We start from the raw sequence: 57,671 nt of genomic DNA, 5'->3' as shown, positions 1-57,671 counted from the left end.
ATTTGTGCGTTGTTTTGAAGATGGTCATAACAATCCACAGTTACGTCCTAATGCTCAAACCTGGTTGTCAGCATTAACGGCGGTGGAAGAGGGTTTAGTCACTTGTACTGCTAATCCCCAGCATCTCTATCATCATCATTTGCATAAATGTCCTTGGTGTGAACGGACTAACCAATTAGGTGGAAGAGATCCGTTTCCGTCACTAGCAGCCATTAGCTCTAAACAGCATCTCCAACCCCGGCGAAAATCTCAACGGCGCTATATTCCGACACCACGAATTACCTGGCCTGTTAGATCACATTATCGCGTTCATAGTTACCAGTCGGGATTTAGTCAGCAGTTTTATCATCCTCCCTCTTCTAAAAAGTTTAACTCCAAGGTTTACGGTATAATTTTTAGTGTTATGGGATTGGGGATTTTGGGCTATTTAGACCTAGTGATTAAATTTACTCGTCCCTTTGTTTCCCAAAATCCTTATATTCAACAAAGTTTGATGTCTCAAAAAGATAATCAAACTCCTGAACCGAAAGATCTCTCTTTTATGGATTACTATCAACTTGGTGACACTGCTTATCAACAGCAAGATTATAAACAAGCAGTTGCCAATTTTACGGAAGCTATCAAAAAAAATCCCCAATATGCCAAAGGGTATGTAAATTTGGGTAATGCTCGCTATAATTTAAATGATTATGAAGGTGCATTAGCCAACTATAATCAAGCTTTGAAGCTAAATGCTCAAGAAGTTAAAGCTTATGTAAATCGTGGGAATGCTTATTATATGTTGGCGGACTATAGTAGCGATCCCCATAAAGAATATAAACAAGCGATCGCGGATTTTACTACTGCTATTAACATAGATAAAAATGATGTTGAAGCTTATATCAGAAGGGGAATTGTCAGATTTGAAGTCACTAAATACATCAATAATTCTCTTCAAGAATACCAGAAATCAATTGCGGATTTTACCGAAGCAATTAAACTCAATTCATCCAAGGTAGAAGCTTACTTTCAACGGGGTCTAGTTCGTTATCAAATTGCTCAATATAGCAATAATTATGTAGCAGAATATAAACGAGCGATCGCTGATTTTACCGAAGCATTAAAAATTAATCCCCAACTGGCTAAAGTTTATCTGAAACGTGGTATGGCTTACTATGAATTAGCACAATATGGAGAAAATGGATCTGATAAAAATCAGATTCGAGCCGTTGCAGATTTAGAAAAAGCTGCAAAAGTCTCCCTGGAGAAAAATGATATGGATAATTATCAACAAGCCATCAGCAGCATTTGTATTATTGTAGCCAACAAATGTGACATATTACCTAAATCAACCCTAGTGGGGCAAAATAATTGATCAGTAGTCGTGCAAAATAAATTTCATATTCAGAAAAGGTGACAGGTGACAAACAAGAGATACAGAGATTTCTATTGTTTTCCCAAATGTGCAATTAATTTTGCCCAGGTACTTATATAGGACTCCTATCTGATTTTTGACCGTCGAGATTTTCACATCCCCGACTTCCTAGAGGAGTCGGGGATATTGTTGCCGAATCTGGGCATTACTTATACAAACGCGCATAATTGTATATATGAGATTTGTTGATAGCTGGCGTGGCCTAGCCCTGAAACTCTTGATTTATCAAGGTTTTCTGTTTCTTCAGCCAGTCGGGCATATATTCAAAAATCAAATAGGAGTCCCATATCAGTCATTTATTTATAAATATTTTACAGATAAAATATGTTAATTTACTTATTCTTTATCATTTTCTAGAAAATTACAGTTAAATTATATTTATCTACTTAAAAAGACAAAGGAAGAAATAATGATTCAACTTTCTTCATATCATAATGCATTCTCTTCATCTCAAATTTGTGAAATTAGAAACCACCAGCAAATCTTTGAGGCAATTATATGAAAGCAGTGATTTTAGCAGGAGGTTTGGGTACAAGGTTAAGTGAAGAAACCACTATCAGACCTAAGCCCATGGTGGAAGTTGGTGGTAAGCCAATTCTCTGGCATATCATGAAGATTTATTCTGCTCACGGTATTAACGATTTCATCATTTGTTGCGGCTATAAAGGGTACATTATTAAAGAATATTTTGCCAACTATTTCTTACATATGTCAGACGTGACATTTGATATGCGATTTAATCAAATGAATGTTCATTCTGGATATGCTGAACCTTGGCGCGTCACCTTAGTAAATACAGGTGATCATACAATGACAGGTGGACGTTTAAAACAAGTTCGTGAACATATTGGCAATGAAACCTTTTGTTTTACCTATGGTGATGGTGTAAGTAATATCAATATTACAGAATTAATTAAATTCCATCAAGAACAAAAGACATTAGCAACACTCAGCGCGGTGCAACCAGCAGGAAGATTTGGAGCAATTTCTCTAGGACAAGAACAAACTAAAATAACTAGTTTTAAAGAAAAACCTCAAGGTGATGGTGCTTGGATTAATGGGGGCTATTTTGTTCTTGAACCACAAGTAATTGATTTTATTGCTGATACCTCAACAGTGTGGGAGAAAGAACCATTAGAGAAGTTAGCTGATTTAGAACAATTATCTGCTTATAAACATGATGGTTTTTGGCAACCAATGGACACATTAAGAGATAAAAACTATCTAGAGGATCTCTGGAAAAGTGGTAAAGCTCCTTGGCAAGTTTGGTAATAGTAATTTGAGATTTTAGATATTGGATTAGGGAAAGATTACTAATGTATGATTTTGCGATTATTGGTGGGGGAATAGTTGGACTTTCCACCGCAATGGCTTTAGGAGAGCGTTATCCAAATGCCCAAATATTAGTAGTAGAAAAAGAGAGTCAATGGGCATTTCATCAAACTGGTAATAATAGCGGTGTAATTCATTCTGGTATTTACTATAAACCGGGAAGTTTTAAGGCTAAGTTTTCCCGTGAAGGTAGCCGTTCCATGGTAGAATTTTGCCAGAAATATGATATTGATCATGAAGTTTGTGGTAAAGTGATTGTGGCTAGTAATCAACAAGAATTACCCCGCTTAGAAAATCTCTACAAACGCGGTTTAGAAAACGGTATTCCTGTTAAAAGAATTAGTCCAGAAGAAGTCAAGGAAATTGAACCTCACGTTAGTTGTGTTGGTGGAGTTCAAGTATTTAGTACAGGAATTGTTAACTACAAAAAAGTTTGTTTAAAATATGCGGAATTAATTCGTAATCAAGGAGGAGATTTACGCCTTAATACCCAAGTTTTAAAAATTGTCACTAGGGGAAAAAATCAGGTATTAGAAACTAATAATGGCAGTTTTGAAACTCGATTTATAATTAATTGTGCCGGATTACATAGCGATCGCATGGCAAAATTAGGTAAGGCTAATCCTGAAGCTAAGATCGTTCCCTTTCGCGGTGAATATTACGAACTAACCCCAGAAAAACGCTACTTGGTCAAAACTCTCATTTATCCAGTTCCTAACCCTGATTTCCCCTTTCTAGGTGTGCATTTTACCCGCATGATTGATAACAGCGTTCACGCTGGACCAAATGCAGTTTTAAGCCTGAAACGTGAAGGTTATAAAAAAACCGATTTTGACTTTCGAGATTTTGCCGAAGTTATTACCTATCCTGGCTTTTGGAAACTAGCAGGAAAACACGCTCCCGAAGGGATGAAAGAAATAATTCGTTCCTTTAGTAAAGCAGCCTTTGTCAGAAGTTTACAAAAACTAATTCCCGAAGTGCAAGCAGCAGATATAATTCCTACCCATGCAGGAGTTCGCGCTCAAGCATTAATGAATGACGGTTCTCTAGTAGATGACTTTTTAATCATTAATGGTGACAATTCCATTCATGTTTGTAATGCACCTTCACCCGCTGCAACTTCTTCCTTAGAAATTGGTAAAGCTATAGTTAAGCAAATACCAGAACCAACGCATTTACACAGTTTAGTAGCGTAACAGCATCATCTCTTATCTGTGTTCATCTGCATTTATCTGCGGTTAATTATTCTGGAAATTTTCTTTTCTAGTGACTCTTCAAGAAACAAGTTAATTTCACACATCAAAAGTTTTAAAAATCATGAAAATATTAGTCACCGGAACAGAAGGTTATCTTGGTTCTTTATTACCTTCTTTACTCATGCAAAAAGGACATGAAGTTATTGGAGTTGATACTGGATTTTATAAAGTTGGTTGGCTATATAACGGAACTAACTTAACAGCTAAAACCCTAAATAAAGATATTCGTGATATCAATCCCGAAGATTTAGAAGGAGTAGAAGCTATTGTTCACATGGCGGAATTATCTAACGATCCTACTGGACAATTATCACCAAATATCACTTATGATATTAATCATTTAGGTTCAGTTCGTCTGGCTAATCTAGCCAAATCAGTTGGTGTTCGTCGCTTTGTTTATATGTCCTCCTGTAGTGTTTATGGTGTAGCTAGTGAAGGTGATATTACAGAAGAATCACCAGTTAATCCCCAAACAGCTTACGCCGAATGTAAAACATTAGTAGAAAGAGATGTTAAACCATTAGCTGATGATGATTTTTCGCCTACTTTCATGCGGAATGCGACAGCTTTTGGTGCTTCCCCTAGAATGCGATTTGATATAGTTTTAAATAATTTAGCGGGGTTAGCTTGGACTACAAAAGAAATTAAAATGACCAGTGATGGTACACCTTGGCGGCCATTAGTTCACGCTTTAGATATTTGTAAAGCCATTGTTTGTGCCTTAGAAGCACCTAGAGATATTATTCACAATCAAATTTTTAATGTTGGCGATACTGCAAATAATTATCGAGTTAAAGAAATAGCAGAAATTGTTGCCGATGTTTTCCCTGGTTGTCAATTATCTTTTGGTAATAATGGTGCAGATAATCGCAGCTATCGAGTTTGTTTTGAGAAGATTAATAGTATTTTACCAGGATTTAAATGTGATTGGAATGCTCAAATTGGGGCTGAACAATTATTTAGTTTGTTCAAGCAAATTGACATGACAGAAGACACATTCTTATTTAGAGGTTTTACAAGATTAAAGCAATTAGAATATCTGATTCGCACAGAACAAATTGATCGGGATTTTTTCTGGAATCAACAGGAAAATTATTAATTTATTCCGAAAATATTGGAGGTTGGGTTGAGCGACAGCAAAACCCAACACGATTAATAATTTTGTTGGATTTCCTTGAGTCAACCCAACCTACATTTCTTATATACCAAGTCATTTTCTCATATCGGTATTAACATATCATGCAAAAATTACTTACCATTGCCATTCCTACATACAATCGAGCCGAGTTACTAGATAAACAATTAACTTGGTTATCCCGGGCTATCAAAGGATTTGAAACAGAGTGTGAAATTTTAGTTTTTGATAATTGTTCTGATGAATTTATTCCTTTGGGGTAAATCGAATCAAGAATAAATAATTGATAGGTTAGTTTAGGATTGGTGCGTTTCATATCATAAAAACCCTTTATTTTAGAGCAAATAGGAATAGGGAGTAATTGTCCATGAAAAATAATTGTCGCTTTTGTCATAATCCACTGCAACATACCTTTATAGATTTAGGAAAATCACCAATAGCAAATGACTATCTGACATCTGAACAGTTAAATCAGAAAGAAAAGTTTTACCCTCTGCATACCTATGTTTGTGAGGAATGTTTATTGGTGCAGTTAGAAGAATTTGAATCTCCAGATCACATTTTTGGTGATGGTGATTATGCTTACTTTTCTTCCTACTCAGAAAGTTGGTTAGCTCATGCTAAAGCTTACACTGATTTGATGGTAGAAAAGTTTGGTTTTAACAACCATAGCCAAATAATTGAAATTGCTAGTAATGATGGGTATCTCCTCCAGTATTTTCAGGAAAAGGGAATTCCCGTTTTAGGAATAGAACCAGCCGCGAATACTGCTGAAGTTGCTATTGCTAAAGGTATTCCTAGTCTGACTAAATTTTTTGGAATTCAGACAGCCAGAGAATTAGTAGCCGCTAATCAACAAGCTGATTTATTGCTGGGTAATAATGTATTGGCTCATGTACCCAATATCAACGATTTTGTAGCAGGAATGAAGATTGTTTTAAAGCCAAATGGCATTTTAACAATGGAATTTCCCCATTTATTACAGTTAATTGAACATAATCAATTTGACACAATTTACCACGAGCATTTTTCTTATTTATCCTTCCTCTCTGTTGAGCAAATTTTTGCGGCTCATAACTTAACCCTCTTTGATGTTGAAGAATTACCAACTCATGGTGGTTCATTGCGAATTTATGGTAAACATGATCATGCTGCATTTCCCATAATTAGTGAGCGGGTTACCCAACTCAAAGCTAAAGAAATTTATGCTGGCTTAAATCGGCTAGAGACATATATTTTCTTTGAAGAAAAAGTCAAAGATACTAAGTTTAAACTTCTGAAATTTCTACTCACAGCCAAAGCAGAAGGTAAATCAATTGTGGGTTATGGTGCGCCTGCTAAAGGTAATACACTCTTGAATTACTGTGGTGTGGATAAAGATTTAATTGATTATACAGTAGATCGAAATCCCCATAAACAAGGACTATTTTTACCAGGAACTCATATTCCTATTTTACATCCTGAAAAAATCCGCGAAACTAAACCTGATTATCTGCTAATTTTACCTTGGAATCTCAAGGATGAGGTCATGCAACAGATGTCATTTATTAGTGAATGGGGTGGTCAGTTTGTCGTACCAATTCCTGAAGTTACAGTTTATCAATATGCTCCCATCGAAATGATGTTAATGGCATCATAAGTAACAATTTTTAATTATGGTGAAGAAGCTTGTGGGCTATGAGATAAAGTTTTATTCAAACAATAATTATCCTCATTCCCACACTTTGAAACCTCATTAAAATCAGGAAAATGTATCTAATAAATCCTCAAGTCCTGATAAATTATTACCAGAGATATCTTTTTACCATGAACAAATTACTAACTATTGCTATTCCTACTTACAATCGAGCCGAGTTACTTAATAAACAATTACGTTGGTTATCTGAAGCTATTAAAGGTTATGAATCTGACTGTGAAATCTTAGTTTCTGATAACTGTTCTACTGACAATACTCAGGCAGTCATTAATAAGTGGAAAGAAAATCTCAATCAGATTACATTTCACACCAATAAAAATAGTGAAAATATTGGGGTAATTAAAAATGTCACTTATTGTCTAGAGGCTGCAAAAACTAAATATGTTTGGGCAATTGGTGATGATGATCCCATTCAAAATCGAGCTATTACTTATGTTTTAGATCAGATTAAACAACAGGAAAACTTATCATTATTACTGCTGAATTTTTCAGGTAGAAATAAAATTACTGGTGAAGAAGTACATCCTCCGAAAATAGTTGGTAATCGCTGGTTTGATATTGATAGTGAAGACGGAAATGGTGATGGTAAAGCTATTTTTGAACATAGTTTTGCTAAAAGTGTCGGGGCTGTAATTTTTCTTTCATCAACTATTTTTCGCACGGAAACTGTTCAAAAAGCCCTGGAATTTTGGCCAGAAGGGAAGAAGAATTGGATATACTTTGGTTATTTAACGGGATATTGCGCTGCTCATGGAAATGTCATTGTCACTAAAGATAACTATTTAGAATGTATTGTTGGTGTTAGTCATTGGCAAAAAGATCCAAAAGCCGCACTTTTAATGCAATACCAACATATACCTGAAGTTATTTTAAAACTTCAAGAAATTGGATATTCTCAAGCATATTGTCGCCGAATGATTGTCCAAAATTTCAAAGAAGTAAACTTAAAAGTCTTTTTAGGGGCAATGAGAAGATGGCCTGTATCGGCTATCAAGACAGTAGTTCCTTTTTTGGCTTTAGCTAGTGTGGCAGCTTTTGAATTAATACCCATGAAAGAATTTAAAGTAGCGGAAGCAGAACTGGAGATAACAACAACTTCCGAAGTCAGAAGCCATAGAGGATAAAGATTAGTGTTAATTGGTAAGTATACTATGCTTCAAAAAATTCAAGAAAAAATCTCAACTTTAAGTTCTGAGTTAAATTATCGAATGTCACTTTGGCATCATGCTAAAAATTTACCTGCCATTAATTCAACAGATAAATTGATTGTTGATACTCTCAAACAATCAGGTGTTTGCATCACATCTTTAGAAGAATTAGGTTTATCATCTACTCCAAAAATGTTGGCTATTGCTAATAGTTTTATACATGGTATGGTAAACTCTAGAAATATCCGTGCCGGATATAAATTACCGCAAATTTATACGGTTACAGATTTACCAGAATTCTTGGCTTGGGGAATTGAAACCCGACTACAAAATATCATTGAGCATTATATAGGTTTACCTATCGCTTTTCATGGTGTTCATGTGCGGAAAGACTTTCCTAATGAGAAGCAATTGGAAACCCTACTATGGCATAAAGATTCTGAAGACAGACGCATGATTAAAGTTATTATCTATCTCAATGATGTCACTGAAGAACATGGGCCATTTGAATATATACCACTGCCAAAAAATCCTCTAGAACGATTAAATAATTATCGAATTGATTATGAATTATGGCGAGTTAATTTTTTAGGAATTAACGATGATAAAATGATGAAAGTTATTCCTAAATCAGCTTGGAAATCATGTCATGGTAAAGCTGGAACTGTAATTTTTACAGATACTAGAAATATTTTACATCACGGAACTGTGAGAACCAAAGAACGTTCAACACTGTTTTTTACATACACATCTAACCTCCCTAAACGACCTGAACTTTGTACACAATATCATGATGATACCTTTGCCAAAATAAATACTCAATTAGGATTAAAGGTATAAACCTAAAATCAAAAAAATTCTATTATCCTCAACAAAAATTTCCTAAACAACTATGATTTTTACCTCTACTAAACTCGCTGGTGCTTTCATTATTGACTTGGAAGAAAAGCCTGATTCTCGCGGTTTTTTTGCTCGCACTTTCTGCGCTGATGAATTTATCGCTCATGGTTTAAAACCCACAGTTGCCCAATGTAACCTTTCTTTTAATCATAAAAAAGGTACATTGCGAGGAATGCACTATCAAACTCTCCCCGCAGCAGAAACAAAATTAATTCGCTGCACTCAAGGAGCTATTTATGATGTAATTGTTGATATGCGTCCTGAATCTCCAACTTATTTATCGCATATTGGTATAGAATTGACTGCCCAAAATCGCCGCGCTCTTTATGTACCAGAAATGTTTGCTCATGGTTATCAAGCTTTAACAGATGGTGCAGAAGTTGTATATCAAGTGGGTGAATTTTATACTCCTGGATATGAACGAGGATTACGTTATGATGACCCAATTTTAGGAATTTCTTGGCCATTAACTGCCACAGAAATGTCTGATAAAGATCGGAATTGGCCTTTACTAGAATCTATTTTGATAGGAGTTTAATTATGATTATTGTTGATAAGGCTTTACAAGCACGGGCTGCATTAGGTAAACCAGTAAAAGTGGCGATGATTGGCGCTGGTTTTATGGGTCGAGGCATTGCTAATCAAATTATCAATTCTGTGCCAGGAATGGAGTTGGTGGCTATTTCTAATCGTCACATTGATACAGCCAAACGAGCTTATTTAGAAGCAGGAATTGAAAATATCAAAATTATTGCCAATTTAGCTGATTTGGAAGATGCAATCGCTGAAAATGAATATGCCATCACCGAAGATGCTATGCTGCTATGTGAAGCAGATGGTATAGATGCAATCATTGAAGTCACCGGGACAATTGAATACGCGACTCATTTGGTCATGTCTGCGATCGCTCATCAAAAGCATATCATCTTAATGAATGCCGAACTTGATGGCACAATTGGACCCATCCTCAAAGTTCACGCAGACCGGGCTGGAGTCATCCTGAGTGCCTGTGACGGCGACCAACCAGGGGTAGAGATGAATCTCTACCGCTTTGTCAAAAGCATCGGTTTAAAGCCCCTTCTGTGTGGCAATATTAAGGGTTTACAAGACCCTTACCGCAACCCCACCACCCAAGCCGGTTTCGCCCAGCGCTGGGGTCAAAATCCCGCCATGGTGACAAGTTTTGCTGATGGTACAAAAATCTCCTTTGAGCAGGCGATCGTAGCTAATGGTACAGGGATGCAAGTAGCCAAGCGGGGGATGTTGGGATATGACTACACGGGTCACGTTGATGAAATGACTAAAATGTACGATATTGACCAACTGCAAGAATTAGGCGGTATCGTTGATTATGTCGTTGGCGCTAAACCAAGTCCGGGAGTATTTGTTTTTGCTACCCATGAAGACCCCAAACAACGTCATTATCTCAACCTGTATAAACTAGGTGAAGGACCTCTCTACAGTTTCTACACCCCCTATCACCTGTGCCATTTTGAAGTTCCCCTATCAGTAGCCCGTGCTGTCCTCTTTCATGATGCTGTACTGACACCAATCGCCGGTCCGGTGGTTGATGTTGTCACCACGGCCAAAATTGACCTCCGAGCCGGAGAAACCATTGATGGTATTGGTTATTACATGACCTATGGACAATGTGAAAATTCCCCCATTGTTCAACAACAAAACTTACTACCAATGGGTATTGCAGAAGGATGTCGCTTGAAGCGCGATATTCCTAAAGATCAGGTTCTCACTTACGATGATGTAGAATTACCTGAAGGCAGACTTTGCGATAAATTACGCGCTGAACAATCAGTTTATTTTGCTCCGGCAGCAGAAACTTTATTGGCACTAATAAAATAGTTTTAAAAAAACTATCAAAATAATTCAGAGGTTTCCTGATATTTTCATTAGACCTCTGAATTTACATATATAATTCCAGAGGCTTCTGTTGAGTCTAAAATTATTTTTTTGACTAGCTACTTTCAGCACGAAGGACAGGGAGAGAAGAAAAAATATTTAACTCAACGATTTGGATATAGAAAGATGTATTTTAGCAGGGATTATTTTCATAAATTCGTGAGGTTTTTTATGGTTCATACTCCTATTAAACAAGATAAATTAATTGATAATCAACCAATGATACAACCGGGGAATATTGGTCAAGAAATTTATCAATTGATGACTCAAATGTATCCTATTTGCCGCAGTATTACTGGTAATGGTGTTCGGGAGACTCTCCGGTTAATTCAACAGCATATTCCTTTACTAGTTCATGAAGTTCCTTCTGGTACTCAAGTATTTGATTGGACAGTACCTAAAGAATGGAATATTCGAGATGCTTATATCAAAAACTCTGAAGGTGAACGGATTATTGATTTCAAAAAATCCAATCTTCATGTTGTTAATTATAGTGTGCCTGTACATCAGAAAATTTCTTTATCTGAATTAAAAAATCACTTATTTACTCTGCCAGATTATCCAGATTGGGTTCCTTATCGCACTTCATATTATCGAGAAAGTTGGGGCTTTTGTTTAAGTCATAATCAATATCTGGGATTACGAGATGAAGAATATGAAGTTTGTATAGATTCTTCTTTAGAGCCTGGTTATCTCAGTTATGGTGAGTATTATATTCCCGGAGATACCAGTGATGAAGTGCTAATTTCTTGTCATGTTTGTCACCCTTCATTGGCAAATGATAACCTTTCTGGAATAGCGATCGCTACTTTTTTAGCTAAACATCTTAGCCAGATATCTTTAAACTATTCTTACAGATTTCTGTTTATTCCAGGGACGATTGGTTCTATTACTTGGCTGTCTTTAAATGAGGCACAAGTTCACAATATTAAACATGGTTTAGTATTAACTTGTCTTGGTGATCCAGGAAAAATTAATTATAAAAAAAGTCGCCGAGGTGATGCTGAAATTGATCGGATATTAGTTCATATTATGCAAAACGGAAAAGAAAAATATGAAATTATTGATTTTTTCCCTTATGGTTATGATGAAAGGCAATATTGTTCTCCTGGATTTAATCTCGCTGTAGGTTGCTTGATGCGATCGCCTCATGGTAGTTTTCCTGAATATCATACATCCGCCGATAATTTGTCATTTGTCCAAATTCCTGATTTAGTAGATTCTTTCTCCAAATGTTTATCGGCCATGGAGATTCTAGAAGACAATAAAACCTACTTAAATCAGAATCCTAAATGTGAACCAAGACTGGGGAAAAGAGGGTTATATCGGGCAGTGGGTGGACAAGCAGAAGAACAACTCAATGAACTAGCAATTCTTTGGGTACTAAATTTATCAGATGGTAATCATAGTTTGTTGGATATTGCTGATAAATCTGGTTTGCCATTTACAGTGATCAAACAATCAGCCGATGCCTTATTTAAACATGATTTATTGCAGTTAAAATGAACAACTTCATTTCGAGCTTATCTGAGCAAAAAATACTAATTACAGGTGCTAGTGGCTTCCTGGGAAATCATTTATGCGATCGCTTGTGTCAAATTGGTGCAGAAGTACACGCAATTTCCCGGCGAGTACAGACATCAGCAACCCCCAATTTAAACTGGTGGCAAAGCAATTTAGAAGACATAGAATCCGTAGAAAAACTGTTAATGAAAATTCAGCCAGATGTGATCTTTCATTTATCTGGTAACGTCACAGGTGCAGCGGGAGCAGAACTGGTATTACCCACTTATCACAGTTTACTCACCAGTACCGTTAACATTTTAACAGTAGCCACCAAAATAGAATGCCAACGTATCGTCCTCATCGGCTCTCTGGAAGAACCAGAATTGAGTAATCAGGAAATTATTCCCGCCTCTCCCTACGCCGCTGCTAAATGGGCTAGTAGTGCCTATGGGAGGATGTTTCATCAACTTTATCAAACACCCGTAGTCATAGCCCGGACTTTTATGACTTATGGACCTAGACAACCCGGACACAAAATTATTCCTTCAGTCATCCTGTCCTTATTAAAAAATCAGCCGCCAAAACTAGCCAGTGGTAAACGAGAAGTTGATTGGATTTACGTAGATGATGTCATTACCGGACTAATTGCTGCTGCACAGAGGCCGAACATTGAAGGTGGCACTTATGATTTAGGTTCAGGGATTCTGGTATCAATTCGCCAAGTTGTAGAAAACATCAGAGACTTATTAGGTGCGCCTGTTCAGCCTTTATTTGGCGTGTTACCAGATAGGCCAATCGAAAAAGTCACAATTGCCAATACTAGCCTCACTCAAACCAAACTTAATTGGCAACCTATCACACCTTTAGATATAGGTTTAGCACAAACAATAGATTGGTATAAAAATCAATTAATACGGAATAGGAATTAGTAATTACCAATTACCAATTACCAATTACCCATCACCCATGACCAAATTATAGGAAACCCGTTATGAAAATTGCTCTCGTCCATGATTACTTAACTCAGCGCGGTGGAGCAGAACGCGTATTTGAATTATTGTGCAAACGCTATCCCGAAGCCGACATTTTCACCTCATTATATGATGCACAAAAGAGTATTGATCTAGGGGAAAGAATTATCAATACCACATTTTTGCAGAAAATTCCTGGTGCAACCAAATATTTTCGGATGTTAGCTCCCCTGTATTTTCCAGCATTTCGGTCTTTGGATCTACAAGACTATGACTTGATTATTAGCAGTAGCACAAGTTTTGCCAAGGCAGTACGGAAAAAACCCCAAGCCAGACATATTTGTTTTTGTCATAATGTTACCCGTTTTTTATGGGATACAGAAACTTATTTACGGGAATATGGAGACTATAGATACTTTGCTCCCCTGATTGAAAAAGTATTTAAAATCATCAGAAATCTAGACCTGAAATATGCTCAAGAACCGGATCTTTACATTGCCAACTCTAGCATTGTTGCCCAGCGAATTGAAAAGATATATCACAAACAAGCCATTGTTGTTAATTATCCAATTGATACAAGCAACTTTGTTTTTTCCGATACTAAAGAGGAATATTACCTGGCATCGGCGCGGATGATAAGTTATAAACGTCTTGATATAATAGTCGAAGCTTTTAATTGGCTAGGCTGGAATTTATTAATATCAGGTGATGGACCAGAACAAGAAAAATTAAAAGCTCAGGCATTACCCAACATCCAATTTCTTGGTCATGTTAGTGATAAAGAACGTAAAGACTTATTTTCTAAAGCCAAATCAATTATTGTTGCGGCTTTAGAAGATTATGGATTAGTTCCAGTCGAGGCAAATGCTAGTGGTACACCAGTAATTGCCTATGGAGCAGGTGGAGTATTAGATACTCAAATACCAGGGAAAACAGGTGTATTTTTTCAAAGACAAACACCATGCTCTTTACAAGCAGCATTACTAGAAGCTGGAGGAATATCTTGGGATTATGAAACCATTCGTAATCATGCTGTTAGCAAGTTTTCAGAACAGTCATTTTTTGGTAAAGTTGAGCGAATTATTGATCAAGCCAGTGGTGTCTATTGTTAATTTATTTGATTGTTTAGGTGTTTGGGTAGTGTATAGTAGATAAGGATAATAAAAGTGGTTCAAACTAGTCTAAATCCAAATATAAATTCAGCCTCAGAAACCGATCCAGGTTACGGACAAATCTTTGCTGTACTGTGGCGACGATTTCCCTGGATATTATTAGTATTTTTGAGTTCTACAGCCATCGCTGGTATCATGGCCTTAAAAACAGAACCCAGCTTCAAAAGCACCATGCAATTGTTAGTAGAACCTAACTATCAAGGGAAGAAAGAAACTGATAACACCGAAAGTCAGTTTACCGATACTAACATCGAGATAGATACCGCTACTCAACTGAACTTAATGCAGAGTTCTGGACTGATTCAAAAAGCAGTTGATAAACTCAAATCTGAATATCCAGACTTAACAGTAATGGATTTAAAAAACTCTTTGGTCTTAAATCAAATCAAGACCAAAGATGATAATATTGCCACTAAAATCTTTCAAGTTGATTATAGCGATAACGATCCAGAGAAAACTAAAAAAGTTCTGAATACTATTCAGCAAGTTTATTTAGAATATAACAAACAACAGCAAAATTCACGCTTACAAAAGGGTCTACAAGTCATTAAAGATCAATTAAGAAAAGCTACCGATGAAGTAACTGTTTCCGAAGCAAATCTACAACGATTTCGCAGAAATCAGAATTTAATTGATCCAGAAACTCAGGCCAAAACCATAGAGACCACTTTAAATACTGTGCAACAGGAACGACAAGCAACTCGTTCTCAGTATGAAGAAGCTTTAGCAAAACAAAAATCTTTGCAAGCACAACTAAACCGTTCTCCACAAAATGCTCTAGTTTCTTCTCGTTTAAGTCAGTCTACCCGCTACCAAGGTTTACTCAATGAAATCCAAAAAACAGAACTAGCTTTAGCACAGGAACGCTTACGCTTCACTGAAGATACTCCCAGCGTTCAAAAATTACAAGAACAACTGCAAAGTCAAAAACAACTTTTGCAAAAAGAAGTTAGCAGAACTTTAGGACAAAGTTCTAATCCAGTCCTTAGTTCTGGAGACAATCTTTTACAACAAGGACAACTTGGAGAAATTGATCTTAATCTCACAGGTCAATTAGTAGAAACCCAAACTACCATAGTTGCATTAACAGCCCGCGACCAAACTTTAGCAGCAAAAGAAAAAGAATTACAAACGGATCTAAAGCGGTTTCCTTCTCTATTGGCTTATTACAATCGCATACTTCCCCAATTACAATTTAGCAGAGAAAGATTGGAGCAATTATTAAGATCTGAACAAAAATTACGTCAAGAACTTTCTAAAGGTGGATTTAATTGGGAAGTAGTAGAAGAACCCCAAGAAGGAGTTCAAACTGGTCCCAACATCAGACAAAACCTATTATTAGGAGCAGTAATTGGTTTAATGTTAGGAGGTATTGCTGCCTTTATTCGTGAAGCATCTGATGATTCTGTGCATACTACGGCTGAATTAGAAAAACAGGTTTCTCTCCCCTTATTAGGAACAACTCCTAAATTGCCACCTGCTAAACCCAGAGAATCAATGATCAAATTGCCATTTGGCAAACCAGAAGTTCTTGCTCCTTGGACAATTCAGGTACTACAATCTCCTCCCCGCTGGGAATCACTTGATCTCATTTACAAAAATATCGAACTACTCAATAATGTCTCTGATTTGAGATCCTTAATGGTGACATCAGCATTACCAGATAATGGTAAGTCAGCTTTGGCGTTAGGTCTAGCTATGAGTGCGGCTCGTTTGCATAAAAAGGTCTTACTTATTGATGCTAACCTCCGCGATCCTAATCTCCACAAACAACTAAATCTTCCCAATGAACAGGGACTTTCAACTTTATTAGAAAGTGAAGTTAATCTACCTAATCACATCAGTGTTCCTTACTCTGGCTCATCTTACATTGACATTTTAACCGCTGGACCAATACCGACTGATCCTGCCCATCTTTTGAGTTCTCCTCGCATGAAGCAATTGATGGCCGCATTTGAAGAAAATTATGATTTGGTACTCATAGATGCCCCTTCCGTTCTTGGTTTAGTGGATGCTATGCTCACAGCATCATCTTGTCGAAGTGTGATCATAATGGCAAGTATTGGTAAAGTGACACGCACCCAACTTAATCAAGCTACAGCGATGTTGAGTAAGTTAAATTTGATTGGAGTTGTAGCTAATGGTGTATCTTCATCTGATAGCACCTATGTCCCTTATGTAAAGCCAAAACAATTCGTTTTGCAACCAGCAATGGAAGAATAAGGCAGAATATTTGATCACTCAATTTAGTTAAATAGTTAGGACATTCTCAAACACCCCCGGACTCCAATAGGTAGTCATGGGGTTTTTGGCATTGAATAATTTCTCAACAACAATATCCTCGACTGCTCTAAGAAGTCGGGTCTCTGAAATGAGATTCAAAAATAAAATAAAAATAAAATATGAGTTTTATATATTTGATAATAATATGTTTTATGAAAACCAAATTTTGGTTAACTTTATTTAGTGACAATTAATTCATTTATCGTAGCTTAATATTTTGCCAATAAAAGTAATATCTATTTAAAGAGTGAATAAAGAAGTTGTTTATCCATGATCTATTAATCAAAGGTCTTATATTGTAGAGATCGAAAGACATATTAAAATCCTCAAACCTAAAGGAAATACGAAGTGGCGTTAATTCATAGCTATCTTAGTTAATTTTTGCTATTGATATTGACATATACAGATATTATTAGGAGAACCTATCTAGCAATGAAAGTTAAATTCACTTCAAATATTTAATATCTGCTTTTATTGTGAATAAAACGACAGAAAAACAGTAATCCTAATTTTCTGTGACTGGAGATACACTCAATCTTTTACTATTTTATCACTGACAATATTATGCCAACCTCAGTTATTTCTAATCTAAATAATAACTCTATTATACCTCAGCAGTCTGAAAATATTAGCTCCCTATCCTGCACATTAAAATGGCGCAGAGGAAAGTTATTAGTCAAAAGTTCTGGAAAATTGCCACATCCCTATTTAGCTTCACTAGAGAATCAACAATCTTTAATAGAGTGCTTAAAACATTCTCCAATTACCTTAGTGAGCATAGATCCAAAAATCGGTGATTCTTTATTAAGACTTTGGGCAGATGCTTGTCAAAAGGCTAATAAGCCCATATTTATGAGTATTCCTAGTTATCAGAAATTGCCAAAAAAAAGTAATGAATTTTTCAGATTTTTTTCAAGAATAATTGATTGGAATTTGGCGTTATTTTTACTCTTATTTATGATGCCATTTCTGATTGGAGGATTGATAATTATGCAAATATATTCCGCCAGAATTCTGCTTAATTATGAATGGTATGTTGGCGCAAATGGTCAACTTTTTCAGGCGATCAAATTTCACTCAAAGTTCAAAGATGATACCAGAAATTTCCCCTCTGGTTTATGTAAATACTTTCTGGATATTTTCTCTAATTTATTGAATGTATTGCAGGGAAAATATTGCTTAATTAACAATCATTGTTTATCTTTAGAAGATGCAGTCAAATTAAGTTTAGAAGAACAGAAAAAAGTTAAATCAACTAACCGAATTTATCAATATATGGCAGATAAAGGCTAAAATTTAAATGCCTACAGATCAGGGAAATTATCTAATTTTCTATTGGATGAATATTTCCTGTTTTGATGTTTTTCATCGTGAATTATGCACCTAATTAAAAACAAGGAAAACTATGCAGACAGCATTTATACTGTCAACGGTAAAACTCTTCCAGGCTACAAGTTTTTGGCAAAATAATCGGTTAATATTACGACAATTTAAACATTTTCGAATTGTAGCAATTTTAGCCTTAGTGTTTTCAATTTTATCTGCAAGTTTTGAAGGGTTTGGTTTAGGATTTCTATTGGTATTCTTGCAAAGTTTAACTACTCCTGGTGCTGAACCGGTAAAAACAGGAATTGAGTGGTTTGATATTTTGATTTTAGGAATTAATGGTTCAGTAAATGATCGATTATATCGAGTATCAGCTTTAATTGTGATCACAACCTGTATGCGTGCATCTTTTAACTACTTAGCACAAATTTGCATCCAGTTTAGCGAAATAAGTTTAGTAGACACGCTCCGTAAAAGAGTTTTTGAACAATTGGAGGCTCAAACTCTCAGCTATTTTAATCAGAAAAAATCTGGAGAATTAATTAATATACTCACCAATGAAATGGAGAGAATTAGACAAATTTTTGGGGGTATAGCTTTTTTAATTACTAGAATCTTCGCACTCATAGTCTATTCTGTTTCCCTGTTTATCCTTTCATGGAAACTCTCCATAGTTTCAATTTTGCTATTTAGTCTTTTGGCGGTGGCATTATCTACACTAAATAAACAAATTAGAGAACGTAGTTTTGGTATTACTACAGCTAATGATAACTTTACTTCTAGGACGCTAGAGTTTATTCAAGGTATACGCACAATTCATGCTTTTTCTACTCAAGAATTTGAGCGCAAACGGTATTATAAAGCAAGTGAAAAAATAGTTGACACTTTGAAAAGTGTTTACTGGATTTCTTTGGTAGTTAAACCTTTAGCTGAGAGTATATCTACTCTAATTCTGATTAGTATGATCATTGTGGCACTAGTCACAGGTTTAATGAAGGTTTCAGCTTTGTTGACCTTTTTCTTTGTACTATTTCGCATTATCCCTATGACTCAAGATTTGAATGGAGTTGTAGCTTTTTTAACTACCCAATCCGGAGCAGTAGAAAATATTAAGAATCTCCTGAAAACTGATGATAAAATCTACTTTCAAAATGGCACACTCAAATTTCTAGGTTTAAAAAGGTCAATTGATTTAGTATCTGTAGATTTTGATTATGGTCTTAATCAACGAGTTTTACATAATATTACTCTCTCAATTAAACAAGGTGAAATGACGGCATTAATTGGTTCATCTGGTGCCGGAAAAACTACACTTGCAGATTTAATTCCTCGTTTTCATGATGCTAGTGATGGCTATATTTATATAGATGAAGTTGATATTCGCAAATTTGAAATCAACTCTCTTCGTCGTCAGATAGCAGTTGTTAGTCAGGATACATTTATTTTCAATACTTCTGTTTGGAAAAATATTGCTTATGGTACACCAAAAGTAACAGAAACGGAAATTAAAGAAGCCGCTCGATTGGCAAATGCTCTAGAATTTATTTTAGAAATGCCGGAGGGGTTTAATACACAATTAGGAGATAGAGGTGTTCGGTTATCAGGAGGACAAAGACAAAGAATTGCTATTGCCCGGGCATTGCTGAGAAATCCAGAAATTTTGATTTTAGATGAAGCTACAAGTGCCTTAGATTCTGTTTCTGAACGTTTAATTCAAGAGTCACTAGAAAAGCTATCTGCTGGCCGCACAGTAATTGCTATTGCTCACCGTCTTTCTACTATTGCTAAGGCAAATAAAGTTGTAGTTTTAGAACAGGGACGAATAGTAGAACAGGGTAAATATCAAGAACTTTTAGCACAAAAAGGTAAACTTTGGCAATATCACCAAATGCAGTATGAAGTTAGCCATAGACATGATGATTAATATGATTATAAATCATAAATCCGGTTTTAATTACTCAAATTATCCAGGTAAATAATGTAGATAATAATAGCAATGAATAATTCTTTTTTAGGATTTCTATCCTTAACTTTTGCTAAAGTAAACAAATCTACTAATTATCAAAATAACTTGGCAGAAAAATTACAAAATCAGCCAAAACTTTTTTGTATAGCCCATTATTTACCACCTTTAAGAACGCCAATTGCCCATAGGGCTAATAAACTATTGGGAGAATTTCAAAAAACTTGGCAAATCAATGTATTAACAGCTACACAGGATGGTTATTTATCAGAAAAATCTAATATTCATTATGTAAAAAGTTGGTATCCACAAACTTTAATTACATGGCTAGGAAAACTGAGACTTGAGAAAATATTAACATTATTAATTTGGCCAGATTCAGAGATATTTTGGTTTTTACCAGCAGTATTAAAAGGCTATCAATTAATTAAAAAGCAACAACCAGATGCTATTTTTGTGATTATGATGCCCTATTCTGCAGGTTTAGTGGGAGTTGCGCTAAAATTCCTCACAAGGTTACCTTTAATAGTTAGTTTAGATGATTCACTTATTTGTACTGATATGCACCCTAAGTCTGTCAGTTGGTTACATTATCATCTCGAAATTTGGCTAGAAAACCTTTATGTTCGACAAGCAAATGCGGTAGTTTATGTTTCTCAATTCAATTTAGATGTAGTCAAAAATCGTCAGCCTGAAACGCAAAAATCAAAGTTTCATTTAATTCGTTGTGGTGCAGATCCTTTAGATTTTGCTACTCCTATTAACTCGAAAAATGATAATTCATCTTTTGAGATTATTTATACAGGTGGGATGAATGGCTGGTATGATTTCTATCATTTACCTCAAGAACAAACCTTGCTGAAAAAACTTTATCATGCTTGGTTGAAATGGGGATATTATGAACGAGCAAAAATTGATTATCGTAGTTCTAGTCCAGTTTTTGTGGGTGAAGCTATCAGAAAAGTAAATGCAGAAAACCCGGAATGGCAAAGCAAAATCAAACTCTCGATTTATGGTAATAGTTTTCCAGAATTTGTGGTTAATCGAGTTTTAGAAAATCAAAATCTAACAGATATAGTAACTGTATGTGGAGCATTACCTCACTTTCAAGCTATTCAATTAGCTAGACAAGCAGATTTATTATTAATAACTTTACCAAATCGTCCAGATGGTTCACAAGGAGGAAGAATTTCTTGTAAAACCTATGAATATTTGATGACAGATAGACCTATTTTAGCAGCAGTACCTCATGGAGAAAACTGGAATTACTTACAAGATAAACCAGGTGTTTGGTTAGTAGAACCTACGGATGTAAAAGCTATGAATGAAGTAATTTCTCACATAATAACAGCTAAGTTTTCTGGCTCTCCTTTACGATTTGATCGCAGTCATTTAAAAAATGAATTAAGTTATCAAATTCTGGTGCAAGACTACTTAAAAATTTTTGACAGTATTTGCTCAACCGCAACTTTAACTAATTATTTTCATTGTAAAGTAGGTTAATTACCGTACATAAGCATCAGACAAATTCAAGGTGTAATGAAACAATATAAAAATTTCAATTGCACTCTTAAGTTTCATCTTTTAATCAAGTATTCTGTTTATTTTTTGGATAAAAACAATGGTAAATATAGGCTATCATTCTGCAAAATTTCAAGCAAAAATTCATCGTTTTTTATATAATAAAGCCATTAATAATATTGTCAATTTTCCACTGAATCCAGAGAAAAAAGCCAATATAGATGTCTATGCTTTTTCTTGTGAACGGGATTTCGCTATTCAAGTAGCAAATATTAGGTCATTTATTCGTTATGTTGGTATTCCTAACAAATTTATTGTCATTTCTGATGGTAGCTATTCGTCATCTTCTCGTAATATTTTACGCCGAATAAATTCCTGTGTTGATGTTATTGAATGGAAAGATTTAGTAATAGGTGATATACCTAAACCTATTTCAAATTACGTAGTAAATTATCCTCATCGTGCGATTATGGCATTTTGGAGAAGATTGGCTGTATTAACTTCAATTTCTATTGATAAACCTACAATTTACACTGATGCTGATATTCTCTTTTTTCCCGGTGCTGAGGAACTTGTAAATTTATGTGATTCAGATGATAGTTATTCTTGGTATTTACCTGATTGTTTACCGTCATTAGATGAACGGATAATATTACATAATCATGAAAAATTAAATCCAGTAAATGCAGGATTTTTTATACTAAAACAGCAAATAAATTGGGTAAGTTCTTTAGAGCGTGTTACTGAATTTGTAGATGTACCTGTTTATTTTACAGAACAAACTGTAGTGCATTTAGCTATGCACAATAATCAGGCAAAGCCTCTGGATAAAACCAAGTTTATTTTAAGTGTTGATGACCAATTTCAGTATTTAGAAAAGTTCGATAAAAGGAAAATTGCTTTGAGACACTATGTTAATGATGTCAGACATAAGTTTTGGTTGAATTTAGATATTTCTGGCTGAATTTGACTATAAAATTAAGTTCCCGTTAACTGTTATAGCTAATAACCAATAAGATCAAGAAGTTGAATATGAATCATGCAATAGTTTCTCAACAGAAAATATATCAATGTTCTGCTGCTAATATTAAAGGTGGTGGTGGATTAGAAACTTATATAGCTTCTTTGGTAAATTCGGAAATCTTAGGAGTGAGTAATCACCATATTAATTCTTTCCAAAATTTAGACCAAGGACAATGTAAATTACTCCACCTTCATGATCCAGAATTTTTAGCAGAATTGCGGGGAGAATGCCCGGCGATATTTACACTTCATAATCATTGTAGTTACTGTCCTAGTGGCACAAAATATTTAGCAAATCGTCAACAGAAATGCGATCGCAATATGCACCCCCTTGGCTGTACTTGGGGACATTTAGTAGATGGTTGTGGTAGTCGTAGACCGGAAAAAATATGGCAAAATTGGCGGAGTAGTTACGATTTTCTCAGCAATGCTAAAAAAATCAATATTCCTATAATTGCTAATAGTAATTATGTGCGGGAGCAAATTATTAATAATGGTTTATCACCTCATCGGGTAATTACACTTCACTGTGGTGTAAAACAACCTAAATATCCCACGACATCTTTAACTCAAGAAATTCATCAAAATCAGCGAATTTTGTTTGTTGGTCGCATTGTTCCCGATAAAGGAATTGAATGGTTACTCAAAGCTTTAGCAAAGACTAACCCCAATATTCATCTTGATATTGCTGGTGAAGGTTGGATTAAATCTAAGATGGAACAATTAGCTAAAAAAATAGGTTTGAATAGGCGTATTACCTGGCATGGTTGGTGTAATAAAGACAAATTAAAAACACTTTATCAACAGTGTTTAGCTGTAGTTTTTCCCAGTCTTTGGCCTGAACCCGCTGGTCTAGTAACTCTAGAAGCCTATGCCCATTATCGTCCCATAATTGCCAGTTCAATTGGTGGTATTCCCGAATATGTACAAAATAGTAAAACAGGTATTTTAATTACACCTAATCATATTCAAAATCTCGCAGATGCCATCAACGAATTAGCAACAAACTATCACAAAAGCCGATTAATGGGTGAAGAAGGTCAACAATGGTTTCAGCAAGAATTTTCTCTTGATCTTCACATTCACAAATTAGAAAAAATCTACTCACAAACTATTACTGAATTTAAACATCCCTAACTTCTTTAAGAAGTTGGGGATATCAATTAAAAATCAAGGAATTGCAATCATGTTTATTAATTCTCAACTCACACAACCCCTAGTTAGCGTTATTATCCCTACCTATAATCGCCCAGAATACTTGAAACAAGCAATTAATAGTGCAGTTCAACAAACTTATGAAAATATTGAAATTATAGTTTGTGATAATTGTAGTTCAGAAAATCCTGCATCTTTAATAGAATCATTTAACGATTCACGCATTAAATTTCACCGACACCCAGAAAATATTGGGATGTTAGCTAATCAACTTCATGCTTTTAAAATGGCACAAGGTAAATATATTGCCAGTCTCCATGATGATGATATGTGGAATGAAGATTTTTTAGTCAAACTTGTACCCCATTTAGAAGCAAATCCTGATTTAATTCTCGCTTTTTGCGACCAATATATTATTGACGCTCAAGGACAAATTAATTATTCTGGAACTGAGGAAAATTCACGGGGATTTAAGCGAGATAAAATCACCCCAGGAATTCATCAAAATTTCTACAAAATTGGCCTAATTGATAAAAGTATATCTACCGCTGCGGCTGCTGTAATTCGTAATAGTTTAATTAATTGGGAGATGATTCCACCAGAAGTTGGAGGAATGTGGGATCTATATTTAACATATCTTTGTTGTATATCTGGCCATGGAGTCTACTATCAACCAGAAAGATTAACACGATATCGCGCCCATGAACAAACTGATACTATGCTCAGTGGAAAACGTAACGTTCAAGCAAAAATTCGTAAAGGTAAAAGTGAAATCTTCTGTTATCAAGTCTTTATGGAGGATGAACGTTTAAAGGAATTTAATTCCCACTTTAGAAAAAAATGGTTAGCAGCTAATACAACTCTAGGAATTGGCTTATTACGAGATCAAAAAATCCTAGATGCTCGCCGTTATTTTTGGCAGACTTTAAGTGAACAAAAATTTAATTTGCGAACTTTAGCTGCCCTGATTATCAGTTTTATTCCCCCCAATTTAACAAATAAAATCTTGAATGTTTAAGAGAGGTAATAAGTGAAACTTTGTATTGTTACCCACAAAATCAAAAAAGGTGATGGTCAAGGACGAGTTAATTATGAAGTAGCTCAAGAAGCAATTCGTCGGGGTTATCAATTAACATTATTAGCCAGTGAAGTTGCCCCTGAATTATTAGAAAATCGTGCAGTTAGTTGGATTTCTATCCCAGTGGAAGGTTATCCTAGCGAATTTATCCGCAATTTCATTTTTGCGAAAAAAAGTGCAGCTTGGTTGGATAAAAATCGAGGTAATTTGGATTTAATTAAAGTCAATGGTGCAATTACTATGAGTGCAGCTGATGTAAATGCTGTGCATTTTGTTCATAGTTCATGGTGGCGATCGCCTGTGCATATTTCTCGCAGTCGTAAAGATTTTTACGGTTTATATCAATGGTTATTTACCGCCGCTAATTCCTATTGGGAAAAACAAGCTTTTTCTCAGGCTAAAAGTATTATTGCTGTTTCCGAAAAAGTAGCGGAAGAATTGGTTAGCATTGGTGTACCTCGCCAAAAAATTCGGGTAATTGTCAATGGTGTAGACTTACAAGAATTTACTCCTGGTGTTACTTCTCGTAGCCTATTAGGTTTACCGGAAAATGTTAATTTGGCATTATTTGCCGGAGATATTCGCACACCGAGAAAAAATTTAGATACGGTATTAAAAGCTTTAAAAAAAGTTGCTGATTTACATTTAGCTGTAGTTGGCAATACAAAAGGAAGTCCGTTTTTAGAATTGGCAAATAATTTAGGTATCAGTGAACGAGTACATTTTTTGGGATATCGTCGAGATATTGCCCAAATTATGCAAGCAGCAGATTTTTTTGTATTTCCTTCCCGTTACGAAGCTTGCACCCTTGTACTACTAGAAGCATTGGCTTCTGGCTTACCTGTGATTACAGCCACCGCTACAGGGGGTGCAGAATTAGTCACAGCAGAAGCAGGAATTGTCTTGCCAGAAACCGATCACATTGATAGTTTAGCAGCTAGTTTATCTATATTAGCCAGCGATCGCCCACTCCGTCAACAAATGGCACAAGCTGCCCGCGTCCTAGCGGAAAAACATAGTTGGACAAATATGGCACAAAACTATCTCAATATATTTGCGGAATTAACCAACCATGAGAAACACAGTTCTCATCCCCACCTATCGCCGTCCTCAAGACCTGTACCGCTGTCTGAAAGCCCTAGAACAGCAAACTAAACCAGTTGATCAGGCCATCGTCGTCATCAGGGATACAGACACAGAAACTCAGCAGTTTCTCGCCCAACAGCACCACCATCTACCCCTAGAAACCGTTACCGTCAGTCAGCCGGGAGTAGTGGCCGCCCTTAACACTGGACTAGTCAAAGTCAACGGTGACATTCTTTCCATCACCGACGATGACGCGGCCCCCCATTCCGACTGGTTGGTTAAAATTAATACCCATTTCTTGGCTGATCCTCACATTGGCGGAGTTGGTGGCCGTGATTGGATTTATCAAGGGGGAAAACTAGAAGACAAGTACCAACCAGTTGTTGGTAAATTGCAATGGTTTGGGCGCGTTATAGGCAATCATCATTTAGGAATTGGCGCACCCCGTGAAGTTGATATTCTTAAAGGTGTGAATATGAGCTTCCGCACCCAAGCTATTGGAAAATTACGCTTTGACGAAAGAATGAAAGGCACTGGCGCACAAGTGCATTTTGAAATGTCCTTTACTCTGACCTTAAAACGAGCAGGTTGGAAAATGATTTATGATCCCAGTATTGCTGTAGATCACTATCCAGCCCAACGTTTTGATGAAGATCAACGGCACAACTTCAACGACATTGCATTAATTAACCTAGTCCATAATGAAACCCTAGTTTTATTAGAACATCTTTCTCCTTTGCGTCGGATTGTATTTTTATTTTGGTCAGTTTTAGTAGGTACAAGGGAAAGTTTAGGAATATGTCAATGGCTGCGACTTTTTCCCAAACAAGGACAACTTGCTACCAAAAAATTGCAAGCATCCTTAAAAGGAAGATGGTTAGGATATCAACATTATAGAATTGAATTGGCAAAATTTAACCTTGATAAACACCATTTTGGCTATTAATTAAAAACTGCCAACATCCAAATTTTTATTCATACAAAATCGAGATCAAAGTGATTTCCAAACCGATACTTTTTAATAGTTTTTTACGACAAAACTTCTATCCTCAAGAACGAACAGCACAGGCTTGGATAGTCATTCTTGGCTTCCTATTTTTAATCACAGCTAATTATTTTATTAGTGCTGGCCTATTGCGTCTAATTTTTCCGGTAACAGCTTTCTTAGTGGCTGTATTTTTGTATTTGCGCCATTCCCTACTTTACATTGGCTTCACTTGGTGGATCTGGTTTCTTTCACCTTTGCTGACTCGTTTAGTTGACTATCGTGTTGGCTGGGACCCTACCCGTCAAATGCTCATAGCACCTTATTTAGTAGTATTTGTCACCATAGCCACGTTTTTAAAATATCTTCCTAGCGCAGTTCGTAAAGGAGGTTTACCTTTTATTTTGGGTTTTATTGGAGTATTCTATGCTTTTTTGATCGGTCTAGTTTACAATCAACCAATTCCAGTAATCCGGGGTTTTCTAGACTGGATGAGTCCCATTCTTTTCGCTTTTCACTTATTTATCAACTGGCGAGATTATCCCAGCTATAAACAAAATATTCAGCGTGTATTTCTCTGGTGTGTTTTGCTGATAGGAACTTACGGTATATATCAATTTGTCGTAGCACCGGAGTGGGATCGCTTTTGGCTAATAGAATCAAAACTTTTTACTAGTTCTGGAAATCCTGTCCCTTTTGGGATGCGTGTCTGGAGTACACTGCATTCAGTAGGTCCATTTGGTGCCGTTATGCAAGCAGGTTTGTTATTATTATTCACCAGTTCAGGTCCGTTAATTTTTCCCGCTTCAGCCGTGGGCTATTTATCGTTTTTGCTATCACAAGCTAGGACTAATTGGGGTGGTTGGTTACTGGGGATAATTATGATTATGGGTTCTGTAAAAGCTAAAATTCAAATGCGATTAATTACAATCATTTTAGTAATGTCCATCTGTGTTCTCCCCTTGCTAACTATAGAACCAATTGCTAAAGTTGTAAATTCTCGATTAGAAACTTTTGCTAATTTGCAACAAGATGGCAGTTTAAAAGATAGATCAGGCAGTTATGAGAGGAATCTTGGTTTAGCGTTAACTAATAGTTTCGGTAATGGTTTAGGAAATATCTGGAAAGTCAACGAAAAAACCGGACAAATAGAAGTAGTTGTCATTGATAGTGGCATTTTAGATATGTTTTTTACCCTGGGGTGGTTGGGGGCTATTCCTTATATGGGCGGATTAATCTTAATGATTATTACTGTTAGCCAATATACGGAAGCGCGGTTTGATAGTTTTGTTAGTGCCGCTCGGGCTATTGCTATTAGTTCTTGTTCACAACTAATTATTGGTAGTGGAATGTTGAGTGTTTCCGGGATGATTTTGTGGGGATTTTTTGCCATCTGTATGGCCGCACATAAGTATTATCAAAATCCTCAAAATTCTCCAGACATGGGACTCAAAACTTAAATAAAAGACAAGATTATCTAACTGGAAAAAATCTTGTGAATCATTCGCGTTTATCTGTGGTTAAAAAATCCACCCAGGATTTTTGCCAGAAATATTAACGATCAGCCGCTCAGGTGTAAATTATGAAAGTTATGATTATCATGCCATTAGCCGAACAGCGAGGCGGTGGTGAAATGATGTTTTTGGATTTAATGCAACAAGGACGTAATGCCAATGTAGACTGGTTGGCAATATTTTTAGAAGACGGACCAATGGTAGAGCAGGTAAGAAACCTGGGTATTGATACGCGAGTTGTGATTAGTGGCCGTTTGCGTCAAATTCACCGATTTATGACTACTATTTTGCGCATAGCAGCGATCGCTCGTCAAGAAAGTGTAGATGCGATCGTTAGCTGGATGTGGATTACCCATATTTCCGGTGGTTTAGCGGCAATGTTAGCCGGTTTACCAGCTATTTGGTATCAATTAGAAGTTCCTGATGATCGAACTTGGTTAGTACGGTTAGCAACTTTCATCCCAGCCCAAGCAATTGTTACACTGTCAAAAGATGGTCAAAAAGCACAAGCACGGATTTGGCCTCACAGACCAACTCCCCTAGTCTATCCTGGAGTAGCCCTAGAGCGATTTGATCCTGCTATTTTGCCTTCTCCCGCAGAAGCCAGAAAAAAACTGGGTTTACCCTTAAATGTCCCTTTAATCGGCATTGTCGGACGCTTGCAACGCTGGAAAGGAATGCACGTACTAGTAGCAGCAATGCCCAAAGTATTAGCGAAATATCCTGATGCCCATTGTGTCGTAGTTGGTGGTAAACATGATCTGGAACCGGATTATCAGGAATTTTTAAATCAACAAATCACTGATCTAAAATTAGGTGATAGAGTAATTATGGCTGGGTTACAGCGCAATGTGCCAGAATGGGTGCAAGCAATGGATGTATTTGTCCATGCTTCTGATCAAGAACCCTTTGGAATTGTGATTATTGAAGCAATGGCATTAGGTAAACCCGTCATCGCTGGTAATGCTGGTGGTCCAACGGAAATTATCACTGACGGGGTAAATGGACTGTTAACAGCTTACGACGATGCAGAAGCCCTAACAGAAGCCATTCTTCGCTATCTTGACGACCAGGAATTTGCCCAATCTGCGGGAATAGCAGCAAGACAACGCGCTATTCAATTCTCTACACAGCGTTATGCCCAAAACTTTATTAAAACTATAGGCTCTATAATGCCTAATATTGTCACAGAAACTACAAAAAGACTCCCCCTGTAAGGGAGAAATATTTCCTTTTTGAACAATAAGATCTCCGACCTCTTTAAGAAGTCGGGGATCTGAGTCTTGATCAGAAGATTGGCTCAAAACCCTCATTCCGAAAGACTATGGTTTTCCACGCTATTTTATTTTTTAAAATTCTTGCAAAAACTCCTAAAAGATATGAAAGATATAATTATTTTCCCTGATTTTCCTTCTCCTTTGCTATTTATTTACCAGTTACTAATTCTCTGATTTCCATAACTTCAATTACATTGGATTTTCTCATTAATTCCCGATATACAGCTAGTGTTTCTTCATTGACTCGCGCTGCATGAAATCTTTGTAGATTTTGTTGAGCGCGGAATTTCCACTTATTTAAGAGTTGGCGATCGCTCAGTAATTGTGTCAAAGTATTAGTTAAGGTGTCAATATCTTTAGGTGGGATTAAAATCCCAGCCTGACCATGATCTAAAGTTTCAGGAATCCCATCTACATTACTAGCTATAATTGCACAACCAGCTTCCCGTGCCTCCGTCAAAACTAAACCAAAAGATTCACAATGGGAAGCCAAAACAAAAATATCTGTGGCTAACATATAACGTTGTGGTTCTGGTTGGAATCCTTCAAAATGAATGCGATTATTTAAAGTTGTATTTTTCACCATAGCCTCAAACACAGGACGATCAGGTCCATCTCCTACTAAATATAAATGTGCTTCGGGAAAATCTGTGGCAATGATTTTAAATGCCTCAATTAATTCAGAAATACCTTTACGGTTATACATCCCAGCGACAGTAGTTATAGATGGATATTCCATTGCTACTGGTTGATAATCTTGAAGTTTTTTATGCCGAGGACTTCCTAAAGTACCGTTGCTAACCACTCGCAATTTTTCAGATGGAATACCGCGTCGAATCATTGAATTAGCCACTGCATTACTAACTGCAATTACCTGATCTGCTAATCCCATAAGTACAGCACTATGTTGAAATTCATTATGAACCGTAGACACTAAATGATATTCTCGATTTTTTCTAAAAATTCCCGCTAAGATAACTCCTGTCATCATGTGAACATGAACAATATCTGGTTGAAAATCATTAATTATTCGGCGATAATTCCAAGTAGCTTGAATCAGATTTAATGGTTTCCGAGACTGATTTAAGTGAAAATGTTTAACACCATAATCTGCTAATAATGTTTCATATTCTCCCCCAGCAGAAGCTACAGCAACATCCAAACCACTTTGTGCTTGTAAACAAGCTAAGTCTACGGCTACATTGACAATACCATTGCCGATTTTTTGCAGATGACTAGTAATATGTAAAATCCGCATTTAACTCTTCTCCACTGTAATGATTTACGGTTAATTTAATATGCACAGAAGTAACTGTTAGTAGAGTGCATCAGATATTAAATCCTAAGATAAATACTAGGATTCAGATTTAAAAAATATTTCTTCCGAATTTAAAAATCTCTTGATAAATCCATAGGGTAACATCCCAATTTGGGAAGGATAAGCAGCAATAGCCCTTTGTTTTTTCTCTTTTACTGATGTAATTGAAAAGCGATAAGCGGCAGCAATATATTGTAATTTTAACAGAATAAATAATGGCGATCGCCAGAATATCCAAATAGGATATTGGAAGATTTCTGTTGTCATTCCAGCTTGGTTAATTGCCTCTTTTACTAAGCTATAAGTAGCTTCATGATCTCGATGACAATCTTTACGATGAGGTAGATAAACTTCTCCTGGTTGGTAAACCTTTAGTAATTCAGAAATTTGACTAATTATCTGTTGTTTTACCTCTAAATTGAGCGTTGATAAACTGCCATCTTGGTAGTTAAAAAAATGAATTTCTGAACTATTTACTCCCAAAATACTTAACGCTGTCAAAGATTCTTGTTGACGAATATGGATAAGATTTTGAATATCTAGATTTACACCGTGAGAACCTCTACCATCAGTTAAAAAAGCTATAGCTACTGGTATTCCCTGTTCCTTTTTCCGTGCAATCATACCTCCACAACCAAAGGTTTCATCATCTTGATGAGGAGCAAAAACCATTGCTGATTTTTCGGAAAATTTTAAAGGCTGACTTCCCCAATTTAAAATCCACCATGAAACTAAACTGCAATGAATATATTGCATCTGATTTAGCAGTTTATTAGGGATAATTTTTTCTAAAGAGGTTAATACTTTATTTCTGTTCATAATTCTCAGTTTAATTCAAAACAACACTCAATTTGTTCACAAATACTTATGATAACCATTGATTATTATCGGTAATAAGTTTGTACTAATAACTATTATTATGTATTATGATAATTAACTTCTAGGAGACTTATTTATTTTTTTGATTAAATTATCATGAAAATATAAAGTTAATAAAAAGATACCAATAAGTTTTTGCACAATATTTGCCATGGATTTTATTTTCATGAATAATATCATTTCCGCCCAATCACTTACGATATAGTTCATGATTGTATTGCCTTTTCCCAATTACCAATTACCCATTACCAGCCTCAACAGATATGATAACTGTTCAACCGGACATGATATAATCAATTTATCAAAAGTCAAAATACTAAAATAAATTCAGATTCCCGAATTCTTAGAGAAGTCGGGGATATTGTCACTTATTCAAGAAAATAAACGCTATATATCATAAGTTCAATTGGTAAACAAGCACCTTTCCTTGCCAATTTTCCTCCACAAACACAAGATATTGACCATTAGCACGACGAAAAGCGCGGATACCGTAGGGAATATCAACCCAGCCACTTTTATTACCAACTTCTGGACCTGGACTCATCTTTTGTACAAGTTCCCCAGTTGCAGCTTTATAAACATATACTTCTGCGGTTTTGACCGTTACTGCAAAGACATAATCACCAGCTATACTCATAGCTGCGGTCGAGACTTTTCGCTGACCAGTAGTATCATAAGGAACTACAGTTCGCCATTTTGGGGTAGGATTTCCCCGACTCCAATTATCAAAGCGCACAATTTCCGATCCTACTACTCCAGTGTCGTCACCAAATGCAGGATGTTCAATAGTAAAACCTGATAAATACATAGTATCTGTTTCGGGAAAATACTCAATTCTTCGCAAATCATTAAAGATACTAGGAGTCTTAATTTTTTGCATCGAACTATAGGTATAAATCGGGTTTCCCTTAGTATCTATTCCCTGTAAAGGATAACGACGAATACCATCTTGAGTTCGCAAAGTTTTCCAAACATCACCTTTACTATCTACCCACCAACCTCCCATATAAGGATAGTCTTCGCTACTATCATACTCATTTTTTTCAAATGCACCATTGCCATTAATATCACGCCAAATCCACTCTCCTTTTTCTGGTTGATAGGGTGGCCAATTTCCAGTAATAGATTTACCTCCATTATTAGTACCAACAAACATTCCCGCAGGAATAGCAATTTTCCCATCTGTATTGGGTTGAAAACGATAAATTTGTAAAAAACTGCCGAACATATTTGTCAGGAATAAAAAAGGTTTTCCTTGAATACGACGCACAAAAGTACCATCTGGTGATGTATGTAAACGGGGATCTTGAGAATATTTAAAAGGATTAACGGTGTAAGCTTTATAAGTCCATTGTTGACCAGATGGCTTACTATAATCCATGACATATTGTTCTTGTTTAGTAAATAGATTAACACCATCTGTTTGTGGATCAGTATCTGCATTATCTACAAATATTAATCCTAGTAATTGCCATTGTATTTGTCCTGATGGAGAGAATTTTCTTAAATCTGTTCCTGATTTATTAAAACCATTATTATTTATATAAAAATTGCCTTTACTATCTGTACCAACTCCCGTAATTCCGTATAGTTTTGATGTTTTCACCTCTCCTGGTACACCACTAAAAATACCTTTTTTATCGCCAAAACTATCTACACGAACTGGTTGATTATTGATATTATAAATCAGCAATTGTTGATTAATGCCATTTTCTGCTATTAACAATCTACCACGATTATCAATCGCTAATGCTGATGGTTTATCAATATCTATAATTTCTTGGGGTAATTTCTTGCCTGTTTGCGAATAATTGACAATTTTTCCAGATGTCCCACTGTTTTGATTTTCAATAATCCATAAACTGCCCTTTTTATCAACTGCGATATCTCCTGGATTAGTTACAGTAAATCTATTTAATTCTTCCATGGTTTCAGTATTATAAACCAGAACCGTATTCTCACCAGCATTGCTAACAAATAGTTTATTATCTACCGTCGCTAGTCCAGTTACTTGATTGCTTTTGCTGGTAATTAACATACTTTTATCCCAGCCATTTCCTTTTGCAAAAGGTGCAGGTTTTCCTTTGAAATCATAACGTCTCACACAGTACCAAATTTGATCTTTGGGAGGATAATCTTCTTTGGTTTGATCCATTCCCCCTTGAGACATAGCAATATAAATATATTTGTTATCTACTGTTATCGCTTTACCTCCTAAACGATTCCAACCATGTGTATCTTCGAGATTTAAAATTGGTTTACCATCTTTATAAATTCCTGCTTCGCTACCAGCTTCATCCCAATAGCTATTGGTATAAATAGTCCCATCATCTTTGACATACATTCCCTCAATATTATTTTGTACTCGCAATTTACCATTACCAATGGTATTTCCTAACCAGGAAGTTGTATAAGTGATTTCCGAAATTTTAGATGTTTTATTTTTTAACTGAATTTTAGTATTGGCCGTATTTCCTAAATCCATTATCATTCCTATGAACGTCACTATTAGTCCACAGGTTACACCAAGAAAAATGTTAAATATAATTTTTTTTCGCCAATATCTACTCTGAAATAAACTATTAATATATTCGTTAATTTTGTGGTGAATTTTACTAAGCTGAAATAATTTATTGTTCATAGCAATTTTTTGATTATCAGTTAATCAACCATTAAAAATGTTTCAAAACCCAGAGTAATCTGCTTGAAAAACTTCTAATTTACATTTCTTACTCATAAACTAACAAATAAATATGAATCTGTATATTATTTTATCGAAACTTCATCAAATCAATAAAATATACTTTAAAAATAACTACATTATACTCAATACAGGAATACTCTTACTCTCTTGGGTAAGTCCTGGAATACTCTAAATATATTTTTTTGATATATTTTGCTTATAGAAATAAAATATTTTTCAGATTTAAGCTGATTTTAATTTCCAGCTTTGTATGAGAAGATAATACTGAAAAAATGATCTTGGTAATGGAACGTAAAGATACAAAATCCCATACACAATCTGCGGCGATTTTGACCTTGGGTACGGGTTGGTTTCCTAAAACACCCGGAGGATTGGAACGATATATTTATGAATTAACTCATAAATTAGCAGCACAGAAAGATGAAATAGAATTGTGTGGAGTTGGTTTACCAGCAGATGCAAAAAATACACAAATTAAGTTAACTAATTTAGCTAATCCAGATAGTAAAATTAGTTCTAGACTATTCTCAATTCGTCATAACTTTAAAAAAACAAGATTAGGTAAACCTGACGCAATTAATCTCCATTTTGCATTATACAGTTTTCCAATTTTAGACATCTTACCCAAGGGAATACCTGTTACCTTTAACTTTCATGGTCCTTGGGCTTCCGAAAGTCAAGAAGAAGTAACTAATAAAAAATTTAGTATTTGGCTAAAACAAAAATTAATAGAACAAAGCACTTATAATCGGTGCGATCGCTTTATTGTTCTTAGTAAAGCTTTTGGTCAGATATTACATCAAAAATATCAAATTCCCTGGCAAAAAATTCACATCATTCCTGGTGGAGTTGATATTGACCACTTTCAGAATAATCTATCACGTCAAGAAGCAAGAATAAAACTAGGTTGGCCAAGCAACAGACCAATATTATTTACTTCCCGTCGCTTAGTTCATAGAATGGGTATTGATAAATTATTAGCAGCAATTGCTATGATTAAAATACAAGTCCCTGACATTTGGTTAGCAATAGCTGGCCGTGGTCATATTCAGGCTTTACTTCAACAAAAAGCTCAAGCATTAGGTTTAGAAAATCATGTAAAATTCTTGGGTTTTTTACCTGATGAACATTTACCTCTAGCTTATCAATCTGCTGATTTAACTATAATGCCTAGTCAATCTTTTGAGGGGTTTGGATTAGCTATTCTTGAATCTTTAGCTTGTGGTACTCCGGTTTTATGTACCCCCGTGGGCGGAATGCCAGAAATTTTACAAGGCTTTTCTCCAGGTTTAATTACTGAATCAATCACCGTAGAAAGTATCGCTGATAAGTTAACACAAATTATGTTAGCTAAACTTCCTCTACCTTCTAGGGAAGAATGTCGCAATTACACAATTAAACATTATAATTGGACGAATATCGCTCAAGAAGTTCGTCAAGTTCTCTTAGCTTAAATTGATTATAGAAATTCCATGAAAATTGTATGAAAATTCTATTTTTAGACCAAAGTGGTAAACCAGGTGGTGCTGAATTGTGTTTAGCAGATATTGCTAAACCTTATGGTAAAAATGCTCTGGTTGGTTTATTTGCAGATGGTGATTTTAGAAAGTTACTCGAAAAATATCAAATTCCTGTGGAGGTTTTAACAACTCAACCAATTAATGTTAATAAAGACAGTGGTTTATTGCCAGCATTAAGCAGTTTAAGACAAATCATACCTTTAATTAATCAGGTCTGTCAACGGGCAAAGAACTATGATTTAATCTATGCTAATACCCAAAAGGCTTTAATTGTCGGAGCAATATCTAGTTTATTAGCTCGTCGTCCTCTGGTTTATCATTTACATGATATTCTTTCTTTAGAACATTTTAGCCAAACTAATCTCCGGGTTGCTGTTAATTTAATCAATGCTTGTGCATCTTTGGTAATTGCTAATTCTCAAGCTAGTAAAATGGCATTTTTAAAAGCTGGAGGAAAATCAAATTTAGTTCACGTTGTTTATAATGGTTTTGAGATAAAAAATTATGATGTTGATGAGTTAGAAGTTATCAATCTCAGGAAAAATCTCCAATTAGAAGATAAGTTTGTGATTGGACATTTTAGCCGTCTTTCTCCTTGGAAGGGACAACATATTTTAATTGATGCTCTTTCCCTATGTCCAGAAAATGTGATAGTAATTTTAGTTGGTGATGCTTTATTTGGTGAACAGGAATATGTGCAGAATCTCCACCACCAAGTAACTGCATTGGGGTTAGAAAATCGAGTTAAATTTTTGGGATTTCGCTCGGATATTCCCCAATTAATGACTATGTGTGATTTAATTACTCATAGTTCTACCGCACCTGAACCTTTTGGAAGGGTTATTATTGAAGCTATGCTGTGCGGTAAACCTGTTATTGCTGCTGAAGCTGGAGGTGTAATAGAATTAGTAGAAAATGGTATTAATGGTTTTTTAGTCACACCCGGAAAACCTGAAGAATTAGCGCAAGTAATTAATAACTGTCTTCAAGATTCTGCAAAAACCGCAATGATTGCTAATCATGCTAAAATTACTGCTAGTCAACTTTTTGATGTTAATATTATTAATCAGCAAATTCAAAAATTATTAAAATCAATTTAGCAGAACTCAGATCCCGGACTGCTTGGAGAAGTCGGGAATCTGGATTTTGAGAAAAAATGTATACTATGGGTATGGGTGGAATTTTTCCGCTTCTATAAATTAATAAGTGGTCAAGTAAATTGTCGTGGCTAAAGTTGTATTAGAAAACGTTTATAAAAGCTTTCCCTCCCGCAGTGGGAAATCTGCAAAGGGACACACAGACGGTTCTGATGATGTCAGTGTTTTACGACGCATTAATTTAACCATTGCTGATGGTGAATTTATGGTGTTGGTGGGTCCGTCTGGTTGCGGTAAAAGCACTTTGTTGAGGTTAATCGCTGGTTTAGAAGTGATGACTGGTGGTAACATTTCCGTAGGCGATCGCTTAATTAATGATTTACCCCCGAAAGCTAGAGACATCGCTATGGTGTTTCAAAGTTACGCTCTCTACCCCCACATGACTGTATATGATAACATCGCTTTTGGTTTACGTCGTCAGTTTGGTGATCAGGAAGCAGGGAAAACAAAATTTACTCAATGGAGTGAAAATCTATTGGTAGCTTTGACGAAAAAGTTACCGAAAAAATTACGCTATATTTCCCCAAAGGAAAGAATTGTCGCGGAACAAGTAGAAAAAGTTGCAGTTTTATTACAAATTGAATCTCTGTTAAATCGTTTACCTAAACAACTGTCTGGAGGACAAAGACAACGGGTAGCATTAGGTAGAGCGATCGCTCGCAATCCTCAAGTATTCTTAATGGATGAACCATTATCTAATTTGGATGCTAAACTTAGGGCTGAAACTCGTAGTCAAATTGTCAAGTTACAACATCAACTGGGAACAACGACAATTTATGTCACCCATGATCAAACTGAAGCGATGACAATGGGCGATCGCATTGCGATTATGTCAGAAGGTAAGATCCAACAAGTCGCACCTCCCTTAGAACTTTATAACCGTCCTGCGAATCGCTTTGTGGCTGAATTTATTGGTTCTCCACCCATGAATTTTATCCCGGTGGAATTTCACGCACCTTTAGTAATTAGTCATGCTAATTTCCGTTTTACTCTCCCAGATACTTGGGGAAGTGCTTTACAACCCTATGATGGTAAAACTTTAATATTGGGTATTCGTCCAGAACATTTAACTTTGAGTGTACCTGCTACGAAAAATTTACCAGTAAAAGTTGATTTAGTAGAAAATCTGGGAAATGATACTTTTTTATCTGTAAAAATTTCTGACCCTGATGTACACCATCCAGATGGACAGTCTTTACAGGTAAGAGTTCCACCAGATAGAGTTATCAATGTAGATGAACAACTTTGGCTATCGTTTGTACCTGATAAGCTACATTTTTTTGATACAGAAACACAGTTAGCAATATTTCCCAAATAGAGAGCGATAATACAGCCTATTTTAATTTTAGGTTTATCAAGTACACCCCTCCCCAATCTTTGCTCAGGGGTGGAGTATTTTTGTAACTCAGGAATTTGCAATCTATTGTAGATGGTATAAGATTACACTATTAAGTGCGGAATATCCATTATTGTTCATTATAAATATTGTTTCTTGTTTGATTTGATCATTTTATGTATAATACTGATATATTTATCATAAACGGGTGATTATCAGGATTATCGGGCATTTACCATGAAATTTGATTTAACAAGATTTTATCAAGCTTGTAACCCTAACAAAACTCTTGATCAAAGTAAAGCTGAAGATAGACAATATTACATTGATTTTTCCGAGGTACGGGGTGCAGAAATTATTAGGGAATTTAAAAGAACTATTACTTTACTTTCTCCAGAAATTCCCACTTGTCAATTATTTACAGGACATATTGGTTGTGGTAAATCTACTGAATTACTGCGGTTAAAAGCAGAATTGGAAAACTCAGAATTTCATGTAGTTTATTTTGAGTCTAGCCAAAGTTTAGATTTAGCCGATATTGATATTACAGATATTTTACTAGCGATCGCTCGTGAAGTTAGTCAAAGTTTAGAAGCAGCAGAAATTAAACTCAAACCAGGATACTTTCAAAATCTATTTACAGAAATAGCGGAACTTTTACAAACCCCCCTAGATATTGGTTTTGAAGCGGAATTATCCGTAGGTATTGGCAAAATTACCGCTAAAACAAAGGATAGTCCTAAATTGCGGAGTCAACTGCGACAATATTTAGAACCTCGTACCAATGGAATCTTAGAATCAATTAATCAAGAATTGCTTATCCCCGCAACAGAAAAACTAAAAAAACGCGGTAAAACAGGTTTAGTGGTGATCATTGATAATCTAGATAGGATAAATGATACTGTTAAACCAAATGGTCAAGATCAACCAGAATACCTATTTGTAGACAGGGGTGAACAATTAAATAAATTAAAGTGTCATGTTGTTTATACAATTCCCCTAGTTCTCATATTTTCTAACGCTTTAGGTAGGTTAACAAATCGCTTTGGAGTAGATCCTAAAGTTTTACCAATGGTAGCAGTCAAACAGAGAAATGGCACAGATTATTCCGCAGGAATCACGCTATTACAAGAAATGATTATGAAAAGAGCCTTTCCCGGAGTTAGCGCAGAAGAAAGTCAAAATTTAATTACAAGAATATTTGATAGTCCTGAAACATTAAAACGACTTTGTCAAGTTAGCGGTGGTCATTTGCGTAACTTGTTAATGTTATTATTTCGTTGTTTACAAATGGAAGACACACCAATTTCTCGAAAATGTCTGGAAACAGTGATCAAAAAACGTTGTAATGAGTTAAATTTAGCAATTACACCTGACGAATGGGATTTATTACAGGAAGTACGAAAGACAAAAAACTATAGAGGAGATGAAAAATATGATATCCTACTTCGCAGTATGTTTGTATTTGAATATCGAGACGAAAATGGATCTTGGTTTGATATTAACCCAATTTTAATAGAAACCTAGGGTGTGTTAGAAATGTAGGGTGTGTTAGCGACAGCGTAACGCACCATTTTGATTTTTTGCAAGCCTCTAAAAACCTAAATATCTTAACTGAAATGAGGAAACCATATCATGAATAATCCAGAAATCTCCCCCGATAATAATCAAAATTCCTTGCGAACGGTATTCAGAGCAATTAATTTTTCTCAAGGTCAATTATCGTTGATTTTTCTCCGTTGTAATTATGCAAAATTACGTCAGCAAATATCAGCACAAATTCATCAAGTTTCCTCTATTCCTATTAAAGAAATAACTTTAACAGCATCTACAAAAAGTTTGTACAATCAAATATCTCAAGAATTGGGAAATGAACAACCACCAGCCTTAATGATTTCTGGTTTAGACTCTGTAAAAAACATTGATGTAATTTTGAATCTGTCTAATCAAATTCGAGAGGAATTTAGAAAAAACTTCCCCTTTCCAATTTTGATTTGGATAGATGATCAAATTCTTAAAAAAATTATCCGCGTCGCACCAGATTTAGAAAATTGGGGGAGTATTCTGGATTTTGAAAATGATGCAGAGGATTTAATTAATCTCCTTCGAGAAAAAACAGAAGAAATATTTATTAATGATCATATTCCCAGTCCTCAAGTTTACCAAGAAATAGAATTTGCAACTCAGGACTTACAAAATAGAAAAGCAGTAATAAACCCAGAAATACAAGCTGGTTTAAATTTGGCCTTTGGTTTACGGGAATATCAACAAGATCATTTAGATCATGCTTTAAGTTATTTTCAAAAAAGTCAAGAATTTTGGCAAAATAATCTAAATAATAATCTAAATAATAATTTAGAACGTTATGGGATAATATTGGTAAAAATATCTTTGGTTTATACTCGCAAAGCGGAAATTAACAATAGTGAAGATCTAGAGAATTGGCAAAATTCTAGAAATTATTTACAGCAAGCTGTAGAGATTTTTGAAAAAGCCCAAAGATTAGATCTAGTAATTCAATATATCAACGATTTAGGGGAAATATTCCGACATTTAAAAGCGTGGAATGATTTAGAAAATCTAGCTCAAAAATCTCTGAAACTATCTGAAAATCTAGAGACATTTCCTGGAACATCTCTACAACATTCACAAATGTGGTTAGGTCAAAATTACGGTTTTCTCGCAGAAGTAGCTTTAGAAAATCAAGACTATCCAAAAGCAAATCAATACGCACAACAAGCAATAGATATTTTAACTAAAATTCCCAATTTACCCTCCCAAGCATATAGCCAATATCGTTTATTTATGTCCCATTCTCAAGTGGGTTTAGGGGAAATATCCGCAGCTATTCAAACCTTAGAAACTGCTAAAAATCAAAGTTATCATCAATATAATCCTAAACTTTATATTGCGATTTTAGAAAAATTAAGTTTTCTCTATTTCCAAGAAAAACAATATTTAAAAGCCTTTAATCTCAAACAAGAAAAATTACAAATTGAACAACAATATGGTTTTCGGGCTTTTGTTGGTGCTTGTTATCTAAACCCCCAACGTCAAATTATCAATACTCCCTTACCCGGAGAACAGAGGGGAGTCGAAAACTTGGAAAATATCGGTACAATTGCTAGAGAAATTTCTGCTTCAGGAAGAGAACAAGATGTTAAACGGTTGCGGGAAAGAATCGCAGGAACTCAACATAAATTAACTGTAATTCATGGTCAGTCTGGAGTTGGTAAAAGTTCGATTTTGCAAGGTGGTTTAATTCCCGCTCTTCAACAAGAACCCATTGGAGAACGGAACGCTGTACCTATATATTTACGAGTTTATACAAATTGGATAGAACTTTTAGGAGAGCATTTAAAATCAACAAAATCAACCAATGATCAATTATCCCTACATTCTACGGAGACAATTATTCAACAATTGCGAAAAAATGCTGATAAATATTTATTAACGGTTTTGATATTTGACCAATTTGAGGAATTTTTCTTTGTTTATACTGATAAAATCCAGAGAAAACCATTTTATGACTTTTTCCGCATCTGTTTAGATATTCCTTTTGTAAAAATAGTTCTTTCCTTACGGGAAGATTATTTACATTATTTATTAGAATTAGACCGTTTAGTTGATTTGACAGTCACTAATAATAATATTCTTGATAAAGATATTCGCTATTATTTAGGTAACTTTTCTCCCGCTGACGCTCAAACAGTAATTCAAAGCCTCACGGAAAAAACTCGGTTTTATTTACAAGCAGAATTAATTACGGAATTGGTCAAACAATTAGCGGGAGATATGGGGGAAGTGAGACCCATAGAATTACAAATTGTGGGAACACAATTACAAACTGAACAAATTACAACCTTAGCAAAATATCGAGAATTTGGCAATAAGGAAAAGTTAGTAGAAAAGTTTTTAAAAGATGTGATTAAAGACTGTGGTTCAGAACATGAACAAGTAGCACGACTAGTATTATATTTACTCACAGATGAAAATAATACCAGACCTTTAAAAACCAAAGATGAATTAGTAGTACAATTACCAGAAAGTGAAAATCTGGATTTAGTTTTGATTTTAAATATCTTCGTTGCGTCCGGTTTAGTCTTACTATTACGAGAATCTCCAGCAGATAGATATCAGTTAGTACATGATTATTTAGTTGAGTTTATTCGTCAACAGCAGGGAAATGAATTATTAGCAAAATTAGCTCAAGCTCAAGCAGAATTACAGCAGGAAAAGGAAGCTAAACAAATAATAGAAACAGCCAGAATTAAAGCTGAAGCACAAATTAAAGAAGCACAAAAAAGATTAAAATTAAGTTCTGGTTTAGCTGCGGGTTTTATAGTAATTGCAGCTATGGCCTCTGTTTATTCCTTCAATCAATTTAGAGAAGCTGATATTGCTAAACAAGCGACAAAACTAGAACAAGGTGGAGTCAATGTTTTAAGACAATTTCAACTCCAAGAATTACCATCTTTAGTCGCTGCTATCCAGAATGGTAAAACTTTAAAAACATTAGTTAAAAACAGTCCCCTAGACAAATATCCCACCACTAGTCCTATTTATGCCCTAAATAATATCCTCGATAATATCAAAGAACGTAACCAGTTTCAGGGACATCAGAGTGCTGTCAATAGTGTAAGTTTCAGTCCCGACGGTAAAACCATTGCTACTGCTTCATTAGACAATACAGCGCGGTTGTGGGATTTACAGGGGAATTTGCTACAGGAATTTAAAGGACATCAGGATTTTGTCTATAGTGTAAGTTTCAGTCCCGACGGTAAAACCATTGCTACTGCTTCATTAGACAATACAGCGCGGTTGTGGGATTTACAGGGGAAATTGCTACGGGAATTTAAGGGACATCAGGATTCTGTCTATAGTGTAAGTTTCAGTCCCGACGGTCAAACCATTGCTACTGCTTCTGATGACAAAACAGCGCGGTTGTGGGATTTACAGGGGAATTTGCTACAGGAATTTAAAGGACATCAGGGTTATGTCTATAGTGTAAGTTTCAGTCCCGACGGTAAAACCATTGCTACTGCTTCATTAGACGATACAGCGCGGTTGTGGGATTTACAGGGGAATTTGCTACAGGAATTTAAAGGACATCAGGGTTCTGTCTGGGGTGTAAGTTTCAGTCCCGACGGTCAAACCATTGCTACTGCTTCTAGGGACAACACAGCGCGGTTGTGGCCTGTGCGGAATTTAGACCGGGTACTTAAAGATGGTTGTGCTTGGGTAAAGGATTATTTACACAATCCGGGGATTGAGTTGAGTGATCAAGATCGTTGGTTATGTGATGATATCTGATGGCGTGGCGTGGTAATATAGCAAGGCAAGAGGCAAGAGGAAAGTGATCAAAAACGAGGAGAGACATAAATGATAAATCAATCTTTTGTCAATAGTCAAACTCTCTATGAGCAAGATTTTTATTTATGGACAAAAGCAATTGTTCAGCATTTAAAAGAAAATAGATTTAATGACATAGATATACCTAATTTAATTGCAGAAATTGAAAGCATGGGTAAAAGTGAAAAACGGGAGTTAAAAAGCCGTTTAATTGTATTATTGATCCACTTAATCAAATGGCAATATCAACCAGAAAAACGCAGTGAAAGTTGGCGCAGTACGATTACAGAACAACGTATTTGTATTGAAGCATTATTAGAAGATAGTCCTAGCTTACAACCTTTACTCATAGAAATTTTCCCAGATTGTTATGAAAAAGCTCGTTCTAAAGCATCTGAAGAAACGGGAATTAAATTGAATTTCTTTCCTCAAGAATCTCCCTTTACTTTAGATGAAACTTTGAATGCTTATTTTTTGAATAATTAAATCAGTCAACACAATCAAACCAAATTGTGTTTTCCTCTTCCTCCGTGAACTCTGTACCTGGAGTGGTTATTAAAAAACTCCAGTAAACACTCATAGTCCTAAGTAAGTGAGCGGAAAAAAACCGACACAAGTAACGAAAAGTAAAGTTGCCCAAAACCTGTTCCCTGTTCCCTGTTCCCTGTTCCCTTGTCATAACGACAATTTTTAACGCCAACCCACTTATATATTCCGCAACGCAGACCAACTACTAGCAATAGGCATTCTCCAACCAGTCCCAAAAGCGCGGTCAGTGATTTTTAAACCTGGTGCAGCTTGTCTGCGTTTAAATTCCGCACGAGATAATAACTGTAATACCTTATCTACAACTACCGGGTCATGACCTGCGGTAACAATTTCTGCCGCTGATTGATGTTGATGCAGCAAACGGTCGAGAATATCATCTAAAATATCATAAGCTGGTAGAGAATCTTGGTCAACTTGACCCGGTTTAAGTTCCGCACTGGGCGCTTTTGTAAGAATATTTACGGGAATAACCTCTTTTTGATGATGAGAATTTAACCATTTGCAAAGAGAATAAACGCGAGTTTTGGGAACATCTGCAATCACAGATAAACCCCCATTCATGTCACCATAAAGAGTACAATAACCAACAGCCATTTCTGATTTATTGCCAGTAGATAAAAGCAAATAACCGAACTTATTAGAAATTGCCATTAACAAATTACCACGAATGCGAGATTGGAGATTTTCTTCTGCTATCCCAAATTCTGTACCCGCAAATAAATCATTTAAAGATTGATCAAAAGCTTGCATTAGTTCCCCAATAGGTAAAATCTCGGTTTGAATATCTAAATTTTCTGCTAATGCTAAAGCGTCACTAATAGAATGTTCTGAACTATAGGGAGAAGGCATTAAAATACCAATTACATTTTCTTTACCTAATGCCGCAGTCGCAATAGCAGCAACTAAAGCAGAATCAACTCCCCCACTTAAACCTAATAAGACCTTAGAAAAACGACATTTATGAACATAATCTTTAACTCCTAAAACCAAAGCCTTCCAAATTTCCCCTTCTTCAGATTCATAAACAGGGGAAATATTACCTAATACTAAATCTTCTTGATTTGCATCAAATTCAACAGTGATAAAATCAGATACAAAACCCTGACCACGAGCGATAACTTCCCCTTGTTTATTAACAGCAAAACTGCGGCCATCAAAAATCAAATCATCATTTCCGCCAACCTGATTTGTATAAATAATCGGTTTTTGGAAATTAACAGCACTATGTTTTAACATTGCTTCCCGCAGATTTTGCTTACCAACAGTATAGGGAGAAGCGGATAAATTAACAATTAAATCTATATTGGAATTTACTAAATCTGCCATGGGATTAATTGGGTAACTGCGCTTACCCCAAAATTCCTCATCATTCCATAAATCTTCACAAATTGTCACACCAATTTTCAGATGATCTAATATCAGATAATTGGCTTCTAGTCCATGTTCAAAATAACGATGTTCATCAAAAACATCGTAAGTTGGTAATAGTCTTTTATGAAAAAATTGCTGAATTTTGCCATTTTCTAATAAAGCCATACTATTAAATAAATTTTTCCCCCCAGTTATACCCCCTTGGGAATTTTTCACAACCGTTCCCACTAATACAGCTAAATTTGCGGGTAAATCTTCAGCCAATTTTTGTAATGTCTGATCCATTGCGACTACAAAACTAGGATTTAGTAATAAATCTCTGGGTGGATAACCACAAATTGATAATTCAGGTGTTAATAATAAACGGACACCTGTTAATGATGCTTGTTGGCACATTTCCAGAATTTTTTCAGCATTTCCAGATAAATCACCAATAAGAGGATTAATTTGAGCAATAGCGATTTTCATGATCATCAAAAAGGGAATAGGGAATAAATAAAATAAATCTCATTTTAGACTGCACAAAATCACAATCATCTGTATTTATCAGCGTTAATCAGCGTTTAATCATTTCTACCTCCTTTCTTCATTAAATAAATACTAAAGGTTTATCTTTAAACGGTGCAAATGCTGCTTGGTTAAATTTATATAAACTCGCAGGTCTTCCCGCACCTCGTGATACTTTAATGCCAGTATCTGATAAAAAACCTAGTTTGAGTAACCGCGCTCGGAAATTAGAATAATCGGCAAAGTTTTCTCCTAAAACTGTGGTATATAGTTGATATAAATCGTTGAGAGTGAAGGTTTCTGGTAATACCTCAAAAGCTACAGGACTATATTCTAATTTATTTTTTAATCTTCTATGTCCATAGGTAATAATTTCATTATGATCAAATGCTAACTGTGGCAATTTTTGCAGAGGATACCAAGCAATACCAGCGACTTTATCAGCAATTAATTCTGCTTCTTCAAATCGTACTAAGGCAAAGTAACTAACTGATAAATAACGAACTCCATAACTAGCAATTTCTTCTCTAGGTTCAGGTCTAGGACTGCTAAAAGTATAAAGCTGTTCTAAATAAAGATTATTTACTTTTATTTTCTCAGCCATGATACGATAGGCAGCATCTTCTAAAGATTCTCCTTGCCTAACTAAAGTACCGGGAAGAGTCCAATAATTTAAACATGATTCTTGTTTTCCTATAACCAAAAGAACTAATAACTGATTTTGGGCAGTATTTACAGAAAAAATCACATTATCAACACCAACTTTAAATTCAGCTAAAAGTTGTTGATTTATGGGGTGGAAAATCTTTTTTTGGTGATGTATTGGCATTTGTATAAATGCTGTTGATGAATATAGGCAACTACGGGAGGTGTGAGAGTATTAATATCTCCTTGTTCACGAAAAGCGGTAGAGGAAACATCTAAACCAATTAAATTAGCAATGGCAATTTTTCCTCCCATTTGTTTAACATTTTCTAAACTTGAATTATCTATGATATATCCTGGTCTGGGAATTATTAGTAGCTGCACTTGCTGTAATAAATCTTGAATATGATACCAGCGTGATAATTGATTTACTAAATCAGCACCAATTACTAAAGTATATTCAATATGTTCACCCCACTTTAATTTGGCTTTTTCTACAGTTTCTAAGGTTCTCCAACTGCTCAAATCTTGTTCTAAAGCAATATTTTTTCTAGAAACATTAATATCTTTAATTAACAATTCTAACATGACCGCACGATGAGATAAAAGCGTTTGTTGCGATTTTAGAGGATTATCCGCAGCCCAAACAGCTACCCAATCATAATGTTCAGATAACCATTTAAGAATTACTAAATGTCCCGCAGTCGGTGGATCAGCACTTGTACCAAATAAAGCAATTTTCATGATACTTTCAGGATGTTGCTAGAATGTCTCTTTAGTTTATGGTAATATTTACTATAAATAATGTCAAGCCCTAGTTAATGAATGGTGACAAATTCCCTAAAATCCTATATTTACAAGGGGAATTATCTATAATTTTACGAATAATTCACATTTCTTAATAGTAAAAACTATTATTTTCACCCCAAAATGCCTAATTATAAATTTTCGGTTACAATTAGGAGTAAATCAAAATCATGATTATAAAGTATTGCAAAGTTATCTGAAAAAATATTGTGTTAAGTATAGATATATGGAGAATAGGAGCAAATAAATAATGGCGGTATTATAATGTAAGCATCGCAGATTAAAAAACTGAAAAAAAGAGGCTATAAGATTATGGCTATTTCCAGAATGCTTACTAATATGGCTCAGTTTATTTCTGAAGCCTTTATGCGGATTTTTACCCCTGCCAATGACGCTTATCCTGTGATTGGGGTACAGCCTTTTACCGGTAGTATGTATAAGAGAGGTAGAGCGGCTTGGTAGCTTTTGATTTGATAAAAGTTACAATCTACGACGATCATCATTGATATTAACCAAGGTCAGGTACAATCTATCTTACCTTGGTTTTACCTTATTTAAGGAAGAGGAGATCCCTGTCACCTGTTTTTAAGTATTTTACCGTAATTCCTTAAAAAAAACAAAGATTCTAGTAATCTGTGGATTTCTGTGTATATATTGAAACTTGGTTAAGCTCAAATAGAGCCAGACAATTGGCAATCTCAAAATACATCAGATCAGCTAATGATGTAGAATTATCTAGATAAATTCAAGTTCTATTAATTGGATTAGGATTACTAGAACCATGAAATGATTTACTTAAAATATTTCCTGGCTAATTAGTCAATTAACGTCAATTAACGTCAATAAATCCCCAAATTAATCATTAATTATAAATTAAATTAATTATAAATTGGGGATTCAAAACCTAGAAATTACATTTCTCCTAACATTCCTTCCACTCTATTAACACTATCTAGATCATTGCTAAGACGATATAAACTTAAAGCTTTTCGTAAAGCGCTAGTTGCTTGGCTATTTTGACCCTTCTTTTTAAACATTCCTGCCATTAACTCATAAGTGCGGGGGTTATTTTGATTGAGTTCTAGTGCTTTTTGATATGCCCACATAGCAGATTCAAAATCGCCTAATATTGCCTGAGTAACGCCCAAACCTAAATAGGCGTTAATATTATTACGATTAAGTTGAATGGAACGACGATAAGCTTCTTTAGCTCCAGTAATATCCTTTGTAGCACTTTTAATGTAACCCACAGCATAATAAAAATCGCTGTTATTGGGATTAATAGCAATAGCCTGACGATAAGCATTTAAAGCTGAGGGAAAATTTCCTATTTGAGTATATAAGTAGCCAATACCAGCATGAATTCTCGCATTTCGGGGATCTAATTTTGCCGCTTGTTGATAAACAGCGATCGCTCCACTATAATCTTTATTATCTACAAGTCTTTTTCCGTCTTCTATCAAGCTTTTCAACTCTGCATTGTCAGCTTGTGCTAATAATAGATCAACTTTGGCCACTACAGGTGTGCTAGTGAAGAAACATCCCAATAATAAGACAGTTAAGACAAATGATGTTTTTTTGTACACAGTCAATTTCCTTAGATTTTCTTCAATTGTTCTTATTCATACATTAAAACAAAAATATTTATTTTTGTAATCTCTATTTATTCATATTTACATAATATATATTATTATATAATAGTCTTTTCTTAAAATCACTTGACATTTTCGGCATTATAGCAATAGATTAAGACTTTAACCCATCCGTACTCATAAATAATGTTTAAATAAATCTATGATTTTAACTACTACTGACGTTATTCAAGGTGCTGTAATTCAGTCATACTTAGGTATTGTGACAGCAGAAGTTGTATATGGTAGCAATTTCCTGCGGGATTTTTTAGCGAGTATTCGGGATATTGTCGGTGGCCGCACTGGTAGCTATGAGCGTCTCTTTGAAGAAGGACAACGCAAAGCAATGGAAGAATTAGAACAAAGGGCGCAACGTTTAGGCGCGGATGCGATTGTTGGTATTGCAGTTGATACAGGCACAATTAATGTTGATCAATCTGGTGTTTTATTAGTAATTACGGCCACAGGAACAGCCGTAAAAATTCGTTAATATTTCGTTAATATTTTGCTAATTTTGTAGCAAACATTTATTCATCTTTAAGTAATAAAATATTACTGAATCTACCACTTCAAAAATGCTTCCTCAATTCCTTTTTCTCTTCTAACTTTAGAATCAGTTTCAAACCAGGTAATAATTTGCTTTGTCGTCAGTTCCTCAATAGAAACATCATATTCTTGAGCAATATGTTGTAAAATCCGCAAAGAAGAAATAGTCAATCTCGTTAAAAACTTCTCAGGAGAAGACAACAAAGCCGCGTCAACTTGAGCAGATTCTTCAGCAGATAAAAATTGAGTTGATGATTGATTAGGTCCGATATCCATAAAAATTCAAAATTTTGTTTAATCGAGAAATTGGCTTTCTACCATTAAATCATATTATTGTAATCCCTGAGCAATAAAAGCGGAAGTTTTAATACAGTTACCTGGTGGGGAAAGTTGGTTTAATCGCAAGTAAAGATCCCCGACTTCTTACTTTAATCTTTGGTAAATCATGTTAATTTATCAAAGAAGTTGGGGATATACAGCAGTTCCCGATATTATGAAGTACAGATATTAATAATAAAACTCTTGTGGTGCGGGCATCTTGCCCGCACTGTACCTCACTCAAACCTACTTGCTGTAAATTTAACGGTAGGTAAATCATTTGTTCGTTTATGTGAAATTATTGATTGAGTGCGATCGCAATTTCCATGACTCATACAACTACTGTTTTACTTTTGTTTTAAGTATTATTGAAAACGGTTATATTATATTACAATGAGTTAAGATATATTTTAGATACTATGTAAGTACAAAATTTGTAGTATTATGATGATTGGAAGACTTAGGAAAACTTAGACTTACTAGCCTTTCTCAGGACAATAATAACCAACAAAGTTTGAATAAAAAATTGAGAATTTTTGCAGACTTTAATAATGCTGATGAAAATGGTCGTCTGCGTTTAAATTGTACTGGTACAATTGAAGATTTAGCACGTCAAAAAATTGAATTATAAGATGGTCAAACCCTAACTTTTTATAGCGAAGATTTAGAACTTGAAGGAATAGTTAAACATTCTCCAGAAGAGAATATTTGGGTGGCGGTAATTGATTGGGATAATATTAGACTGGAAGATTTATCTAAATTGATAGATATACCTATAGTCTTCTAATTCTTCCAAACACATTTCAATAACTTCTTTAATATTATTCATGAGTTCATCAATAGTTTCACCCTGACTATAACAGGCTTTAAGTTGAGGAACTTCACCAATATACATACCATCTTCATCTCTTTCAATTACCACATAAAATTCTTTATTTTTCATAGTTTTCCTGATCCTTATCTGCGTCTATCCGCGTTTATCCGCGTTCAATTACTTCCACCCAACCACCTACCTTTTCTGCACCAAATAACCACAACGATGTTCACCATGAATCAACCAGTGAGTCCGTTCAACAGTACAATCTGGGAGAATAGCCGCAAACATTTCCAACTCATGATCACAAACACTGGGAAAAGATTCCGCAACATCAGAAATAGCGCAGGTATGTTCCACAAAAATGAATCTTTCTCCACCCCCACCACTAGCATCTGACTCCACAGGGTGAAATTCCGCCATAAAACCTTCCTGCTTTCGCAACTCTATCAAAGTTGCGACCCGTTCCCGCAAAGAACCATTACCCACCCGTTCCCGGTATTCTTGGGCTTTGCGTTCCCACTGTTTCCGTAAAATAGACTTTACTTGGTCACGTCCCACAGTTTCGGCTAAGGTGTCCAGAAGAGAAATTGCAAACTCGCCATAACCATCATTTAAGCGGTTAGCGTTTTTTTGCAAGCGGGATCTTCCCCGCTGACTCAGTTGATAAAGGTGCTGCGGTCTCCCCATACTCTGCTGTCCTGATACCGAATACAAAACTAGTTTCTCCGTCTCTAAATCCTTTAAATGACGGCGAATAGCTTGGGGACTCACATCTAAAAAGTTAGCCAACTCAACAGCCGTTGCTTGTGAGTGTTTCAATAGATACTCTAGGATATCTTGCTTAGTTGAGGTCTGCTGGGTAGTCGCCATGTTCTCTACTAGACGCTTCGCAAACGTCCCAAAATAAAATTTTTAGAAAATTTGACTTAAACAACATTCTTGTTGTTAATCTATCGTACAATGAAATGTAGATTAAACAACCGCCGAATTGTTTTAGTCGTTAAGCCTATTCTAGCAGTCTTGTTAGCAATCGGTAATAAAAAACGGGAATTAGCATCATGCAGCCCGTCGCCCATCCTTTAAAGAGAACACAAGAGAACCGATGAGCGCATCTGTCACCACCTTAGTCAACCAACCTTACAAGTACGGCTTTGTTACCGACATTGAAGCTGATACTATCCCCCGTGGGTTAAGCGAAGATGTCGTCCGCCTAATTTCCGCTAAAAAGAACGAACCGGAATTTATGCTGGAATATCGTCTCCGCGCCTATCACCAATGGCTGAAAATGACAGAACCAACTTGGCCTCATGTCAAATATCCGCCTATTAATTATCAGGATATTATTTATTATTCCGCACCGAAACAAAAGAAAGCAAAACTCAACAGTTTGGATGAAGTTGACCCCACTTTATTGGAAACTTTTGAAAAATTGGGTATTTCTCTTTCCGAACAAAAACGATTAGCTAATGTTGCTGTTGATGCGATTTTTGATAGTGTTTCGGTGGCGACTACATTTAAAGAAAAACTCGCGGAAGATGGTGTCATATTTTGCTCTATTTCCGAAGCTTTACAAGAACACCCAGAACTAATTAAAAAATATTTGGGTAGCGTTGTTCCTATTGCTGATAATTATTTTGCTGCTTTAAATGCAGCGGTATTTAGTGATGGTTCTTTCGTTTATATCCCCAAGGGCGTAAAATGTCCAATGGAATTGTCAACCTATTTCCGCATTAACTCCGGTGATACAGGACAATTTGAACGGACATTAATTGTCGCCGAAGCAGATAGTTATGTTTCCTATTTAGAAGGTTGTACAGCACCAATGTACGACAGCAATCAATTACACGCCGCCGTTGTGGAATTGGTTGCTTTAGATAATGCAGAAATCAAATATTCTACCGTGCAAAACTGGTACGCAGGTGACGAAAATGGTAAAGGCGGCATTTACAACTTTGTGACTAAACGTGGTTTGTGTCAAGGTGTCAATTCTAAGATATCTTGGACTCAAGTAGAAACAGGTTCAGCTATTACTTGGAAGTACCCTAGTTGCGTCTTAGTTGGTGATAATTCCGTCGGTGAATTTTACTCCGTTGCATTAACAAATCATAAGCAGCAAGCTGATACAGGTACGAAAATGATTCACATTGGCAAAAATACCCGTAGCACAATTATTTCTAAAGGTATTTCTGCTGGTAAATCTAGTAATAGTTACCGGGGTTTGGTAAAGATTAATCCTACTGCTAAAGGTGCGAGAAATTATTCCCAATGTGATTCAATGTTAATTGGTGATAATGCTCAAGCTAATACTTTTCCTTATATTCAAGTTCAGAATAATTCAGGAAAGGTTGAACATGAAGCTTCTACTTCTAAAATCGGTGAAGACCAATTATTCTTTTTCGCTCAACGGGGTATTTCTGCCGAAGATGCTATCTCAATGATGATTAGCGGTTTCTGTAAAGATGTTTTTAATCAGCTTCCCATGGAGTTCGCTGTTGAGGCTGATAAGTTGTTAAGTCTCAAACTAGAAGGTAGTGTGGGTTAAGAAAACGAACCACTCCAAGCACAGAGTACCCAGAGAAAGAGAGGAAGAGAAGATGATTGTTGAGAATAGTGATTTGATTTTGTCGGTTCAGAATTTGACCGCTGACGTTGATGGAACTCCGATTTTAAAGGGGTTGAATTTGCAGGTTCGCGCTGGAGAAGTTCACGCGATTATGGGTCCAAATGGTTCGGGAAAAAGCACTTTTTCTAAGGTTTTGGCGGGACATCCAGCTTATACTGTTACTGGTGGTGAGGTGGTTTTTCAAAACCAAAATCTTTTGGAAATGTCACCAGAGGAACGGGCTAGGGGTGGTGTGTTTTTAGCTTTTCAATATCCTCTGGAAATTCCCGGTGTCAGTAATTTAGATTTTTTACGAGTTGCTTATAATTCTCGTCAGAAATCTAGAGGTTTGGAGGAGGTTGACGCTTTCGATTTTGATGATTTAGTTCAAGAAAAATTGGATATTGTCAAAATGAATTCTTCTTTCCTTAGTCGCAGTGTCAATGAGGGTTTTTCCGGTGGGGAAAAGAAGCGCAATGAAATCCTACAAATGGCTATTTTAGAACCTAAATTAGCAATTTTAGATGAGACTGATTCTGGTTTGGATATTGACGCTCTCAAAATTGTCGCTAATGGAGTTAATCGCTTAACAAGTCCCGAAAATGCCACAATTATGATTACTCACTATCAGCGTCTTCTTGATTATATTGTCCCTGATTTTGTTCATGTGATGGCACAAGGACGAATTATTAAAAGTGGTGGTAAGGAGTTAGCGTTAGAGTTAGAATCTCGCGGTTATGATTGGGTGCTGGAGGAAGTTGTGGGAGTGGGTGTATAATGTCTATACCAATGAATCTGGAGGCTTTTAATGAAACCTCTCTACCAAAAAATTTATTAGATAGAGACGCTTTTTTAAGTGGTTTATTAAGTCGGGTAACTACTACAAAAACAGATAGTTGGTTACAAGATTTACGCGAAGCCGCTGCTAATTGGGTACGTCATTCTGTTGTTCCCAATACCCGCGAAGAAGAATGGCGCTTTACTGATTTGTCACCTCTCAAACAGGTAAGTTTTCATGTAGGGACAATTCATGAACTATCTCTACAAGATGATTTTGTTTTACCTGAAGTTTCTGGGCGGTTAGTATTTGTCAATGGTGTTTATTCACCAAATTTATCTAATACTGAAAATTTACCTGCTGGCTTAATTGTTGGTAATTTGGATGTTTTACCTGGTGAAGTTGTTCAGGAATATTTAGCGCAAGCTGAAGGTGCTAAAGAGGTTTTTACAGCTTTGAATACTGCGGCTTTAAATGATGTCGCGGTGGTATGGGTTGCTAAAAATGTGGTGGTGGAAACACCAATTCATCTATTATTTATTTCTGTGTCGGGTGAGTCTGCAACTATTTCCCAACCCCGGGTTTTAGTAGTAGCTGAAAGTAATTCTCAGGTAAGTTTAATTGAAGAGTATGTTACAGGCAAGATGCCTGTTCCACAAGCGGAGGAGATTTATTTTACTAATGGTGTGACGGAAATCTGGGTACAGGAAAATGCTCAGGTTACTCACAATAGGGTCGTGCGGGAAGGTGCTGCGGCTTTTCACATTGGTAAAACTGCTGTTACTCAAGCCAGATCTAGTCGTTATAATTGTAATGCAGTGACGGTTGGTGGTAAAATCTCCCGTCATAATTTGGAGATCTTACAAACTGGTGAACAAACAGAAACAACCCTGAATGGTTTAACTGTAATTGCTGATAATCAGTTGGCCGATACTCATAGTGCATTATTTTTAAATTATCCCCATGGTGTTAGTAAACAATTACATAAGTGCATTATAGGCGATCGCGCTCATGGTGTCTTTAATGGTAAAATATTTGTTCCTAAACTGGCCCAATTAACGGACGCATCGCAATTAAATCGCAATTTGCTGTTATCATCTAAGTCAAGGATTGACACCAAACCTCAGTTAGAAATCACCGCTGATAATGTTAAATGCGCTCACGGTGCTACCGTCAGTCAATTGGAAGATGATCAAATATTCTACCTGCAAAGTCGTGGTATTGATGAAAACGACGCACGCAAATTATTAGTTAATGCTTTCGCAACGGAAATTATTAACTTTATCCCTGTTGCTTCTTTGCGTGAGAGTTTGTTAAAAACAGTCACAATTCTCACCAATAAATAATCAAAAACCCCACCTGCAAAAAGTGGGGAAAACCCACCAAAAAACCCTCTAAAACTTCTTACCTTCGTGTCCTTCGCTCCTTCGTCGTTCGTTCTTCTTAAATTCTGCCATACTCCTAAATTCTAGTTACTATTTTGAACTCCTTAAATATGACCTTCACCTCTACCAAATCCCTCCCTGATAAAGTCCGCTCCGACTTCCCTATTTTACATCAGGAAGTTCATGGTAAACCCCTGGTTTATCTCGATAATGCAGCTACTTCTCAAAAACCTGTATCAGTCTTAAATGCTTGGCGTGATTATTACGAACAATATAACTCAAACGTTCATCGTGGCGCACATTTTCTCAGCGGCAAGGCTACTGATGCTTATGAAGAGTCCCGTGATAAAATTGCTAAATTCATTAATGCTAAATCACGCCAAGAAATTGTTTACACCCGCAACGCAACGGAAGCCATTAACCTAGTCGCTTACAGTTGGGGAATGCACAATTTACAGCCAGGAGATGAAATTATTCTCTCAGTCATGGAACACCATAGTAATATTGTTCCTTGGCAATTTGTCGCTGAAAAAACCGGTGCAATATTAAAGTTTGTGGAATTAACACCAGCAGAAACTTTTGATTTAGAACAGTTTAAAAACCTGATTTCTCAAAAAACCAAACTGGTGTCTATCGTCCATATTTCTAATACATTGGGTTGTATAAATCCAGTTAAAGAAATCGCTGAAATTGCTCACAAATTCGGTGCAAAGTTCTTACTTGATGCTTGTCAAAGTGTTCCCCATACTCCCATTAATGTCCAAGAACTTGATTGTGATTGGTTAGTAGCTTCTGGACATAAAATGTGCGCCCCCACTGGCATCGGCTTTTTATATGGTAAGCTAGAATTACTAGAAGTAATGCCGCCATTTTTCGGTGGTGGTGAGATGATTGCAGAGGTATTTTTAGACCATTCTACCTACGCAGAATTACCCCATAAATTTGAAGCCGGTACTCCTGCAATTGGGGAAGCGATCGCACTTGGTGCGGCCATAGATTATCTTACTAATATTGGTATGGATACAATCCATAGCTATGAATCGGAATTAACCGCCTATTTATTCACCCAATTAGCACAAATACCCCAAATTAGAATCTACGGACCAAAACCCAATGCTCAAGGCGAAGGTAGAGCCGCTCTAGCAGCTTTTACAGTAGAGGGTGTCCACGCTAATGATCTATCTACATTATTAGATCAAGAAGGTGTAGCCATACGTTCTGGCCACCATTGTACACAACCATTACACCGTTATTTAGGTGTAGCGGGAACTGCGCGGGCTAGTTTATCTTTTTACAATACTCGTGAAGAAATTGATATTTTCATCAAAGCATTAAAAGAGACTTTGGACTTTTTTGCTGGTGTCTTCAATGAATAAATTTAGGGTGGGTATTTTCCCACCTTATTTAAATTAATTTAATTTAAAATTATTTTGTGAGTATGATTTTCAGAAAAAATTAATTGCTGAAAAAATGGAAAAATAAATTTTCCATGGGTAACTTCCAGAAATAAATCAAAGAATAAATCAAATGTCATACAGTGAATTTACTTTAGATAAAGTTAGAAAAGCTTTTGCTTTAACAATTTTTATGTATTCATTTTATATGTTAATACGCATAGTTAAAAAATGTCAATAAAGTCTATCAACTTAATCTTCATTCTCTAAAGGTAAGATAGTAATTACAGCGATTTTCATGTAGTTAAGCCAGAAAATGAGGTAAACTAGAATAAATATATTGTTAAATTATATGCCAACACCTTATTCAATAGATTTGCGTAGTCGCGTGATTATG

46 protein-coding genes and 1 pseudogene (1 of these 47 running past the window's edge) are annotated in these 57,671 nt (G+C 35.7%); 37 read left to right on the top strand and 10 right to left on the bottom strand.

Annotated features, from left to right (window positions below):
• The 24 genes and pseudogenes from H6F39_RS09625 to H6F39_RS09510 all read left to right on the top strand — a co-directional run.
• Positions 1-1,354, top strand: partial view of a tetratricopeptide repeat protein gene (locus tag H6F39_RS09625; RefSeq protein WP_137907427.1) — the 3' portion only. It extends 833 nt beyond the left edge of the window; only the last 1,354 of its 2,187 coding nucleotides appear in the window; the start codon falls outside the window, past its left edge; its stop codon occupies positions 1,352-1,354.
• 558 nt (positions 1,355-1,912) lie between these two features.
• Positions 1,913-2,686, top strand: coding sequence for a glucose-1-phosphate cytidylyltransferase (rfbF, locus tag H6F39_RS09620; protein WP_137907426.1), 774 nt, complete (start codon positions 1,913-1,915; stop codon positions 2,684-2,686).
• A 44-nt stretch (positions 2,687-2,730) separates the two neighbouring features.
• The gene (lhgO, locus tag H6F39_RS09615; RefSeq protein ID WP_137907425.1) at positions 2,731-3,942 is read left to right on the top strand and encodes an L-2-hydroxyglutarate oxidase; all 1,212 of its coding nucleotides are present in this window, start codon (positions 2,731-2,733) and stop codon (positions 3,940-3,942) included.
• Between the two features lie 121 nt (positions 3,943-4,063).
• Positions 4,064-5,101 carry an NAD(P)-dependent oxidoreductase gene (locus H6F39_RS09610; RefSeq protein ID WP_190371660.1) on the top strand — a complete coding sequence of 346 codons (1,038 nt, stop codon included), beginning with the start codon at positions 4,064-4,066 and terminating at the stop codon, positions 5,099-5,101.
• A 140-nt stretch (positions 5,102-5,241) separates the two neighbouring features.
• Positions 5,242-5,382, top strand: a pseudogene (locus H6F39_RS09605) (glycosyltransferase family 2 protein); the annotation flags it as partial.
• 122 nt (positions 5,383-5,504) lie between these two features.
• The gene (locus tag H6F39_RS09600; RefSeq protein ID WP_190371659.1) at positions 5,505-6,776 is read left to right on the top strand and encodes a class I SAM-dependent methyltransferase; all 1,272 of its coding nucleotides are present in this window, start codon (positions 5,505-5,507) and stop codon (positions 6,774-6,776) included.
• Positions 6,777-6,943: 167 nt separating this feature from the next.
• The gene (locus tag H6F39_RS09595) at positions 6,944-7,957 is read left to right on the top strand and encodes a glycosyltransferase family 2 protein (RefSeq protein ID WP_190371658.1); all 1,014 of its coding nucleotides are present in this window, start codon (positions 6,944-6,946) and stop codon (positions 7,955-7,957) included.
• A gap of 27 nt (positions 7,958-7,984) precedes the next feature.
• Positions 7,985-8,821: a phytanoyl-CoA dioxygenase gene (locus tag H6F39_RS09590; protein ID WP_190371657.1), complete on the top strand. Its 837-nt coding sequence runs from the start codon at positions 7,985-7,987 to the stop codon at positions 8,819-8,821.
• Positions 8,822-8,873: 52 nt separating this feature from the next.
• A complete protein-coding gene (gene rfbC / locus H6F39_RS09585; protein ID WP_137907420.1) occupies positions 8,874-9,419 on the top strand; it encodes a dTDP-4-dehydrorhamnose 3,5-epimerase in 546 nt (181 codons plus the stop codon).
• Between the two features lie 2 nt (positions 9,420-9,421).
• Complete coding sequence (locus H6F39_RS09580) at positions 9,422-10,741, top strand: NAD(P)H-dependent oxidoreductase (RefSeq protein WP_137907419.1); 1,320 nt, start codon at positions 9,422-9,424, stop codon at positions 10,739-10,741.
• A gap of 228 nt (positions 10,742-10,969) precedes the next feature.
• Complete coding sequence (locus tag H6F39_RS09575) at positions 10,970-12,304, top strand: DUF4910 domain-containing protein (RefSeq protein ID WP_228036453.1); 1,335 nt, start codon at positions 10,970-10,972, stop codon at positions 12,302-12,304.
• On the top strand, positions 12,301-13,233 hold the full coding sequence (locus H6F39_RS09570) for an NAD(P)-dependent oxidoreductase (RefSeq protein ID WP_137907418.1): 933 nt from the start codon (positions 12,301-12,303) through the stop codon (positions 13,231-13,233). Before H6F39_RS09575 ends, H6F39_RS09570 begins: the two co-directional genes overlap by 4 nt.
• Before the next feature lie 62 nt (positions 13,234-13,295).
• Positions 13,296-14,387: a glycosyltransferase gene (locus H6F39_RS09565; RefSeq protein WP_137907417.1), complete on the top strand. Its 1,092-nt coding sequence runs from the start codon at positions 13,296-13,298 to the stop codon at positions 14,385-14,387.
• 54 nt (positions 14,388-14,441) lie between these two features.
• A complete protein-coding gene (locus tag H6F39_RS09560; protein ID WP_137907416.1) occupies positions 14,442-16,670 on the top strand; it encodes a polysaccharide biosynthesis tyrosine autokinase in 2,229 nt (742 codons plus the stop codon).
• Positions 16,671-17,294: 624 nt separating this feature from the next.
• A complete protein-coding gene (hepC, locus tag H6F39_RS09555; protein ID WP_190396622.1) occupies positions 17,295-18,023 on the top strand; it encodes a heterocyst development glycosyltransferase HepC in 729 nt (242 codons plus the stop codon).
• A gap of 112 nt (positions 18,024-18,135) precedes the next feature.
• On the top strand, positions 18,136-19,980 hold the full coding sequence (gene hepA / locus H6F39_RS09550; protein WP_137907414.1) for a heterocyst formation ABC transporter subunit HepA: 1,845 nt from the start codon (positions 18,136-18,138) through the stop codon (positions 19,978-19,980).
• Between the two features lie 72 nt (positions 19,981-20,052).
• Entirely contained in the window at positions 20,053-21,522 is a 1,470-nt protein-coding gene (locus H6F39_RS09545; RefSeq protein WP_137907413.1) for a glycosyltransferase, read from the top strand.
• A gap of 118 nt (positions 21,523-21,640) precedes the next feature.
• On the top strand, positions 21,641-22,504 hold the full coding sequence (locus H6F39_RS09540; protein ID WP_190396621.1) for a hypothetical protein: 864 nt from the start codon (positions 21,641-21,643) through the stop codon (positions 22,502-22,504).
• Between the two features lie 68 nt (positions 22,505-22,572).
• On the top strand, positions 22,573-23,700 hold the full coding sequence (locus H6F39_RS09535) for a glycosyltransferase family 4 protein (protein ID WP_137907411.1): 1,128 nt from the start codon (positions 22,573-22,575) through the stop codon (positions 23,698-23,700).
• 49 nt (positions 23,701-23,749) lie between these two features.
• The gene (locus tag H6F39_RS09530) at positions 23,750-24,736 is read left to right on the top strand and encodes a glycosyltransferase family 2 protein (protein WP_190396620.1); all 987 of its coding nucleotides are present in this window, start codon (positions 23,750-23,752) and stop codon (positions 24,734-24,736) included.
• A gap of 12 nt (positions 24,737-24,748) precedes the next feature.
• Complete coding sequence (locus tag H6F39_RS09525; protein ID WP_190371653.1) at positions 24,749-25,951, top strand: glycosyltransferase; 1,203 nt, start codon at positions 24,749-24,751, stop codon at positions 25,949-25,951.
• Positions 25,869-26,828 (top strand): glycosyltransferase family 2 protein, encoded by a 960-nt coding sequence (locus tag H6F39_RS09520; protein WP_137907408.1) that lies wholly within the window; start codon positions 25,869-25,871, stop codon positions 26,826-26,828. Before H6F39_RS09525 ends, H6F39_RS09520 begins: the two co-directional genes overlap by 83 nt.
• Positions 26,829-26,878: 50 nt before the next feature.
• Positions 26,879-28,327, top strand: coding sequence for an O-antigen ligase domain-containing protein (locus H6F39_RS09515; protein ID WP_190371651.1), 1,449 nt, complete (start codon positions 26,879-26,881; stop codon positions 28,325-28,327).
• Positions 28,328-28,449: 122 nt separating this feature from the next.
• Entirely contained in the window at positions 28,450-29,598 is a 1,149-nt protein-coding gene (locus H6F39_RS09510; RefSeq protein ID WP_190396619.1) for a glycosyltransferase family 4 protein, read from the top strand.
• Between the two features lie 208 nt (positions 29,599-29,806).
• Here H6F39_RS09510 and H6F39_RS09505 read toward each other — a convergent pair whose 3' ends face one another.
• The 3 genes from H6F39_RS09505 to H6F39_RS09495 all read right to left on the bottom strand — a co-directional run bounded on the left by H6F39_RS09505 (position 29,807) and on the right by H6F39_RS09495 (position 34,496).
• Entirely contained in the window at positions 29,807-30,916 is a 1,110-nt protein-coding gene (locus H6F39_RS09505) for a glycosyltransferase family 4 protein (RefSeq protein ID WP_190371649.1), read from the bottom strand.
• Between the two features lie 96 nt (positions 30,917-31,012).
• Positions 31,013-31,795, bottom strand: a complete 783-nt coding sequence (locus tag H6F39_RS09500) for a PIG-L deacetylase family protein (RefSeq protein ID WP_190371648.1) — start codon at positions 31,793-31,795, stop codon at positions 31,013-31,015.
• Positions 31,796-32,249: 454 nt separating this feature from the next.
• On the bottom strand, positions 32,250-34,496 hold the full coding sequence (locus H6F39_RS09495) for a hypothetical protein (protein WP_190396618.1): 2,247 nt from the start codon (positions 34,494-34,496) through the stop codon (positions 32,250-32,252).
• Between the two features lie 347 nt (positions 34,497-34,843).
• On the opposite strand from H6F39_RS09495, the gene H6F39_RS09490 reads away from it, so the two are divergent.
• The 6 genes from H6F39_RS09490 (at position 34,844) to H6F39_RS09465 (ending at position 44,410) form a co-directional block, all read left to right on the top strand.
• Entirely contained in the window at positions 34,844-36,013 is a 1,170-nt protein-coding gene (locus tag H6F39_RS09490; protein WP_190396617.1) for a glycosyltransferase family 4 protein, read from the top strand.
• A gap of 29 nt (positions 36,014-36,042) precedes the next feature.
• A complete protein-coding gene (locus H6F39_RS09485; RefSeq protein WP_190396616.1) occupies positions 36,043-37,179 on the top strand; it encodes a glycosyltransferase family 4 protein in 1,137 nt (378 codons plus the stop codon).
• Between the two features lie 124 nt (positions 37,180-37,303).
• Positions 37,304-38,554: an ATP-binding cassette domain-containing protein gene (locus H6F39_RS09480; protein ID WP_190396615.1), complete on the top strand. Its 1,251-nt coding sequence runs from the start codon at positions 37,304-37,306 to the stop codon at positions 38,552-38,554.
• Positions 38,555-38,809: 255 nt separating this feature from the next.
• Entirely contained in the window at positions 38,810-40,099 is a 1,290-nt protein-coding gene (locus H6F39_RS09475) for a P-loop NTPase fold protein (protein ID WP_190396614.1), read from the top strand.
• A 108-nt stretch (positions 40,100-40,207) separates the two neighbouring features.
• Entirely contained in the window at positions 40,208-43,885 is a 3,678-nt protein-coding gene (locus tag H6F39_RS09470) for a hypothetical protein (RefSeq protein WP_190396613.1), read from the top strand.
• A gap of 69 nt (positions 43,886-43,954) precedes the next feature.
• Positions 43,955-44,410: a DUF29 domain-containing protein gene (locus H6F39_RS09465; protein ID WP_168359624.1), complete on the top strand. Its 456-nt coding sequence runs from the start codon at positions 43,955-43,957 to the stop codon at positions 44,408-44,410.
• A 219-nt stretch (positions 44,411-44,629) separates the two neighbouring features.
• Here H6F39_RS09465 and H6F39_RS09460 read toward each other — a convergent pair whose 3' ends face one another.
• The 3 genes from H6F39_RS09460 to H6F39_RS09450 form a co-directional block, all read right to left on the bottom strand.
• Positions 44,630-46,312: an NAD+ synthase gene (locus tag H6F39_RS09460; RefSeq protein ID WP_190396612.1), complete on the bottom strand. Its 1,683-nt coding sequence runs from the start codon at positions 46,310-46,312 to the stop codon at positions 44,630-44,632.
• 121 nt (positions 46,313-46,433) lie between these two features.
• Complete coding sequence (locus H6F39_RS09455) at positions 46,434-47,180, bottom strand: NUDIX domain-containing protein (protein ID WP_190396611.1); 747 nt, start codon at positions 47,178-47,180, stop codon at positions 46,434-46,436.
• Positions 47,141-47,740 carry a nicotinate-nucleotide adenylyltransferase gene (locus H6F39_RS09450; RefSeq protein ID WP_137907395.1) on the bottom strand — a complete coding sequence of 200 codons (600 nt, stop codon included), beginning with the start codon at positions 47,738-47,740 and terminating at the stop codon, positions 47,141-47,143. The genes H6F39_RS09455 and H6F39_RS09450 overlap by 40 nt, the downstream gene beginning before the upstream one ends.
• A 375-nt stretch (positions 47,741-48,115) precedes the next feature.
• Here H6F39_RS09450 and H6F39_RS09445 point away from each other — a divergent pair, with 375 nt between their 5' ends.
• Complete coding sequence (locus tag H6F39_RS09445) at positions 48,116-48,265, top strand: nicotinate phosphoribosyltransferase (RefSeq protein WP_137907394.1); 150 nt, start codon at positions 48,116-48,118, stop codon at positions 48,263-48,265.
• A 449-nt stretch (positions 48,266-48,714) separates the two neighbouring features.
• Here H6F39_RS09445 and H6F39_RS09440 read toward each other — a convergent pair whose 3' ends face one another.
• Entirely contained in the window at positions 48,715-49,389 is a 675-nt protein-coding gene (locus H6F39_RS09440; protein WP_137907393.1) for a tetratricopeptide repeat protein, read from the bottom strand.
• 208 nt (positions 49,390-49,597) lie between these two features.
• On the opposite strand from H6F39_RS09440, the gene H6F39_RS09435 reads away from it, so the two are divergent.
• Positions 49,598-49,924 (top strand): YbjQ family protein, encoded by a 327-nt coding sequence (locus tag H6F39_RS09435; protein WP_137907392.1) that lies wholly within the window; start codon positions 49,598-49,600, stop codon positions 49,922-49,924.
• A gap of 71 nt (positions 49,925-49,995) precedes the next feature.
• Here H6F39_RS09435 and H6F39_RS09430 read toward each other — a convergent pair whose 3' ends face one another.
• Complete coding sequence (locus H6F39_RS09430) at positions 49,996-50,256, bottom strand: hypothetical protein (RefSeq protein WP_190371642.1); 261 nt, start codon at positions 50,254-50,256, stop codon at positions 49,996-49,998.
• A gap of 493 nt (positions 50,257-50,749) precedes the next feature.
• Between H6F39_RS09430 and H6F39_RS20685 the strand changes: the two genes are divergently transcribed.
• The gene (locus H6F39_RS20685; RefSeq protein WP_242028630.1) at positions 50,750-50,929 is read left to right on the top strand and encodes a hypothetical protein; all 180 of its coding nucleotides are present in this window, start codon (positions 50,750-50,752) and stop codon (positions 50,927-50,929) included.
• Between the two features lie 120 nt (positions 50,930-51,049).
• Here the strand turns inward: H6F39_RS20685 and H6F39_RS09420 are convergent, their stop codons facing one another.
• On the bottom strand, positions 51,050-51,241 hold the full coding sequence (locus tag H6F39_RS09420; RefSeq protein WP_190396610.1) for a type II toxin-antitoxin system HicB family antitoxin: 192 nt from the start codon (positions 51,239-51,241) through the stop codon (positions 51,050-51,052).
• Positions 51,242-51,307: 66 nt separating this feature from the next.
• Positions 51,308-51,985 (bottom strand): iron-sulfur cluster biosynthesis transcriptional regulator SufR, encoded by a 678-nt coding sequence (sufR, locus tag H6F39_RS09415; RefSeq protein ID WP_190396609.1) that lies wholly within the window; start codon positions 51,983-51,985, stop codon positions 51,308-51,310.
• Positions 51,986-52,217: 232 nt separating this feature from the next.
• Between sufR and sufB the strand changes: the two genes are divergently transcribed.
• The 4 genes from sufB (at position 52,218) to H6F39_RS09395 (ending at position 57,256) form a co-directional block, all read left to right on the top strand.
• On the top strand, positions 52,218-53,657 hold the full coding sequence (gene sufB, locus H6F39_RS09410; protein WP_137907385.1) for a Fe-S cluster assembly protein SufB: 1,440 nt from the start codon (positions 52,218-52,220) through the stop codon (positions 53,655-53,657).
• A gap of 52 nt (positions 53,658-53,709) precedes the next feature.
• Positions 53,710-54,495 carry a Fe-S cluster assembly ATPase SufC gene (sufC, locus tag H6F39_RS09405; RefSeq protein ID WP_190396608.1) on the top strand — a complete coding sequence of 262 codons (786 nt, stop codon included), beginning with the start codon at positions 53,710-53,712 and terminating at the stop codon, positions 54,493-54,495.
• Complete coding sequence (sufD, locus tag H6F39_RS09400; RefSeq protein ID WP_190396607.1) at positions 54,495-55,841, top strand: Fe-S cluster assembly protein SufD; 1,347 nt, start codon at positions 54,495-54,497, stop codon at positions 55,839-55,841. Before sufC ends, sufD begins: the two co-directional genes overlap by 1 nt.
• A gap of 149 nt (positions 55,842-55,990) precedes the next feature.
• Entirely contained in the window at positions 55,991-57,256 is a 1,266-nt protein-coding gene (locus H6F39_RS09395) for a cysteine desulfurase (RefSeq protein ID WP_137907382.1), read from the top strand.
• Positions 57,257-57,671 lie beyond the last annotated feature (415 nt).

The sequence above is a fragment of the Dolichospermum sp. FACHB-1250 genome, assembly GCF_014696335.1.
Classification (GTDB): Bacteria; Cyanobacteriota; Cyanobacteriia; order Cyanobacteriales; family Nostocaceae; genus Dolichospermum; species Dolichospermum planctonicum.
The sequence above is the reverse complement of the archived record's forward strand: the minus strand, read 5'-3'. Positions and strand labels throughout refer to the sequence as shown.

Coding starts and splice junctions, on each gene's coding strand:
- rfbF (WP_137907426.1), top strand. CDS start 1,913: ATGAAAGCAGTGATTTTAGCAGGAGGTTTGGGTACAAGGTTAAGTGAA.
- lhgO (WP_137907425.1), top strand. CDS start 2,731: ATGTATGATTTTGCGATTATTGGTGGGGGAATAGTTGGACTTTCCACC.
- H6F39_RS09610 (WP_190371660.1), top strand. CDS start 4,064: ATGAAAATATTAGTCACCGGAACAGAAGGTTATCTTGGTTCTTTATTA.
- H6F39_RS09600 (WP_190371659.1), top strand. CDS start 5,505: ATGAAAAATAATTGTCGCTTTTGTCATAATCCACTGCAACATACCTTT.
- H6F39_RS09595 (WP_190371658.1), top strand. CDS start 6,944: ATGAACAAATTACTAACTATTGCTATTCCTACTTACAATCGAGCCGAG.
- H6F39_RS09590 (WP_190371657.1), top strand. CDS start 7,985: ATGCTTCAAAAAATTCAAGAAAAAATCTCAACTTTAAGTTCTGAGTTA.
- rfbC (WP_137907420.1), top strand. CDS start 8,874: ATGATTTTTACCTCTACTAAACTCGCTGGTGCTTTCATTATTGACTTG.
- H6F39_RS09580 (WP_137907419.1), top strand. CDS start 9,422: ATGATTATTGTTGATAAGGCTTTACAAGCACGGGCTGCATTAGGTAAA.
- H6F39_RS09575 (WP_228036453.1), top strand. CDS start 10,970: ATGGTTCATACTCCTATTAAACAAGATAAATTAATTGATAATCAACCA.
- H6F39_RS09570 (WP_137907418.1), top strand. CDS start 12,301: ATGAACAACTTCATTTCGAGCTTATCTGAGCAAAAAATACTAATTACA.
- H6F39_RS09565 (WP_137907417.1), top strand. CDS start 13,296: ATGAAAATTGCTCTCGTCCATGATTACTTAACTCAGCGCGGTGGAGCA.
- hepC (WP_190396622.1), top strand. CDS start 17,295: ATGCCAACCTCAGTTATTTCTAATCTAAATAATAACTCTATTATACCT.
- hepA (WP_137907414.1), top strand. CDS start 18,136: ATGCAGACAGCATTTATACTGTCAACGGTAAAACTCTTCCAGGCTACA.
- H6F39_RS09545 (WP_137907413.1), top strand. CDS start 20,053: ATGAATAATTCTTTTTTAGGATTTCTATCCTTAACTTTTGCTAAAGTA.
- H6F39_RS09540 (WP_190396621.1), top strand. CDS start 21,641: ATGGTAAATATAGGCTATCATTCTGCAAAATTTCAAGCAAAAATTCAT.
- H6F39_RS09535 (WP_137907411.1), top strand. CDS start 22,573: ATGAATCATGCAATAGTTTCTCAACAGAAAATATATCAATGTTCTGCT.
- H6F39_RS09530 (WP_190396620.1), top strand. CDS start 23,750: ATGTTTATTAATTCTCAACTCACACAACCCCTAGTTAGCGTTATTATC.
- H6F39_RS09520 (WP_137907408.1), top strand. CDS start 25,869: ATGAGAAACACAGTTCTCATCCCCACCTATCGCCGTCCTCAAGACCTG.
- H6F39_RS09510 (WP_190396619.1), top strand. CDS start 28,450: ATGAAAGTTATGATTATCATGCCATTAGCCGAACAGCGAGGCGGTGGT.
- H6F39_RS09505 (WP_190371649.1), bottom strand. CDS start 30,916: ATGCGGATTTTACATATTACTAGTCATCTGCAAAAAATCGGCAATGGT.
- H6F39_RS09500 (WP_190371648.1), bottom strand. CDS start 31,795: ATGAACAGAAATAAAGTATTAACCTCTTTAGAAAAAATTATCCCTAAT.
- H6F39_RS09495 (WP_190396618.1), bottom strand. CDS start 34,496: ATGAACAATAAATTATTTCAGCTTAGTAAAATTCACCACAAAATTAAC.
- H6F39_RS09490 (WP_190396617.1), top strand. CDS start 34,844: ATGGAACGTAAAGATACAAAATCCCATACACAATCTGCGGCGATTTTG.
- H6F39_RS09485 (WP_190396616.1), top strand. CDS start 36,043: ATGAAAATTCTATTTTTAGACCAAAGTGGTAAACCAGGTGGTGCTGAA.
- H6F39_RS09475 (WP_190396614.1), top strand. CDS start 38,810: ATGAAATTTGATTTAACAAGATTTTATCAAGCTTGTAACCCTAACAAA.
- H6F39_RS09470 (WP_190396613.1), top strand. CDS start 40,208: ATGAATAATCCAGAAATCTCCCCCGATAATAATCAAAATTCCTTGCGA.
- H6F39_RS09465 (WP_168359624.1), top strand. CDS start 43,955: ATGATAAATCAATCTTTTGTCAATAGTCAAACTCTCTATGAGCAAGAT.
- H6F39_RS09460 (WP_190396612.1), bottom strand. CDS start 46,312: ATGAAAATCGCTATTGCTCAAATTAATCCTCTTATTGGTGATTTATCT.
- H6F39_RS09455 (WP_190396611.1), bottom strand. CDS start 47,180: ATGCCAATACATCACCAAAAAAAGATTTTCCACCCCATAAATCAACAA.
- H6F39_RS09450 (WP_137907395.1), bottom strand. CDS start 47,740: ATGAAAATTGCTTTATTTGGTACAAGTGCTGATCCACCGACTGCGGGA.
- H6F39_RS09445 (WP_137907394.1), top strand. CDS start 48,116: ATGGCTATTTCCAGAATGCTTACTAATATGGCTCAGTTTATTTCTGAA.
- H6F39_RS09435 (WP_137907392.1), top strand. CDS start 49,598: ATGATTTTAACTACTACTGACGTTATTCAAGGTGCTGTAATTCAGTCA.
- H6F39_RS09430 (WP_190371642.1), bottom strand. CDS start 50,256: ATGGATATCGGACCTAATCAATCATCAACTCAATTTTTATCTGCTGAA.
- H6F39_RS09420 (WP_190396610.1), bottom strand. CDS start 51,241: ATGAAAAATAAAGAATTTTATGTGGTAATTGAAAGAGATGAAGATGGT.
- sufR (WP_190396609.1), bottom strand. CDS start 51,985: ATGGCGACTACCCAGCAGACCTCAACTAAGCAAGATATCCTAGAGTAT.
- sufB (WP_137907385.1), top strand. CDS start 52,218: ATGAGCGCATCTGTCACCACCTTAGTCAACCAACCTTACAAGTACGGC.
- sufC (WP_190396608.1), top strand. CDS start 53,710: ATGATTGTTGAGAATAGTGATTTGATTTTGTCGGTTCAGAATTTGACC.
- sufD (WP_190396607.1), top strand. CDS start 54,495: ATGTCTATACCAATGAATCTGGAGGCTTTTAATGAAACCTCTCTACCA.
- H6F39_RS09395 (WP_137907382.1), top strand. CDS start 55,991: ATGACCTTCACCTCTACCAAATCCCTCCCTGATAAAGTCCGCTCCGAC.